The organism is Geomonas azotofigens, from assembly GCF_018919395.1.
GTDB classification, from domain to species: domain Bacteria; phylum Desulfobacterota; class Desulfuromonadia; order Geobacterales; family Geobacteraceae; genus Geomonas; species Geomonas azotofigens.
Map to the genome: position 1 here is coordinate 287,340 of NZ_JAHLME010000003.1, position 57,671 is coordinate 345,010.

42 protein-coding genes, 2 pseudogenes and 3 riboswitches (2 of these 47 cut by a window edge) are annotated in these 57,671 nt (G+C 58.2%); of the genes and pseudogenes, 35 read left to right on the top strand and 9 right to left on the bottom strand.

All coding sequences use genetic code 11. The features are described from left to right. The 3 genes in view from KOL99_RS11120 to KOL99_RS11130 are tightly spaced (at most 49 nt apart) and all read left to right on the top strand, a layout consistent with a single transcriptional unit that may run on beyond the window. Positions 1-464 carry the 3' portion of a hypothetical protein gene (locus tag KOL99_RS11120; RefSeq protein WP_216510544.1) on the top strand. 58 nt of this gene lie to the left of the window's left edge, so 464 of the gene's 522 nt are visible here — the last part of the coding sequence; the start codon falls outside the window, past its left edge; it ends in the stop codon at positions 462-464. Further along, on the top strand, positions 443-1,654 hold the full coding sequence (locus tag KOL99_RS11125; RefSeq protein ID WP_216510545.1) for a GNAT family N-acetyltransferase: 1,212 nt from the start codon (positions 443-445) through the stop codon (positions 1,652-1,654). The genes KOL99_RS11120 and KOL99_RS11125 overlap by 22 nt, the downstream gene beginning before the upstream one ends. A 49-nt stretch (positions 1,655-1,703) precedes the next feature. Further along, complete coding sequence (locus KOL99_RS11130) at positions 1,704-2,834, top strand: polysaccharide deacetylase family protein (protein WP_216510546.1); 1,131 nt, start codon at positions 1,704-1,706, stop codon at positions 2,832-2,834. Positions 2,835-2,875: 41 nt separating this feature from the next. On the opposite strand, the gene KOL99_RS11135 is transcribed toward KOL99_RS11130, so the two are convergent. Next, a complete protein-coding gene (locus tag KOL99_RS11135) occupies positions 2,876-3,634 on the bottom strand; it encodes a DUF4114 domain-containing protein (protein ID WP_236026061.1) in 759 nt (252 codons plus the stop codon). A gap of 441 nt (positions 3,635-4,075) precedes the next feature. On the opposite strand from KOL99_RS11135, the gene prsT reads away from it, so the two are divergent. The 16 genes and pseudogenes from prsT (at position 4,076) to KOL99_RS11215 (ending at position 21,921) form a co-directional block, all read left to right on the top strand. After that, on the top strand, positions 4,076-6,715 hold the full coding sequence (gene prsT, locus KOL99_RS11140; RefSeq protein WP_328760150.1) for an XrtA/PEP-CTERM system TPR-repeat protein PrsT: 2,640 nt from the start codon (positions 4,076-4,078) through the stop codon (positions 6,713-6,715). A gap of 16 nt (positions 6,716-6,731) precedes the next feature. Then, positions 6,732-8,114, top strand: coding sequence for a TIGR03013 family XrtA/PEP-CTERM system glycosyltransferase (locus KOL99_RS11145; protein WP_216510548.1), 1,383 nt, complete (start codon positions 6,732-6,734; stop codon positions 8,112-8,114). A gap of 39 nt (positions 8,115-8,153) precedes the next feature. Then, entirely contained in the window at positions 8,154-8,957 is an 804-nt protein-coding gene (locus KOL99_RS11150) for a polysaccharide biosynthesis/export family protein (RefSeq protein ID WP_216510549.1), read from the top strand. A 17-nt stretch (positions 8,958-8,974) separates the two neighbouring features. Beyond that, positions 8,975-10,465, top strand: a complete 1,491-nt coding sequence (locus KOL99_RS11155; RefSeq protein WP_216510550.1) for an XrtA system polysaccharide chain length determinant — start codon at positions 8,975-8,977, stop codon at positions 10,463-10,465. Between the two features lie 35 nt (positions 10,466-10,500). Further along, positions 10,501-11,331: an XrtA-associated tyrosine autokinase gene (locus KOL99_RS11160; RefSeq protein WP_216510551.1), complete on the top strand. Its 831-nt coding sequence runs from the start codon at positions 10,501-10,503 to the stop codon at positions 11,329-11,331. A gap of 18 nt (positions 11,332-11,349) precedes the next feature. Further along, positions 11,350-12,504: an XrtA/PEP-CTERM system-associated ATPase gene (locus KOL99_RS11165; RefSeq protein WP_216510552.1), complete on the top strand. Its 1,155-nt coding sequence runs from the start codon at positions 11,350-11,352 to the stop codon at positions 12,502-12,504. Then, positions 12,501-13,742, top strand: a complete 1,242-nt coding sequence (locus KOL99_RS11170; protein ID WP_216510553.1) for a TIGR03016 family PEP-CTERM system-associated outer membrane protein — start codon at positions 12,501-12,503, stop codon at positions 13,740-13,742. Before KOL99_RS11165 ends, KOL99_RS11170 begins: the two co-directional genes overlap by 4 nt. Further along, positions 13,739-14,632, top strand: coding sequence for an XrtA system polysaccharide deacetylase (locus KOL99_RS11175; protein WP_216510554.1), 894 nt, complete (start codon positions 13,739-13,741; stop codon positions 14,630-14,632). The genes KOL99_RS11170 and KOL99_RS11175 overlap by 4 nt, the downstream gene beginning before the upstream one ends. Continuing rightward, on the top strand, positions 14,629-15,663 hold the full coding sequence (locus tag KOL99_RS11180) for a FemAB family XrtA/PEP-CTERM system-associated protein (RefSeq protein ID WP_216510555.1): 1,035 nt from the start codon (positions 14,629-14,631) through the stop codon (positions 15,661-15,663). The genes KOL99_RS11175 and KOL99_RS11180 overlap by 4 nt, the downstream gene beginning before the upstream one ends. A gap of 10 nt (positions 15,664-15,673) precedes the next feature. Continuing rightward, entirely contained in the window at positions 15,674-16,870 is a 1,197-nt protein-coding gene (locus KOL99_RS11185) for an aminotransferase class V-fold PLP-dependent enzyme (RefSeq protein ID WP_216510556.1), read from the top strand. Positions 16,871-16,901: 31 nt separating this feature from the next. Beyond that, a complete protein-coding gene (gene xrtA / locus KOL99_RS11190; protein WP_216510557.1) occupies positions 16,902-17,732 on the top strand; it encodes an exosortase A in 831 nt (276 codons plus the stop codon). Beyond that, entirely contained in the window at positions 17,732-18,394 is a 663-nt protein-coding gene (locus KOL99_RS11195) for an exosortase C-terminal domain/associated protein EpsI (protein WP_216510558.1), read from the top strand. The genes xrtA and KOL99_RS11195 overlap by 1 nt, the downstream gene beginning before the upstream one ends. A 33-nt stretch (positions 18,395-18,427) precedes the next feature. Further along, positions 18,428-19,903: a lipopolysaccharide biosynthesis protein gene (locus KOL99_RS11200; protein ID WP_216510559.1), complete on the top strand. Its 1,476-nt coding sequence runs from the start codon at positions 18,428-18,430 to the stop codon at positions 19,901-19,903. Positions 19,904-19,906: 3 nt separating this feature from the next. Beyond that, complete coding sequence (locus KOL99_RS11205) at positions 19,907-20,803, top strand: glycosyltransferase family 2 protein (protein ID WP_216510560.1); 897 nt, start codon at positions 19,907-19,909, stop codon at positions 20,801-20,803. A gap of 144 nt (positions 20,804-20,947) precedes the next feature. Next, positions 20,948-21,373 (top strand): annotated as a pseudogene (gene tnpA, locus KOL99_RS11210) (IS200/IS605 family transposase); the annotation flags it as partial. Positions 21,374-21,501: 128 nt separating this feature from the next. Next, on the top strand, positions 21,502-21,921 hold the full coding sequence (locus KOL99_RS11215; RefSeq protein ID WP_328760408.1) for a transposase: 420 nt from the start codon (positions 21,502-21,504) through the stop codon (positions 21,919-21,921). On the opposite strand, the pseudogene KOL99_RS11220 reads toward KOL99_RS11215, so the two are convergent. After that, a pseudogene (locus KOL99_RS11220) lies at positions 21,918-22,943 on the bottom strand (IS630 family transposase); the annotation flags it as partial. The gene KOL99_RS11215 and the pseudogene KOL99_RS11220 overlap by 4 nt on opposite strands. A gap of 265 nt (positions 22,944-23,208) precedes the next feature. Here KOL99_RS11220 and KOL99_RS11225 point away from each other — a divergent pair. The 8 genes from KOL99_RS11225 to KOL99_RS11260 all read left to right on the top strand — a co-directional run bounded on the left by KOL99_RS11225 (position 23,209) and on the right by KOL99_RS11260 (position 32,757). Further along, positions 23,209-24,186 carry a glycosyltransferase family 2 protein gene (locus KOL99_RS11225; protein WP_216510561.1) on the top strand — a complete coding sequence of 326 codons (978 nt, stop codon included), beginning with the start codon at positions 23,209-23,211 and terminating at the stop codon, positions 24,184-24,186. Then, on the top strand, positions 24,179-25,315 hold the full coding sequence (locus KOL99_RS11230) for a glycosyltransferase (RefSeq protein WP_216510562.1): 1,137 nt from the start codon (positions 24,179-24,181) through the stop codon (positions 25,313-25,315). The genes KOL99_RS11225 and KOL99_RS11230 overlap by 8 nt, the downstream gene beginning before the upstream one ends. Next, entirely contained in the window at positions 25,305-26,309 is a 1,005-nt protein-coding gene (locus KOL99_RS11235; RefSeq protein ID WP_216510563.1) for a polysaccharide deacetylase family protein, read from the top strand. The genes KOL99_RS11230 and KOL99_RS11235 overlap by 11 nt, the downstream gene beginning before the upstream one ends. A 1-nt stretch (position 26,310) precedes the next feature. Further along, positions 26,311-27,531 (top strand): carboxylate--amine ligase, encoded by a 1,221-nt coding sequence (locus tag KOL99_RS11240; RefSeq protein WP_216510564.1) that lies wholly within the window; start codon positions 26,311-26,313, stop codon positions 27,529-27,531. Beyond that, on the top strand, positions 27,528-28,610 hold the full coding sequence (locus KOL99_RS11245) for a glycosyltransferase (protein ID WP_216510565.1): 1,083 nt from the start codon (positions 27,528-27,530) through the stop codon (positions 28,608-28,610). Before KOL99_RS11240 ends, KOL99_RS11245 begins: the two co-directional genes overlap by 4 nt. A 15-nt stretch (positions 28,611-28,625) precedes the next feature. Further along, a complete protein-coding gene (locus KOL99_RS11250; protein ID WP_216510566.1) occupies positions 28,626-29,972 on the top strand; it encodes an O-antigen ligase family protein in 1,347 nt (448 codons plus the stop codon). A 91-nt stretch (positions 29,973-30,063) separates the two neighbouring features. Next, entirely contained in the window at positions 30,064-30,495 is a 432-nt protein-coding gene (locus KOL99_RS11255; protein ID WP_216510567.1) for an arsenate reductase/protein-tyrosine-phosphatase family protein, read from the top strand. Between the two features lie 36 nt (positions 30,496-30,531). Further along, a complete protein-coding gene (locus KOL99_RS11260) occupies positions 30,532-32,757 on the top strand; it encodes a glycosyltransferase (RefSeq protein WP_216510568.1) in 2,226 nt (741 codons plus the stop codon). An 89-nt stretch (positions 32,758-32,846) separates the two neighbouring features. Here the strand turns inward: KOL99_RS11260 and KOL99_RS11265 are convergent, their stop codons facing one another. Continuing rightward, complete coding sequence (locus tag KOL99_RS11265) at positions 32,847-34,418, bottom strand: Ig domain-containing protein (protein WP_216510569.1); 1,572 nt, start codon at positions 34,416-34,418, stop codon at positions 32,847-32,849. Positions 34,419-34,514: 96 nt separating this feature from the next. Further along, a riboswitch (cyclic di-GMP riboswitch) is annotated at positions 34,515-34,589 on the bottom strand. An 81-nt stretch (positions 34,590-34,670) separates the two neighbouring features. Next, positions 34,671-37,286 carry an Ig-like domain-containing protein gene (locus tag KOL99_RS11270; protein ID WP_216510570.1) on the bottom strand — a complete coding sequence of 872 codons (2,616 nt, stop codon included), beginning with the start codon at positions 37,284-37,286 and terminating at the stop codon, positions 34,671-34,673. Positions 37,287-37,609: 323 nt separating this feature from the next. Between KOL99_RS11270 and KOL99_RS11275 the strand changes: the two genes are divergently transcribed. Genes KOL99_RS11275 through KOL99_RS11285 form a run of 3 tightly spaced genes read left to right on the top strand, consistent with a single transcriptional unit; the run spans position 37,610 to position 40,458 of the window. Further along, positions 37,610-38,704 carry a glycosyltransferase family 4 protein gene (locus tag KOL99_RS11275; RefSeq protein WP_216511120.1) on the top strand — a complete coding sequence of 365 codons (1,095 nt, stop codon included), beginning with the start codon at positions 37,610-37,612 and terminating at the stop codon, positions 38,702-38,704. 15 nt (positions 38,705-38,719) lie between these two features. Continuing rightward, the gene (locus KOL99_RS11280; RefSeq protein ID WP_216510571.1) at positions 38,720-39,850 is read left to right on the top strand and encodes a glycosyltransferase family 2 protein; all 1,131 of its coding nucleotides are present in this window, start codon (positions 38,720-38,722) and stop codon (positions 39,848-39,850) included. Further along, positions 39,847-40,458 (top strand): YdcF family protein, encoded by a 612-nt coding sequence (locus KOL99_RS11285; RefSeq protein ID WP_216510572.1) that lies wholly within the window; start codon positions 39,847-39,849, stop codon positions 40,456-40,458. Before KOL99_RS11280 ends, KOL99_RS11285 begins: the two co-directional genes overlap by 4 nt. 64 nt (positions 40,459-40,522) lie before the next feature. Here KOL99_RS11285 and KOL99_RS11290 read toward each other — a convergent pair whose 3' ends face one another. Continuing rightward, entirely contained in the window at positions 40,523-41,155 is a 633-nt protein-coding gene (locus tag KOL99_RS11290) for a fibronectin type III domain-containing protein (RefSeq protein ID WP_216510573.1), read from the bottom strand. Between the two features lie 486 nt (positions 41,156-41,641). Next, a riboswitch (cyclic di-GMP riboswitch) is annotated at positions 41,642-41,718 on the top strand. 76 nt (positions 41,719-41,794) lie between these two features. On the opposite strand from KOL99_RS11290, the gene KOL99_RS11295 reads away from it, so the two are divergent. The 3 genes from KOL99_RS11295 (at position 41,795) to KOL99_RS11305 (ending at position 45,165) form a co-directional block, all read left to right on the top strand. After that, a complete protein-coding gene (locus KOL99_RS11295; RefSeq protein WP_216510574.1) occupies positions 41,795-42,928 on the top strand; it encodes an Ig-like domain-containing protein in 1,134 nt (377 codons plus the stop codon). Positions 42,929-43,064: 136 nt separating this feature from the next. Continuing rightward, a riboswitch (cyclic di-GMP riboswitch) is annotated at positions 43,065-43,141 on the top strand. A gap of 126 nt (positions 43,142-43,267) precedes the next feature. Continuing rightward, entirely contained in the window at positions 43,268-44,398 is a 1,131-nt protein-coding gene (locus KOL99_RS11300; protein WP_216510575.1) for an Ig-like domain-containing protein, read from the top strand. Between the two features lie 62 nt (positions 44,399-44,460). Beyond that, positions 44,461-45,165: an Ig-like domain-containing protein gene (locus KOL99_RS11305; protein ID WP_216510576.1), complete on the top strand. Its 705-nt coding sequence runs from the start codon at positions 44,461-44,463 to the stop codon at positions 45,163-45,165. A gap of 124 nt (positions 45,166-45,289) precedes the next feature. On the opposite strand, the gene KOL99_RS11310 is transcribed toward KOL99_RS11305, so the two are convergent. After that, on the bottom strand, positions 45,290-46,015 hold the full coding sequence (locus KOL99_RS11310) for a Crp/Fnr family transcriptional regulator (protein ID WP_216510577.1): 726 nt from the start codon (positions 46,013-46,015) through the stop codon (positions 45,290-45,292). Between the two features lie 279 nt (positions 46,016-46,294). On the opposite strand from KOL99_RS11310, the gene prsK reads away from it, so the two are divergent. Both prsK and prsR read left to right on the top strand, forming a co-directional pair. Continuing rightward, positions 46,295-48,367 carry an XrtA/PEP-CTERM system histidine kinase PrsK gene (gene prsK, locus KOL99_RS11315; protein WP_216510578.1) on the top strand — a complete coding sequence of 691 codons (2,073 nt, stop codon included), beginning with the start codon at positions 46,295-46,297 and terminating at the stop codon, positions 48,365-48,367. An 11-nt stretch (positions 48,368-48,378) separates the two neighbouring features. Continuing rightward, complete coding sequence (gene prsR / locus KOL99_RS11320) at positions 48,379-49,737, top strand: PEP-CTERM-box response regulator transcription factor (RefSeq protein ID WP_216510579.1); 1,359 nt, start codon at positions 48,379-48,381, stop codon at positions 49,735-49,737. 33 nt (positions 49,738-49,770) lie between these two features. Here prsR and KOL99_RS11325 read toward each other — a convergent pair whose 3' ends face one another. The 3 genes from KOL99_RS11325 to KOL99_RS11335 all read right to left on the bottom strand — a co-directional run. Continuing rightward, entirely contained in the window at positions 49,771-50,796 is a 1,026-nt protein-coding gene (locus KOL99_RS11325) for a radical SAM/SPASM domain-containing protein (protein WP_216510580.1), read from the bottom strand. Between the two features lie 801 nt (positions 50,797-51,597). Further along, positions 51,598-54,066, bottom strand: a complete 2,469-nt coding sequence (locus tag KOL99_RS11330) for a methyl-accepting chemotaxis protein (protein ID WP_456237511.1) — start codon at positions 54,064-54,066, stop codon at positions 51,598-51,600. A gap of 867 nt (positions 54,067-54,933) precedes the next feature. After that, a protein-coding gene (locus KOL99_RS11335) for a LamG-like jellyroll fold domain-containing protein (protein WP_216510582.1) crosses the window boundary here: on the bottom strand, positions 54,934-57,671 show its 3' portion. The gene runs 208 nt beyond the window's last position; 2,738 of the gene's 2,946 nt are visible here — the last part of the coding sequence; its start codon lies beyond the right edge, outside the window; its stop codon occupies positions 54,934-54,936.

Sequence of the window (57,671 nt, forward strand, 5' to 3'; positions counted from 1 at the left end):
CCCTTTCCGACAGGGTGAGGACCTTCGTGCTGCGTCTGAACAGCGCGCTTAAACGGCGCCTGGTGCACCACTTCAGCGCTATGGAGCAGGCGAGCGCGGCGGGGGCGTGCGCCATAAACCGGGCCGCGAACCGCCTGCTTTCCTCCCCGGGCGCCTGCTACCAGCCTGGGGACCAGGTCGAGGTGCTCACCATGGAGGAGATCCGGCGCACCCTGGACGGCAACGGCTGCTGCGGCAGGCTGCAGTTCATGCCCGGGATGGCGCGTTTCGCGGGGACTCGGTGCACGGTCTTGAAGCCGGTGCGGACCATGTTCGATGAGCGTGCCTGGAAGATGGTCCGGGTGAAGGACACGGTGGTGCTGCGGGACGTGATCTGCGACGGTGCGGGGCTCTACGACAAGGAGGGGTGCGACCGCTGCTGCTACTACTTCTGGAAGACCGATTGGCTGCGCAAGGTGCGCTGACCATGGCCAAGGACTCCACCCCACTCACCGTCTCGCTTGCCGACGGCTGGGAGGCGACGGCCTACCGGCAGTGGTCCTTCCCGCGGGAGTTGGCCGAGCGCTGGGACGACCTCGCGCAGGCCTACGGCGACCTCGGTGTTTTCCTCACCTTCGAGAGCTTCTCCTGCTGGTGGCACTCCTTCGGCGGCGCCGCACGCCCCCTGGTGACGGTCCTTGCCAGGGACGGAGAGGTGAAGGGGATCTTCCCCTGCCGACTGGTCACCGACGGCAAGGGGAGGAGCAGCGGGATCCGCTCCCTCGCCAACAGCGAGACCCACTGTTTCGATTTCCTGGTGGCCGAAGAGGAGCGCAGGGCGGCGCTGACCGGCTTTCTCCTCGCAGCGGCGCGGCTTTTTCCGGGCGAGACCATCACGATCGACAAGCTCCCCGCGGCCGGACCGAACACGCCCCCCCTGCTGGAGCTTCTGTCGTTAAGAAGCGGGTGCTCGCAGCACGGCTTTCACCCCAGCGCCCCCTTCCTGGAGGTGCCGCGAAGCGAGGCGGAGCTTTTGGCGCGCCTGTCGGGCAGGGTGCAGAAATCGCTGAAGCAAAGCCGGAAACGCGCGGCCCGGGAGGGGGGGGTGCTGCTGCAGGCGGTGACCGGCGGCGAATCCCTCGACGCCACCCTTTCCGAGATGTTCGAGGCCGAGTACCGCAGCTGGAAGGGGGAGGCGGGGACGGCGATCAAGTGCCGGCATGACGCGGAGAGCTACTACCGCGCCCTGGCCCGGTGGGCCGCAGAGAGCGGGTCGCTGGTGCTGTTTCTGCTCAGGCTGGACCAGCGCGTCACCGCGGCCTGCTTCTGCCTGGCCCGGGGTGGCACCATCTTCATCCTGAAGACCGGCTATGACAAGCAGTACCGTCAGTTCACCCCTGGGCTTTTGCTGCTGGCCGAGGTGCTCACCTGGTGCCGGGAGACGGGAGGTTACCAGCTCTGTGACCTGCGCGGGGTCTGCGAGCCCTGGAAGATGGAGTGGACCGACCGGACCGGGGCGAGCGGGACGGTCAGGATCTTTCCCGCCTCGTTTTCCGGCACGCTCAGCTACCTGACCAGTTACGGCTGGAAGGAGTTCCTGAAAAAGTTACCCCCGGTCCGCTACGGCCTCAACCGGGTCAGGCGTAAGGGCGCCTCCGCCGCGGCCGTGCCCTGATGTTTTTCCTGGTTGTCGTAACTGCTGGGCCCCGAAGGGGAGGTGGATCATGGTGCTGGTCATCACCATCGACACGGAAGAGGATAACTGGGGCGGTTACACGGACCGGAACTACTCGCTGGAGAACCTGAAGCGCATCCACGACCTTCAAGGCCTCTTCGACCGCTACGGCGTGCGCCCCACCTATCTGATCAACTACCCGGTCGCCACCGACCCGCTGGCGATAGAACTTTTCTCCGACCTTTTGGACCGAGGCAGGTGCGAGGTCGGCATGCACTGCCACCCCTGGAACACCCCGCCCTTCGAGGAGCCGCTCTGCTCCTTCAACAGCATGCTGTGCAACCTCCCCGAGGAACTGCAGTTCCGCAAGCTCGAGACGCTCAGAAACGCCATCCGTGACAACCTCGGCATCGCCCCGGCATCGTTTCGAGCCGGGCGCTGGGCCTTTGGCAGCGCCACTGCACGCTCGATCCAAAAGCTAGGCCTCAGGATAGACACCTCGGTCACCTCCTATACCAGCTGGACCGACTCCAACGGCGTCGACTATAGCAGGGTCCCACCCCATCCCTACCGTTTCTCCCCCGGGGATATCTTTCTCAGCGACGACAGCGGCGAGCTCCTGCAGTTCCCGGCCTCGGTCGGCTTCCTGCAGCACGATTTCGAGATCTGCCGCCGCGCGCACGAACTGCTGAAGAAGCAGCCACTCAAGAAATTGCGCCTGTGCGGCATCCTGGACCGGTTGAGGCTGTTGAACAAGGTGGCGCTTTCCCCCGAGACCGCCACGGGGGCCATGATGGTCAAGCTGGCCGAGCGTTTCCGGGCCCTGCGCATCGGCTACCTGAACCTGTTCTTCCACTCGAACACGCTGGTCAAGGGGCTTTCCCCCTTCAACAAGCGCGACGGCGATACCGAGCGTTTCTTCCACAGCCTGGAAGAGTTCCTTTGCTACGCCCGGGATACCGGGATCGAGTGCTGCACCCTGAAGGAGGTTCGCCTGGGCGACTTCTGCCCCTGCGGCAGGGAGCTGCAGGAGTGCCGGAGCGCCTCGCGGCTCCTTTTGGACGGGACCATGCCCGGCATCTTCGACACCGACAGCGTCGGCGCCCGTGCGGCGCGGGGAGGGGGCGCCGGGGACCACTCCCCGGCGCCCTGGGACCTGCCGCGCCGCGGCGGGAGGTAGGGCGTGTCACTCCTGTCCGCTGCTGTCGTCGCCCGGATGTGTCAGGCGTTTTTGCGCCGCTTGCCGTAGATGGCCAGGCCGAGGAAGCCCGTGCCCAGAAGGAGCATGGTCCCCGGCTCCGGAACCGGCGCGACCGATTCCACCATGAGCACCAGGTCGTTGTAGTCCCGGTCGCCGCCGCCATAGGTGTCCTCGAAACCGAACACGTACTCGTTGGGGAGCCACGGGGTATAGGCCGGACTGCCGGGAAGGCACACCTCTCCCCCTTGGCTCGCGTAGGCCACCATGTGGTCGAACCCGTCGCCGTTGCGGGTGGTGTCGCTGTAGAAGATATTGGCGCCGTTGTCGAAGTAAAAGCCGAATACGTTGGAGTCGAAGCGGTGGTCGGTGAAGGTTTTGCGCGCGTAGTCGGCGACGGTCAAGGTGAGGTCCGGGTCGAAACTGAAGGAAACCCTGGTGCCCGCTCCGGCTCTCCCGCTGAAGAGTTCGGCCCTGTTGTTGACGTTGCTCGCGTCGTAGATCCCGAAGCTGTTCACGTCGGCGTTGCCGGCGATCTCGAGGATCATGGTCGCCGACGACGTGCCGCATCCCCCGGTGGTCCACAGGGCGTCCTTCCGGTCCGACATGTAGTCGGTGAAGGCGTTGACGCGGCTTACGCCTCCCGCCGTGATGCCGTCGAGGATCTGCTGCATGTTGAATTCAGAGCCGTCTCCCCCCCCTGAGGGGTTGATGGCAGTTGCGGTCGCGCTGTTCGCTGCCAAACAGAGCACCGCGGCAAGTGTTGCTGCTAGTCGTTTCATCGTTGGCCTCCTTGGTGTGTATTAATTTGCGTTCGCCAATGAAGCAACGGGCGTGCCATGCCCTCCACCGTGCTGAAACTGCGCCGTTTACCACGGCGCGGGTGAGTGGGCCTGGCAGCGGATGTAAAGATTCCCGACAGATGGCGGTGACGGGGGGGGCAGTGTAAGCATGTTTGTATAAAATAATGTGTTGCGGCTTATTAATGCGAGTGCCTAAAGAGAGGGCTGATGCCCTGAACCGCCGGCTTCGAACTTTCATTCCTGTATGAAAAAACACGATAGTTGAACAGGTTTGCTCTTATCTGCACCCCCCTTGTCACTCAGGTCGATAAATTATTTTGCTTGCGTTTTCGCCATTAAGTGTTAAATTTTTCGACACAGATTTTAATGTTTTTAAGCTCACTGTTTGGCGGCGCTTACTGCCTTTGTGGAGGTTTCGCTGTGAGAATATCGCTCCTACTTCTGGTTGTCGTCGCGACGTGTGCTGCCTGTGGCAGCAAGACCAAAGAGACCCTCTATGAGGAGGGGGTGAAACAGATGCAGTCCAACCCGAGCGCGGCGGTGGTTTACCTGAAAAACGCCCTCGAAAAGGACGCGAACTTCTTCGAGGCGCGCTTCCAGCTCGGCAAGGCGTACGCCGCACTGGGGAAGGCGGAGCAGGCTGAAAAGGAGTTCAACAAGGTTCTCACGCAGAACCCCTCCCGGGACGAGGTGGTCCTGGAACTCGCCAGGCTGGCCAGCGCCACCGGCAAGGGGGAGCGCGCCGCGGAGCTGTCGCTGCAGTACCTCTCCCGGCATCCGGGAAGCCCCGAGGGGCTCGAGGTCGCCGGTGAGGCGCACGCCGCGGGCAAAAAGTACCAGGAGGCGCTCTCATTTTTGACCCGCGCCCTGAAGGAGGACCCCGGGCGCGCTTCGGCCCGGCTCGCCCTGGCCACGGTGCAGCTCGCCATGGGGCGGCGCGACCAGGCGGGGCAGGAGCTGAACCAACTACTCGCCGCCGATCCGCGCAACCTCAAGGCGCTCTACATGCTTGGGAGCCTGGAGCTGGCCGCCGGTAACAGGGACCGGGCCGCCGCGACCTACCAGCGGATCATCACGCTGGACCAGAAGCAGGTCGCCGCGCGCTTCAGGCAAGGGGGGATCTGGCTCGAGCAGGGTGAGGCCGGCAAGGCGGAGGCGGCAGCCGACGGGCTTATCAAGGATTTCCCCACGCGGGGGGACGGCTATCTCCTGAAGGGGATGGTCGGCTACTACCGGAAGAACTACACCGACGCCATCGCGCAGTTGCAGCAGTCCAACAAGCTTGGCCCCACCCTGGAGGCCTACCGCTTCCTGGGGCTTTCCTACTACAGCAAGGGGGAACTGGAGACCGCACTCTCCCAGTTCCGCGTCATCCTGGACCGGGTGCCCGATTCCCGGCGCGCCCGCCTCATGACCGCCCAGATCCTGCTGATGCAGAAGCGGACCGACGACGCCGTGGCCGAGCTGAAGAAGGTCCTCGCCACCAACGATGCCGATGCAACGGCGCACAACCTTTTGGGGAGCGCCTACGTGCTCCAGGGTGAGTTCGATGAAGGGATGCGCGAGCTGGACCGGGCGACCAGGCTCGACCCAAAGCAGGTGAGCGCGTATCTAAGGAAGGGGGCGCTTTATTTCAGCAAGGGGAAGGAAGCCCAGGGGGAGAGCGAGCTTTTGAGCGCCGTGAAGGCCTCCCCCGACGCGCTGACCGGAAGGCTCCTCCTTGCCTCGCACTACCGGCGCCTTGGCAAGAGCGACAAGGCGGCGTCCCTTTTGAAAGCCGGGCTCACCGGCGGGAAGGGTGACGCCCCGCTGTACAACGCGCTTGCCGCGCTGCAGCTCTCCGCTGGGAAGAAGGACCAGGCGGTGGCAAGCCTCGAGGCCGCCAAGAAGGCGGACCCGCTCCTGGCCGCGAGCTACCAGCTTCTGGCCGGCTACTACGCCTCCCTGGCCGACTACCAAAAGGCGATAGCCGAGCTGACCCTGCTGCAGTCGAGGGTCCCCGGCAACCTCCAGGCGCTCCTCGGGCTCGCCTCGCTGAACGCCGTTGCCGGCAGGGACGCCGATACGCTGGCCTGGTACCAGAAGGCGACCGCGACCGGCAAGATCGAAGCGTACCTGGCGCTTGCCGCATACCAGCAGATGAAAGCGCCGCAAAAGGCGCTTGCCACCCTGGACGAGGCGATCAAGCGCGAACCGCGTGCCGCGGCGCCCCTCGAGGCGAAGGGACGCCTGCTGCTGGCCCAGGGGGAGCCGCAGAAGGCGCTCAGGGTCTTCGAGGAGCTCTCCGCCCTCGATGAGGAGCGCGGTGCCTTCCTGATGGTCGCCGCCTACCTCGCCATGAAGCAAAAGGGCAAGGCCGTGGAGCAGGCCAAGGGTTACATCGCGCGCCACCCCGACTCCGCGCGGGGCTACCTCCTTCTGGCCAAGGTGTACCAGGGAACCGGCGACACCGCCTCGGCTCTCGCCCAGGCATCGCGTGCCGTCCAGATCGACCCGGCAAGCGTCCAGGCCCGCATCCTCCAGGGGGAGTTGCAGCGCGCCAGGAGGGACTACCCGGCCGCGCTCGCCTCCTTCCAGGGGGCGCTCAAGGTGCAGCCCGACTCGGTGCCGGCCCGCTTCGCCCTCGCCTCGCTTCTGGAGGAAAGCGGCAAGAAGCGGGAGGCGGCACAAAAGTATCGGGCCATCGTGGAGCTAAACCCAAGCTACGCCCCGGCGCTCAACAACCTGGCCTACTTGAGCGCCGACGGCTACGGCAGCAAGGAGCAGGCGCTGCGCTACGCCATCGACGCCTACCGCCTGGAACCGGGCAACCCCGTCGTCACCGATACCGTGGGGTACGCCCTGTACCGCAACGGTCGCAGCCAGGACGCGGTCAAGGTGCTGGAGCGGGCGGCGGCGCTGCTGCCGAAGGATCCGACGGTGCGCTATCACCTGGGGCTTGCCTACCACCAGGCGGGAGACCGCGCCCGTTCCCAGAAGGCGCTGCAGGACTCCCTCTCCCTTGGGGAATACCCGGACAGCACGGCGGCGAGGACCCTCCTGGCCCAGTTGAAGCGCTAGCCGTTTTAGAGAAGCCATGGATCTGCGCATTCCCTTTTACATCTGCATCGACGCGGTGCTGGCCCTGATGTCGCTGGTACTGGCAGCCGGGGTCCGCTTCGGCCGGTTCACCCAGCGCGGGGACTGGGATCCCGCCACCGGGGCGAGAGCCGGCGCCATCTTCGTCCTGGTGGCGCTGTTCTCCTCGTACCTGATGGAGGTCTACACCCTCCCCAGGGACAGCAGAAAGCGCGACATCCTCGCCACCTGCGTCCAGGGGGGATGCGCCGCCTTCTTCTTCCTCTCGGTGGTGTACTACCTCGCCCCGGAACTGATGCTCGGGCGCGGTGTGCTCTTCTTTGCGCTCGGCTTTTTCGTGCTGTTCCAGTTCGCCTGGTACGCAACCTCAGGAATCGGGGCGCGCAGGGTCCCCTTCTCCAAGCGGGTCCTGATCCTCGGCTCGGGCGACCTTGCCTGCCAGCTCGGGGGGCTTTTGGATTCCCAGCCGGGGCCGTTCACCCTGGCGGGGTACCTCGAGTGCGAGGGGGGGGACCGCCCGGTCGGGACGGTGCACCAGCATGAGGTCTTCGGCTCCCAGATCGTCCCCTGGTCCGGCGAACTGCTGCAGACAGCGCTGGAACACAAGGCGTCGACCATCGTGGTGGCACTCGCGGAGAGGCGCGGCGTGCTCCCCCTGCAGGAGATGATGCGCTGCAAGCTAAACGGCGTCGAGGTGCTGGACGCCCCGGCTTTCTACGAGATGATCCAGGGCAAGCTCCTCCTGGAGGAGATGACCCCCTCCTTCATCATCTTCTCCAGCGGCTTTCACCGCAGCGCCTTCGCCAAGGTGTACAAGCCGGCCATGGACGTCATCCTGTCGCTTACCGGGCTCATCCTGGCCGCGCCGCTGTTCCCGTTCGTCGCCCTGGCCATCAAACTGGACTCGCCGGGGCCGCTGTTTTTCAAGCAGGTCCGGGTGGGGAAGGGGGAGCGCAATTTCACCCTTTACAAGTTCCGCTCCATGCGGGTGGACGCCGAGCGCGAAGGGGCCGTGTGGGCGGCCAGAAACGACGCGCGCATCACCCGGGTGGGCTCCTTCCTGAGGAACTCGCGCATCGACGAGCTCCCCCAGCTCTACAACGTGCTCAAAGGGGACATGAGCTTCATCGGTCCCCGCCCAGAGCGCCCCGAGTTCGTGGAGGACCTAAAGCGCGACATCTACTACTACTCGAAGCGCCACACCATAAAGCCAGGGCTCACCGGCTGGGCCCAGGTGCGCTACCCCTACGGCGCCACGGTGCAGGACGCCATGGAGAAATTGCGCTACGACCTGTACTACATCAAGAACCTCTCCTTCCTCCTGGACATGGAGATCCTCTTCGAGACGGTGAAGGTGGTCCTGTTCGGCCGCGGCAGGTAGGTTGACAAGGCGGCCGGCGTGCCGCATCGGGAGGAAGTCATGAGAGTCGCGGTTTTGCTGCTGGTGCTCCTTTTGTTCCTCGCCCCCTTGAGCGCGAGGGGCGCGGACTACGTGATCGGGGAAGGGGATAGCCTCGATATTTCCGTCTGGGGGGTTAAGGAACTGAACTTCCCGGTGAAGGTCCGCCCCGACGGCAAGATCACGGTGCCTGGGCTCGGGGAGGTGGTGGCGAGCGGTTCCACCCCGAGCCAGCTCCAGACCATGCTGGGTGGGCGCCTGAAGGAACTGGTGAAGAACCCCATCGTCACCGTGACGGTCCGGGAGATCACCAACTCCAAGGTCTACATCTTCGGCTCCGGCGTCAAGGCCAGCGTCTACGACCTCTCGAGGCGCACCACGATTTTGCAGCTTCTGTGCATGCTTCCGGAGGTGAAGTCGGCCGATCTGAGAAACGCCTACCTGTTGCGCGAGGGGAAGAAGTTGACGGTCGACCTGCACCGTCTCTTCGTCCAGGGGGACACCAGCCAGGACCTCCTGCTCGCGAGCAACGACTCGCTGTTCGTGCCGCTTCTGACCGACCGAAGCGTCTACGTGCTCGGGGCGGTCAACGCGCCCAAATCGATCGAATACCGCGAAGGGATGAAGGTGATGGAGGCGATCCTCGAGGCGGGAGGCTTCACCAAGTTCGCGGACCAAAACGACGTGGTGGTCAGGAGGAAGGAGGGGGAGCAGTCCCGCTCCCTGGAGGTGAAGGCCAAAAAACTCTTCAAGGAGGGGGACCTCTCCCAGAACATCGACCTGAAGGCCGGGGATTACGTCCTGGTCAAGGAAGCCTTTTTCTAGCGGACAGGAGGTAAGCCGTGCAGGAATCGGAATACAGGAAGTACATACAGCTCGTGGCCAGGCGCAAGGAGCTCTTCGTGGTGAGTGCCCTGGTCATCATGACCGTGGTCTTTCTGGTGAGCTACCTCTTGCCAAGAAAGTACGAATCGTCGAGCACGGTATTCATCGAGAAGAACGTGATCTCCGACCTGGTGAAGGGGCTCACGGTGACCCCCTCCATGGACGACACCATCAGCGTCCTCACCTACGCCATCACCAGCCGCACCCTGCTCACCAGGGTGGTGGACAGCCTGGACATGAACCTCGGCAAGGAGGGGAGCGAGGAGCTCATCAAGGACGTGCAGAAGAACCTGACCGTCAAGGTGAAGGAGAAGAACAACCTCTTCACCATCTCCTTCGTGCACAACGACCCGCGCATCGCGCGCGACCTTGTGAACACGCTGGTCAGGTTCTACATCGAGGAGAAGACCTCCTCCAAGCGGGGTGAGTCCTACGGCGCCACCAAGTTCCTCTCCGAGCAGATCCAGACCTTCAACCAGAAGCTGCAGCAGGCCGAGGACGGGGTGAACAGCTACAAGAGGTCGCAGGGGGGAGTGATCGCCATCGACGAGGGGAAGCTCTTCGAGGAGATCAACGTGGCCCAGCAAAAGCTCTACGATCTCGAACTGAGGCGCCGCCAACTGGAGGGGATGCGGCAGGTCACCAGGAAGGCCAACGATCCCATGCAGGCCAGGCTATTCGCGCTGCAGAAGAAGCTGGACGACCTGCGGGTGCAGTACACGGACAGCTATCCCGAAGTGCTCACCGTAAAGGGTGACATCGAGGCGGTCCGGGAGCAGATGAAGGCGCGCGGGGCCGCCGAGTCCCAGCCACTTGACCCGCAGGAGATGGCCAAGATCGACTCCGAGATCGCCGCCCTCAGGGTGACCGAGGCCGGCCTCAGGCGCCACATCGCCACCAACCGGGCCACCCTGCAGAGGATCCCCGAGGCGAAGGCTGGGCTTGCCAAGCTCGAAGTGGAGCGGGAAAACCAGAAGAAGATCTACGACGAGCTCTACTCAAGGCACGGCCAGTCCGAGGTCAGCAAGCAGATGGAGGTGCAGGACAAGTCCACCACCTTCCGCGTCATCGACCCGGCGGTGCTTCCCACCCGCCCCGCGAGCCCCAACCGCCTTGCCATCATGCTGCTCGGCATCGCAGGCGGGGTGGCGGGAAGCCTGTTCCTGCTGGTCATGCTGGACCAGCTGGACGCATCGGCCAAGGACGTGGATTTCGCCAAGTCGCTGGGAGCGCCGCTGCTCGCGGTGGTGCCGCGCATGCGGGTGAGCGAGGAGGTGGCCCGGGCGCGCAGGAAGAGCCAGGGGGTGTTTGCCGTCGCCGCGCTGTATTTCCTGCTCCTTTTGGCGTTCCCGGCCATGGAGCTCATGGGGCTTCCCTACATGGACCGGGTCCTGGACCGGACCACCCAGGCGGTGTCCCCCCAGGGGGGCAAGGGGCTTGTGCGCTGACCTGACCGACTTCAGCCTGACAAAGCGAGGGTTATATGAGCAGAATCGAAATGGCAATGGAAAAAGCGGCGCGTCAGAGGCAGCAGGGGGAGGTCGAGCCCGCGCGGCAAGTGCCACGGGCGCCCGCCGCGCACACGCTTCCCCCGCAGGTCCCGGCGGCACGGGTCCTTTCCCCGGAAAACCCCTTCCTGGTCACCATCCACGAACCGCACAGCCAGGCGGCGGAGGAGTACAGAAAGCTCAAGAGCGTGCTGGTGAAGCTGACCGACGGCAACCCCTTCAAAAACGCCATCATGGTCACGAGCTCGGTCCCCGGCGAGGGGAAATCGCTGACCTCGCTGAACCTCGCGGTCAGCCTCGCCCAGGGGCTCGACCACACGGTGCTCCTCGTGGACGCCGACCTGCGCCGCCCCTCCCTGCACCACTACCTGGGCTTCGAGCCGCGGGCGGGGCTCGCCGACATCCTCAAGGGGGAGGCGGCGATCGAGGACGCCATCATCCAGACCGGCATCGGCAAGTTAGCCGTGATCGGCAGCGGCGCCCCGGTCGAGAACCCGGTCGAGCTTTTCACCTCGCAGAAGATGCGGGCCCTCGTGGACGAGCTCAAGGCGCGCTACCCGGACCGCTACCTCATCTTCGACACCTCGCCGGTGCTCCTCTTCGCCGAGAGCCGCTCGCTGGCCTCGGTGGTGGACGGCGTCGTGTTCGTGGTCATGGAGCGCCTGGCCAGCCAGGCCCAGATCAAGGAGGCCTACGACCATCTCAAGGGGGCGGTGCTCGGCGTGGTCTACAACGGGGCCGAGTCGGCCCTGAAGGACCAGCGCTACAGCTATTCAAGGTACTACGAGGCCCAGCCGCAGTCTTAGCCGGGGGGGCTAACAGACATGTACGAAGCGTTCTTCAGTTTCAAGAAAAAGCCGTTTGAACTGGTGCCGGACCCGGACTTCATCTACCTCTCCCGCTCCCACAAGAAGGCGGTTACCTACCTCGACTACGGCATCCGGGAACGGGCGGGCTTTCTGCTTCTGACCGGCGACGTGGGGAGCGGCAAGACCACGCTCATCCGCGACCTGATCGGGAAGAAGTACGAGCGTGCGGTGCTCGCCAAGGTTTTCAACACCCGCGTCAGCGTCGAGCAGCTCCTGAGCATGATAAACGACGACTTCGGCCTTGAGGTTGACGGCAAGGACAAGGTGGCGCTGCTTCGCGACCTGAACGATTTCCTGCTGGAACAGTACGCCGCCGGCAACCACCCCATCCTGATCATCGACGAGGCTCAGAACCTTGAGGCGGGGCTTTTGGAGGAGGTGCGCCTGCTCTCAAACCTGGAGAGCTCGCACAACAAGCTTTTGCAGATCATCCTGGTGGGGCAGCCCGAACTGCGCGAGACCATGGCGAGCCCGGGGCTTATGCAACTGCGCCAGCGCATCAGCGTGAGTTGTCACCTGCACGCCCTGGGGAGGGAGGAGACCGAGGCCTACATCCGCCACCGCCTGGAGGTGGCGGGAAACCGGGAGGCGGTCAGCTTCGCCCAGGAGGCGCTGGACCAGATCTATCACTTCAGCCGCGGCATCCCCCGCCTGGTGAACATCATCTGCGACTTCCTCATGCTCGCCGCCTTCGCCGACGAGACACGGGCCATCTCCGAGGAGATGACCCGCGAGGTGGCCCAGGACCTCGACTTCGAGAGGACCTACTGGGGAGTCGCGCCGGCGCCGCCCCGGGAGGCCGACGCCACGCGCTCCGTGGAACGGGGGGGCGCGCTGGAGCGGATCGAGAGGCGCCTGGACGCCATCGACGGCGAGCTGGGCGCGCGGCTTCAGGGGGCGCTTAGCGGGGTAGAGCAGGGGATGCAGCTGATGCAGGCGGAGTTTTCCGGCCGGATCGGGAAACAGGACCGGCAGGTCGCCGAGCTCGGGGAGAAGGTGGAGACCGTCTCCTGCGCCATAGAGAGCCTGGTGCTCTCCTCGCCCGCCCGTCCCGCCGCGGTGAGCTTCGCGCGGCGCCTCATGGGGTTCGGCACGGGGGGGAAGAAATGAAGCCCTCGACCCTGACCACGCTCTTCGCAGCGGCCGCGCTGCCGCTTTTCGCACACGCCGGCGCCGGCGCCGCCGAGTTCCGCTTCACCCCCTCGCTGGTAGTCGGGGAGGAGTACAACGACAACCTGTTCCAGAGCTCGACCCGCCCGGTCACCGAGTACGTGACCCGGGTGCAGCCAAACCTCGCACTGAAAGGCGAGGGGGGAGGGGTCAAGGCCGACCTCTCCTACGGGTTCGACTACCGCTACTTCGCCAGGAACAGCCGCGCCGACCAGTTCGACCACCGTGCCGCCCTGGCGGCCGGGTTCGGCGCGACGGGGGACTTTTTGCACCTGGACCTCTCCGACACCTACAGCCGCGTCTCCGCCAACGTGGCCCGCGACGTGACCGCCGAGAGCCTCGTGGTGAGCCAGACCCTGCAAAACAGCGCCCTCGTCTCCCCCTACCTCACCTGGCACCTCCCCGGCAACTCGACGCTCGTCACCGGCTACCGCTACCGTGACGTCCGCTACTGGGGGGGGAGCGGGGTGGACAAGACCGAGCACGACGGCTACGCGACCTGGAGCCGCGAATTGACCGAGGGGCTCGTGCTGAGCGCCCAGTACAGCTACGCGAGGGTCAAGTCCGACGTGAACAGCCTCGACCGGCACGAGACCTACTTGGGGCTTCGCTACGACCGGGCCACCGGGAGCTTTATCTACGGCAACCTGGGCTACGACTGGCAGAGCTTCGACAACGGCAGAAATACCGCCGATCCCTTCTGGGACGTCGGCGCGAGCCGCGACTTCGGTTTTCTGGTCGCCGCCCTGGGCACCAAGGTGCAGTACACCGAGGACCCGGAGACCATCTCCACGAGGAACGTGAGCCACTACGCCACCTTGAGCCGGAACTTCTCTCGCGGCCTTGCGAGCTTCAACGCCTCGTATTCGAAGTACGACAAGCAGGCGCTACCCGGGCGCGACGTGCAGAAGAAGGTGTTCCTTGGGCTTAACGGGCGCTACGACCTGCGCACGGACCTGGGGGTCACCCTGAACCTCTCCGGGGACCGCCTGTCCCGCTCCCTCGGGGGCGAGTTTCCCTATCACCTCTACGGCAACGTTGGGCTCGACTACACCCTGAGCACGCATGCGGTACTCGCGGCGAACTACAGCTACATCAGCTACCGCAACGACCTTGGGAGCACCAAGGGGGGGACCGACGTGAACCGCGTCATCGTCGAGCTGAGGCTGTCCCGGTGACGCTTTTAAATGCCCTCACCGTCGACGTCGAGGACTACTTCCAGGTCTCCGCCTTCGCGCGCCACGTGGACCGCGGCGACTGGGACAACTACCCGCTGCGGGTGGAGCACAATACCGCCCGGGTGCTCGACCTCTTCGACCGCTTCGGCGTGAAGGGGACCTTCTTCGTGCTCGGGTGGGTGGCCAGGCGCTGCCCCGCCCTGGTGCGCAGCATCCGGGACCGGGGGCACGAGATCGCCTGCCACGGCTTCGGGCACCAGCTGATCTACGACCTCGACGCGGCGGCATTCAGGGAGGACGTGCGAAGCGCCAAGGCCCTTTTGGAGGACACCGCCGGCTGCCGGGTGCGCGGCTACCGCGCCCCTAGTTACTCGATCACGGCGCGATCGCTTTGGGCCCTGGACGTCCTCATCGAGGAGGGGTTCGAGTTCGACTCCAGCGTTTTCCCGGTCTACCACGACATCTACGGCCTGCCCGGCGCGCCGCGATTTCCGCACCTGATCCGGCGCCCGGCGGGGGTGATCAGGGAGTTCCCGCTCACCACCTACCCGCTGCGCCTTGCAGGTCGGGAGTACCTGCTCCCTGTGGCGGGGGGAGGGTACCTGAGGCTTTTCCCCGCCTCCTTCCTGGCCCGCTGCATCGGCTCGATCAACGGCAGGGAAGGGGAACCCGCGGTGCTCTACTTCCACCCCTGGGAGCTCGACCCGGACCAGCCCCGCATCCGGGCCGGAGCCAGGAGCCGCTTCAGGCACTACCTGAACCTGAAGCGGACCGAGGGGAAGCTGAGCAGCCTCCTTGCCGGGCTCGATTTCGGCACCATGAGCGAGTCCATTGCGGCGCGCTACGGGGAGGACGCGCTGCCGGCGGCGCCCCATGGGGCGTACCCGTGAGCGGGGTCACCGTCGAGCTCTACCGGGGGGACGGCGTGGAGTGGGATCGCTTCGTCGCCACCCAACCCGGGGCGACCAGCTACCACCGCTACCTCTGGAAGGACGTGGTGCATAAAAGCTTCGGGCACACCGGGTACTACCTGATGGCCCGACGGGGCGCCGAGCCGGTCGGGGTGCTGCCGCTGTTCCACATGAAAAGCGTGTTCTTTGGCAACTTCCTGGTCTCGGTCCCCTTCTTCAACTACGGCGGGGTGCTGGCTGGCGACCCCGCCGCGGTGCAGCCCCTTCTGGATGAGGGGGCAAACGTCATGGCGCGCTGCCGCGCCACGCACCTTGAGCTGCGCCACCTGGGGGCGCCGCTCGCCGGGCTCGCCACGCGCAGCCACAAGGTCACCATGATCCTCGACCTCGCGGCGGAGTTGGACAACCAGTGGCGCGGCTTCGACCCCAAGCTGCGCAACCAGGTGCGCAAGGCCCAGAAAAGCGGCCTCCATGTGGTGACCGGCGGCCCCGAGCTTTTGGACGGCTTCTACCGGGTGTTCTGCCGCAACATGCGCGACCTGGGGACCCCCGTTTACGGCCGGGAATTCTTCGAGAACGTGCTCCGGGCGCCGGATGCCCGGGCGCGTGTCGTCTCGGTGCTGCGGGGCGGGGAGACGGTCGCCTCCGGCATCATGACGCGGTTCCGGGACGCGGTAGAGGTACCCTGGGCCTCCTCGATCCGGGACTACCGGGAGCTCTGTCCCAACAACCTGCTCTACTGGGAGGCGATCCGCCTGGCCATCGAGGAGGGTGCGCTCTGCTTCGATTTCGGGCGCTCCACGCCGGGCGAGGGTACCTACCAGTTCAAGAAGCAGTGGGGCGCCCGCGCCGTCGCGCTGCACTGGCAGTACCTGCTCGCTCCGGGGGCGCACCTCCCCGATCTGAACCCCTCGAACCCCAAGTTCCGAATGGCCGTCGAGGGGTGGCGCAGGCTTCCCGTGGCGCTCACGAGGTTCCTGGGACCGGCCATCGTCAGGAACATACCCTAGAGGAGGGGCGATGCGCATCGGCAGAACACTCCCCCCGGCGGCGGCGCCCCTCTCCCTCAAGGAGGTCATCTCCGGAGTAGCTGCCCTTTTCGACGGGGAGAGGGCCATCGAGAGGTTCGAGGCGGAGTTGAAGCAATACTACGCGGTCCCGTACGTCTTTCTGCTGAGTTCCGGGCAGGCGGCCCTGGCCGTCATCCTGACCGCCCTGAAGCAGGCGAGACCGGGACGGGACGAGGTCATCATTCCCGCCTACACCTGCTACTCGGTCCCGGCCGCCGTGGTGAGGGCGGGGCTCAGGGTGCGTCCCTGCGACATCGACCCGCGCACCCTTGACTTCGACTGGGAGCGGCTGGAAGAGGCCCTCAAGGGGGAGCGCGTCCTGTGCGCCGTCGCGACCCACCTTTTCGGCGTACCCGCCGACGTCGGGCGCCTGAAAGCCTTGGCCTCCCGACACGGCGTCGCGGTGGTCGAGGATGCGGCGCAGGCCATGGGGGGGGAGGTCGCCGGGAGCAAGGTCGGCACCCTGGGCGACGTGGCCCTCTTCAGTCTCGGGCGCGGCAAGGGGCTTTGCACCGTATCCGGCGGCATCATCCTGGCCGGCAGCGGCCCCTTGGGCCGTGCCATCGAGCACGACGTGTCGACGCTGCCGCGCGAAGGGTGGACCGACGCCCTGAAGGCTTTATGCTACGCGCTCGCGCTCATGGTACTGGTCCGTCCTTCCCTGTTCTGGCTTCCCAAGGGTCTTCCCTTTCTGGGGCTCGGGGAGACGGTGTTCGACCCGGGGTTCGTAATGAAGCGGTTGGGAACCTTCCAGGCGGGGCTAGCGCGAGGGTGGCGTGAGAAAATCGCCAGGCTGCGCGATACGCGTCTTCGCCACGCCGCCTTTTTGGAGCAGGCCGGCGTCGCCGCGGCGGTCTCCTTCAAGGGGGCGTTGCCGGACCTGGTGCGTTTCCCCGTTTTGGCGGAGGATCCTGAGATGAGGAAGTGGCTGATCGAGAAAAGCGAAGAGCAGGGGCTGGGCGTGACGGGGGGGTACCCGGAGGCGGTGACCCGGATCCGTGAGCTCCAGGGGGCGCTGGCGGAGGGAGCGGCGCCGCAGGCTGAGCAGGTAGCCCGGCGGATCGTGTCGCTGCCGGTCCATCCGCTGGTCACTCAGCGCGACCTGGAGCGCATCGCGGCGCTGTTCAGGGGTGGGAACGGTCAATAACAGGGCGCCGGTAACGAGACAGGGGATGGCGATGGCACTGGCACGAAACGACAAGATCAAGCTGGCTTTGCTGCTCATGCTGTGGTTTGTGGTCATCTCGCCCGTGCTGCCCGAGATGGTGCGGGAGTGGTCCGGCCATTCCGACAACAACCACGGCTTCCTGGTGCCGCTCATCGCGCTCTACCTTGTCTGGCAGAAAAAGGAGGAGCTTGCCGGCGCGGGGATGGAGAGCTCCCGGTGGGGGTGGGTGGTACTGGTGGCGGGGCTGGTGTCATTTTTGTTGAGTCTCGCCGGCGGTGTTGCCTTCACTGCCCGGGTGGCGGTGGTTATATCGCTTCTGGGGCTCGTCTGGTACTGCACCGGGGCACGCTGGACCAAGGTGCTCGCTTTCCCGGTGCTGTTTCTTCTTTTCATGATCCCGGTGCCGGTCTCCGTGATCGGCATGGTCTCCATGCCGCTGCAGCTCATGGCCACCAAGCTTTCCGCCCAGATCATCCAGCACCTTTCCATCCCGGTGTACCGCGAAGGAAACATGCTCTACTTCGTGGGGACCCAGCTTGAGGTTGCCGAGGCCTGCAGCGGGGTCCGTTCCATCATGTCGCTCACCATGCTGGGGACCATCTTCGCCTACATGTCCAGAACGGGGTGGGGCAGGCGCATTGCGCTGGTGCTTGCCGCCATACCGATCGCCATGGCCGCCAACATCCTGAGGATCACCGGTACCGGTGTCCTTGCCAACTTCTACGGGGACCGGGTAGCCCGCGGTTTTCTCCACGAGTTTTCCGGGCTGGTGGTTTTCGCCTTCGGCCTGGCCGTCCTCGGGGTTTTGTACACCCTGCTGAACAGCAAAAAGGTGGCGTGATGCGAAATGCAAGCTTCATCACCGCGTTAATCCTGCTGCTTTTGACCGGCGTAGCCAGTACCCTGATGGCGTATCGGCCCGTTCCCGTGGTGGTCGCCACCAACCTGGAAAAGATACCGATGGAGATCGACGGTTACCGTGCCGTCGAGGACACCTTTCCCGAGTCCGTGTACAAGGAGTTGAACGCCGACAAGCACGTCTACCGCCACTACCGCTCCCCCGACGGCAGCGTCATCGATCTCTACATCGGCTACTACGGGACGGCGAAGGGAGGACGCACCGGGCACAACCCGTATGCATGCCTGCCGGGAGCAGGAGCTGCAATAGTAGATACCGGCATTGTCGATTTAAAGCAGTTGAGCACCAACAGGACAGTCCCTGTTAACTATATATTGGCTCATACAGATGATGGTAATCTGGTGATGGTCCACTGGTACCAGACCGCTCGGGATAAAGTAGTTTCGAGTGGGTGGAGTCAAAACCTGCAGCGGTTGAAGGGACGCCTTTTGCACAACAGGAGCGATGGTGCATTTATACGAGTCAGCATCTCGGCTACAGATAAAGACCTTGCTACGCAGAAAGAGAAGGCAGTGCGGTTTTCTGCAACCGTCTTGAATATCGTTCCTTCCTACTGGCCTCTTGAGGAGACTGTAGGTCACTAGCTCCACTTCTTTACTGCAGGTAGGACGGTTCGTATGTTCCCAAAGCTGAAAGGTAAAGCGAAGTTTCTTTTCGAGGCAGATGGCACAATCAAAGAGCGAACCATCAGGAGCGGGATCTGGATCAGCATGGCTTCAGGCCTGGTTCGGGTCTTCGAGTTCGTTCGTTCAATGGTGCTTGCGAGGCTTCTGCTACCGGAACTCTTCGGGATCATGGCCATTGTTCTCTTTGTAATGGGGGCTGTCAATGTAGTCACAAGTACCAGCTTCAAGTCCGCCCTGATCTATCGCCAGGATGACATAGAAGACGCAGCCAACACAGCCTGGACGTTGAACATCATCAGAGGTGGCTTGCTCTTCGTCATCCTGCTCATACTTGCACCGGCAGTTGCCACATTTTACAAGGAATCAGTACTTAATTCTGCCATACGATTCATAGCTTTTTCACTTCTTATCGAATCGTTTGGAAACATCAACACTGTCGTTTATGAGAAGGAGTTAAACTATCGACGGATTACCATTGCGAAAATTTTTACCAGCGTCATAAATATCGCAACGGTTCTGATCCTCGCCTGGGTTTATAGGAACATATGGGCTTTGCTGGTTGGTAGCCTGATGAGCAGTTGTTTCAATACCATCACTACGTACATAATTCAGACCAAAAAGCCAAGACTGTGCTTCGACAAGAAACTTGCAGCAGAGCTGTTCCATTATGGAAAATTTGTCACCGGCACCAGTATATTAGTATTCTTCACCTTGACAGCTGCTGATGTCGTGCTTGGGAAACTGCTGACTTTTCGGGAGTTAGGTTATTATAGCTACGCTTTCACCATAGCTAATTTGCCAACAACACATATCACGGCGGTCATTTCAGAGATCGTTTTTTCGGCCTACAACGCCATCAAGTCGGATACGGAGAAGTTGATCTCTGCGTTCCAGAAGATCTTCAAATTTATAGCGATAGTTGCAGTACCTGCAGGGTTTGGAATATACGCGCTTTCGGGGGAAATCGTTCTCTACATTCTGGGACCGGGGTGGCAACCAACTCTAGCTCCACTTCGAGTTTTGATCATCTTTGGCGTGATTAGATCGCTTGCCGCGACTACTGGGCCTATTCTAACGGCGATTGGAAAACCGAACGTTATGTTCTGGATCGTCCTCTTTAAGTTTTGTCTTATCGTATGCTTATTGTACCCATTAATAACGTTTTATGGCACAGTTGGGGCAGCTCTCGCTCTGACCATTCCAATAGTGATCGAGCAATTCGCCCTGTGGTACATGATTAAAAAGGCCTTTAGTGTAAGTCTGCTCCCTTTTATAGCCACAGTTATTCGAGTCTCCTGTTTCTCGCTTTTGATGCTTGCAGCTATAGAGATGTTGAAGGTCTTAGTCCCTGTAACGTCCTTGCTATACATATTTCTGAACGTGGTGTTTGGGGTTGTGGTGTACGGGGCTTTGGTGTGGTTACTGGATAAAGAGAGTGTCAAAGATCTAGGTGCATTGCGGAGGTGATGGATGGATATCTCTATAGTTATACCTACTTATAACAATTCCCGGCGTTTGATGCTAACCTTGTCACACTTTGCCGAATGGGTTAAGTTTCCTGATGCCGGCGTTGAACTGGTGGTAGTGAATAACAACTCTCGAGACGATACCGATGAGGTAGTTAGAGCCTTCGTGGGAAGGTTGCCAATTAAACTGGTGGTAGAACCTCGCCAAGGGATAAGTCGTGCCAAAAACGCAGGAATCGCCAATGCTGCTGGCAAGTTGCTGATTTTTACCGATGACGACGTAATGCCAGGGCCTATGTGGGTGGAGGCTTATTGGGAAGCCTATCTTCGAGACTCCAAGCACTATTTTTGGGGGGGAAGTGTTATATCAGATTTTGAAGCAGGTCCGCCGAACGCTGAAATTCTTAAATTTGCTCCCCCTTCAGTTTCAGGTATGGACTTGGGAGCGGTTCAGCGTTGCATTGAACCTCCTGAATATTTCATCGGTGCTAATTGGGCCTGTCCACGTGAGGCACTGCGCGACGTCGGAGTGTTCAACGAATCCCTCGGTCTTAATCCATCCCAACCAAACCCTATGGTCGGTGAAGAAACGGATCTGATGGATCGACTCAGGTGCAACGGGTACCGAGGATGGTACTTGCCCGAAGCTACTGTTCATCACTTTGTTCCCAGTTCGAAAGGTACCGTGAAGCATGTAGCTGATAGGAAAGAAGGGTTTGGGTACTACAGTCATCTGGGGAAAGCGACGCCGCGGTGGGCATATCGTTCCTACATAGAGAACGGAATCAAGAGCTTCTTCTACCGGATTTTCGGCAAGGACCACTCAGCGGAATACATACTGTACAAGGAAGCAAAGGGAGTCTTGAGGGCCGCGCGTGCAAATCTGATGCGGAGGAATTAGCCATTACGGTTAAATTCCTTTAGGTAATCCCCCGGCTTTGCCGGGGGACTCACAACGTTCGACAGTTCCTGAAAAATAGAGAAGCCTCCCTAACCGTGAACCGCTCAAAGATCACGAGAAAAGGAGGCCTCTCTTGGACGACAGCAGAGTTTATGTCACTCGAAGTGGGAATGCAAGTGTCATGTTGTATGGATACCGAAGGGGCGCCGAAAGGTGCTGTACGGACGGCTACGTAAGCATTTGGGCGATGTATTGCACACTCTTGCAAGGCAGAAAGAATGCCAGATACTCGAAGGGCATCTGTGTAACGATCATGTTCATGTGCTGATATCGATACCACCGAAGTACTCCATTGCGCAGGTTATTGGTTTCATCAAAGGTAAGAGTGCCATTCATGTGGCAAGATCGTACCTTGGGCAGAAGAAGAACTTCAACTGGATGAGCTTTTGGGCACGCGGCTATTTCGTTTCAACTGTTGGCGCAGGTGAGGATTTTATCCGCACCTACATCAACCAGCAGGAGATAGAAGATAAGCGGCTCGACCAACTGACAATGTTTAACGAAGGATGACCACCGGTAGGTGGTCAGAAAATCTTTTGAGCTAACCGCTTTGAGCGGTCCACGATTTTAATAAAGCCCCCGGCTCTGCCGGGGGATACTTACTGGGTGGAGCAGGCGTTTGTTTTTTTTAAAGATGGATCAGGTGGAGGGCCAGGTCGCTTCTTCTGAGAGTGTGGTGGATTATGAGAGGAATGTCTTTGCGAGCCGCTGTCGAGAAGGCCGAGGCAGTGTATGTGAAGCTGGAGTCGATGAAGCTTAAAGAGACGGCCAAAAAGGTGCAGAAATCAATAGTTGAGACGCTGACCTACGATGATTTCCCTCGCGAACACAGGGTACGAATCAGGACAAACAACGCCATTGAAAGGATCATGAAGGAAATCAGGCGACGCACCAGGGTAGTCGGTGCTTTCCCGGACGGGAACTCTGCCCTGATGCTGTGCGCGGCCCGACTCCGACACATTGCCGGCACCCAATGGGGAACGAAGCGTTACCTGGACATTGACCTGCTAACCGAACAGGATCTGGAACTGAACTTCAGAATGGCGGAGGCAATCTAGTGTTCCGTTCTGTTAGTTCGTTGTGTTAATTGTATGGCGCTTTCTCGCGCTCTCAGGACGGAATCGATTATGGCTTTTGCGCTCTTTGTCCACTTAAACGGCTTGGCACAGACCGCATTGTGCACCCGAATGAACCGCTGAATCTCATCCTTCAGCTCTTTGACACTGCTAAAGACGCCGCGGTAGAGCGCCCTCCGCTCTAACTGGCTGAACCATCCTTCGACTGCGTTTAGTCAGGAAGCACTCGTGGGGGTGAAGTGAAGCTTTATCCTCGGATGTTTTTCGAGCCAGGCATTAACTTCGGCAGTCTTGTGAGTGCTGCTGTTATCAAGGATCACGTGGAGGTCCAGATCCTTTGGTGTTGACCGCTCGATCTGGCGCATGAATTCAAGGAACTCTTTAGCGCGGTGACGCGAGGTCATTTTGCCCATTACCTCGCCGGTCAGTACATTGAACGCAGCATACAGGCTCGTGGTGGCGTTGCGCTTGTAATCATGAGTCCTGCGCTCCACCTGCCCTAGCTTGAGTTGCAGCATCGGCTGAGTGCGGTCAAGGGCTTGAATCTGCGTCTTCTCGTCAACGGACAGGACGACGGCATTGTTGGGAGGGTTCATGTACAGGCCCACCACGTCAATAACCTTCTCGGCAAACTGAGGATCATTGCTGATCTTGAAGGTCTGGATCCGATGAGGTTTCAGGTCTGCCGCCTACCAAATCTGCCGAACCTGCCAAGTGGTAACGCCAGCATACTTGGCCATGAGGCGGACGCTCCAGTGAGTGGCCTCATGAGGTATTCGCTCAACCGTTAATTTCAGTACTCTCTTGGCGTCTGCCTCGCTGAGTTTCTTTGGCTGACCAGACTGAGGAAGATCAAGGAGTCCGTCGAGTCCAGCTTCAAGAAACCGCTTGCGCCACTTGTACACTGAATTAGTGGAGGTGCCGAGAGAGGCGGCGATTGAATCAGCTCTCTCATTCGCAGTACTTTTCAGTATGAAGCGAGCGCGCAGTACGAGAATTTGAGGTGTCTTATGAGACCGTAGCAGTGCCTCGATTGCCTGCCGGTCTGCTTCTGTCAATTCTATCTTTTCTGGTAACAGTGCCATAGAGGCAATATGTCATAGATTCGAAATAAGCCAAAGGACTAACCGCTCAGAACACTAGTTGGATTAGGCACTGACTGAAAAACAAAGATACGAAAAACTATTTACACTATCCTTTGCGAAAAAATTCGGCGAATACCTTTCCGAGTTGTAGACGATTTGAAGCTTTACAGGAAGAGGGTTTACAATGACATTGTCCATAGCGGTTGTCATACCAGCTTATAACGCAGAGAAAACGATAGAGACAACTATCACAAGCGTGTTGGATCAGACTGAACTTCCTCAAGAGGTGATTGTTGTTGATGATGGTTCCCAAGACGGCACAGTTGCAGTTGTGGAAAAGTTTGGTTCCGCGATCAGGTTAATACGGCAGGCAAACCTAGGATCAGCCGTTGCGAGACAGACGGGTACAACTGAAGCAAGATCTGAGTACATAGCCTATGTTGATTCAGACGACTGGTGGCCACTAGATAAAATCTCTACTTGCAGGAAAGTTCTTGCTGCAGAAGAAGTGTTCTTCATGTTGGCTGATCTGCAACGCTGTAAGCCGCTAGGTGGACCTGGAGATTACTCGCCGCGGAACACTTCATTTTTCCCTTGGGCACATCGGTATTTCACCGAGGATACACTCTGCTCAGCGGTCGAAAATCTCTACAGGCTAGAACCAAGCATGGCCTTGCAGTTATTGCTGCGTGGTTTCCCCGTTTTCCCAAGCACTATGCTGATCAGACGAGATGTGTTCCAATCGGTTCAGGGGTGGGATTCACGTTTTAGGCGCTGCCAGGACTTTGACTTCGGATTGAGAATTACGCGCCGCTACCCTATGCATTTTCTCGATGAAGTACAAGCAATTCTTGGACTTCATGAAGGAAATACTGACGAGTATGCTTACCTCAAAAAACAAACGGAAGGGGACATAAAAGTTCTTCTTGCTCATCTTGATGCTGAACTGCCTACTACAGCATACCACGCCCAAGTTGCAAGAGCGCTAAGTTCAAAATACTGTTCTCTTGGCTATTTTTATAAGAAAACTCACAATTATTCGTCGGCTGCTGAAAATTACCGAAAGGCTGTCGCGTTGCCCGGTCGCAGATTCCATGCCATGAGTAGATACACTCTGTTGTCTTGTCTTAACCTTTTGATAAGGTACAAACCTAATGAGTAATAAAGACAATATCCTTCTGGTGGCAAATTATGATTCCGATGTCGGATATGCTTGGTGGCTCATGGAAAATTTTTGGGCGCATATCGCGAAACATTTTTCCGGAACCGATAGAAAATGCTATTTGGTGTACCCTAAGATAAATAAAGTTCCTGATATAATAAAGGATGCTTCAATTACTCTCATTGAGTATGACTTTTCTGATAGAAGTTTGAGATCTTTTGGTAAATTGCTCAAACTTTTGTTAGAGTGCAACATTGGCTATGTGTATCTTACGGACCGTCCTTATTACGATTGGAGGTATTTGGCCATGAGGGTGAGCGGCATCCGTAGGATTATCAATCATGACCATATGCCTGGGGAACGCCCTGAAGTTCCTCTGGTGAAGAAAATATTGAAACAATTGCTTCACCGTTGCAGCGTTTTTTCCTGCGATCTGTATATAGCTGTCTCTGAGTTCGTAAAGGAAAGGGCTATTGATATTGCTTGTGTTGCTCCAGAAAAATGCATTGTGGTTCATAATGGAATTCGCATATTTGATAATAGTAACACCTCATACGTTCATGATGTTTTCGGGTTACCCAAAGATGCTTTCATTGTGGTTTCAACAGGACGCGCCACCTTATATAAAGGAATCCAATTTTTAATAGAAGCCGCTGAAGTTGTTACTAAACGTATTGAAAAGATCATATTTCTACACATCGGTGACGGTCCTGACTTGCCATCATTTGAAATGATGGTCAATGAACGTGGTTTGGCTAGTAATTTCAAATTTGCCGGATTTCGCACCGATATAGTCAAAATTTTGCCATCGTGCAATGTAGGTATACAGACTTCGTTGGGGGAAGCTTTTTCGTTGTCAGTTCTTGAATACATGTGTGCAGGTCTTGTAACTTTGGCTCCAAATAATTGCGGAAATGGTGAGGCTATCTCTGACGGAGTTAACGGATTTTTATTCAGACCGGAAAATGTGGACGATATTGTACAAAAGATAGTTTACGTTTATGAGCACAGATTCGAGATGAACAGGGTACGGCAGCATGCAAGATGTCATGTGCTGGATAATTTTTCTATAACTAGCTGCAACCAAAAGCTAATATCAGCACTTTCGCCATATCTCAATGAAAATTAAATTCTTTGTAAAAAAATACATGGCGTGTGTCGCTCACAGGTTAGGTCTACTAGATGCTGCATGCACATTAAAAGCTCGCAGTGGAGCGCTGGTTCTCACCTACCACAGGGTACTAGATTCTGCGGTGTTGCGTTCATCTTTTGTGCAACCGGGAATGTACGTTTCCCCTGAATCGTTTCGAGAGCAACTTTCCTTCCTGATGAGCAAATTTTCAATCGTTTCGTTGACAGAACTCGTTGATAGAATGCGCAAAGGGAAAGCTATAGGGGGGTGCTGTTGCGTAACCTTGGATGATGGTTGGCATGATAACTACCTTAATGCTTTCCCTGTTCTTCAGGCGCTAAATGTTCCGGCTACGATTTTTTTGGCTACTGGCTTTATTGGCACGACGAAGTACTTCTGGCCAGAAGAAGTGAGTTTTTATCTCAGATCACCGGCAATATTTGAATCGCGGCATTCTATCCCATGTTTGCGTCAATTATTATCCTTGAGCGGCACATTTGCCAGCGACTCCTTTCTTGAGGCCTCGATTTGCACTATCAAGAAGTGGCCCCTAAAGCAACGAGAGGACTTGGTTGCCGAACTTCGGTCTAGATCGGGGACTGTTCCTCCCGGTCGAGCAATCATGGATTGGTCGGAAGTACAGGCAATGCAGGCTAGCGGCTTGGTTTCCTTTGGCGCGCATACTGCTCATCATGAAATTCTCGATCAAGTCGATGCCACTACCGCTGAGAATGAAATAGTTCAGTCAAAGATTGATATTGAAAGTCACCTTGATATGCCCGTGTCCCTTTTTGCATATCCAAATGGCAATTTTTCTCAAGGACTGCACGCTACGTTAGCGCGTAACGGTTTCACCGGAGCGGTGACAACACGTAAGGGCTGGGTCAATTCAAATTCAGAGCTTCTTGCACTACCACGAATTGCCATGCATCAGGATGTAAGCCAAACGAATTCATTATTCTTTGCCCGAACTGTTTGGGAAAGGTTCTAAGATGGCAGTAAGAATCCTTGTTACTGATGGTGAAAACAGATCAGCCTTGGCTGTTACAAGATCGCTTGGCACAAGGGGATGCCAAGTCTTGGTGACGCATAGCTGTAAGCAAAGTCTCGCCTCTTCATCACGACATTGCTGGCAAAGTTTTCAAACTCCTGATCCTGTCTTGCAGGGGCCAGAGTATTCACAATCAATAATGGATTTAGTTCGCGGCTACGATATCGATTTTATCTTCCCCATTACGGACGCCTCGATCTACTGGCTGAATAAAGTTCGAGATATTTTACCTAAAAGTTCTACTTTAGCCTGCCCAAGCAATGATTTGTTTGAGGTCGTTTCAAACAAATCCAAACTATGTCAACTTGCACAGCGCTGCTCGGTATGTGTGCCAGGCACCATCTATTTATCAAGTCGGAATGATCTTCCTGAATGCATCGATAAGATCACCACCTATCCAGTCGTGATTAAACCGGCGATGTCCAAGGTGCTGGAAAAAGGTCAATTATTATCCGGGTGCGTGCGATATGCGTCCTCACCCGCCGAATTAGAGGAACTCTACACCACGTACGAGGTGCTGAAACATCCTTCAATGATACAGGAAAAGGTTGTAGGCCCTGGCACCGCAATATTTACTCTCTTCGACGGTAACGAGCATTTAGCCTTGTTCTCCCACCAGCGTATTCTCGAGAAGCCGCCGTCTGGTGGTGTGAGCGTTCTCTCTCAGAGTGTTCCGCTTGATCAGGAAATGGTTGATTCAGCCGCCAGGCTTTTGAAAACAGTGGGGTGGCAAGGGATAGCCATGGTTGAGTTCAAACGCGACCTCCGAGATGGCAAACCGAGGCTAATGGAGATAAATGGACGTTTCTGGGGATCACTTCAACTTGCTATTGCCTGCGGTGTCGATTTCCCAGTTCTTTACCTGGATTATCTTTCCGGTAGGGATGTGCAGTGTTCTCGGAAAGATTATATTGTCGGACATAAATTGAGATGGTCATTAGGCATGTTTGATCATCTGCTTATTAGACTCAGGCACAACGATATGAGATTGAAACTGCCAGGTAATGTGCCCTCCTTGTTCCAAGTTTTAAAGGAGTTGTGTAACGTTTTTGACAGACAAACTTCTGAAGATGTGTTTGATCGGACAGATGTTCGACCACAACTGGTTGAGGCATATGTTTATCTATGTCACATAATCGGTTCTAAAGGGTCCAGTTCATGATCTTGCACCTGATCGAGACCGGGGGGCCGGGCGGGGCGGAGCAGATGCTACTGCGGTTGGCGGCCGAATATTCAAAAAGAGGGATGGAACAGCTCGTCTGTCTGCGGAAGGAGGGCTGGCTAGCTGATGAAGTTAGGCGTAGAGGGTTTTCACTAGAAGTCATTCCTGTTGGCTCTTTGCCAGATTTAGGGTGGATTCTGGAGCTAGTCAAACTGACTCGACGGTATGGCATAAGAGGCATCCATTCGCATGAATTTGCAATGAACATCAGGGGCACACTGTTGTCGAAAGTGTCCTGCCTGCCATGTGTAGCCACTGTGCATGGCAAGACTTATTACGCTGACAAACCGTCCCGGAGGCTCGCTTACCAGTTTGTGAGTAAATATGCCAAGCTTGTAGCTGTATCCGAAGACATCGGTGATTTTTTAGTGAAATTTGTAAATGTGTCCCGTGACAGGCTCACTGTTATCCCTAATGGTATTGACCTTGACACATACGACTTCAGCCTAGAAGAAAGGCTGGCTATGAGGCAGAATCTCGGAATACAAGAAGACCAGTTTCTTATAGGAGCTATAGGGAGCTATTACCCTGTTAAAGGGCATCGTTTTTTATTAGATGCCATGGTCAAAGTCATTAAAAAGGAACCGCGTGCTAGGCTTGTGGTGGCTGGGCAAGGGCCACTAGAAAAGGAATTGCTTCGACAGGCATCCAATTGCGGTATAGAGGACAAAATCTTGATAACCGGGTATGTAGACGATACACCTGCCTTGTTAAGTGCACTCGATATCTTTGTTATGCCTTCGCTCTCTGAAGGACAGCCTCTTGCACTGATTGAAGCTGCTGCAAACGGGCGGTGCATCGTCGCTACAGCGGTAGGGGGGATACCAGAGATCATTACCGATGGGGTAAACGGCATTTTAATCCCCCCGGGAAACGTTGATGATCTAGCTGATGTCCTCGTTATGCTTTTGAGAGACTTCCCTGTTCGAGAACACCTCGCTGCCTCAGCAGTTGAGTCAGCAAGGCGCTTTTCAGTAAAACGTGCAGCTGATTCTTATTTATCACTGCTTTTCGGATAACGCGCGGAGAAGGAAATGGTCGATACTGCTAATGAAACAGGAAATGCTGATGTAAAACCGATGACCGTCCTCTCAGCGCTTAGACATATTTGGAGTGCGCTTAAGGAGGAAAATGCTGCTTTCTATCTTGCAACTCTTTATCTGATTTTTGAGTACAACAGACCACAGTTGGTATATCCCGCTTTAGATGTGATCCCGTGGGGAAAGACCCTGCTTTTACTCGGTCTCTCAGCTTCTCTGATCGATAATGACTCGAAGTTGCCACGCCTAGCAGTCCTCTTACCTGTCATTGCCTTTTCGGCACTTGTCGTGCTTTCAACTATTTTTGCGTTTTCCCCGGCCGCTGCAGTAGCAGACTGGACCATGTTCTTCGGCTGGGTTCTTGTTTATCTTCTGCTTACTTCAGTTGTTACTACACGTCGTCGCCTCTTTCTGTTTATCTGTATTTATTTCCTTTCGAACCTTAAAATGGCACAGCATGGCTTTCGCTCATGGGCTGGCAACGGATTTGGTTTCTCCGGGTGGGGTGTCACAGGCTCTCCGGGATGGTTTCAAAATTCGGGAGAATTTGGGCTTGAAATGGTTGTCTTTCTTCCATTCCTCTTTGCCTACCTCGTTCACTGTCGCAGGTCGTGGTCTCGCAATTTGAGAGGATTTTTCTACTTTTGTATAGTGATGGTCATTGGATCAATAATAGCTTCGTCTTCTAGAGGGGCCGTGCTCGGATTAGTTGTTGTTGGTGTATGGCTCATGTGGCAGTCTCAACACCGGCTCAAAACGGTTTTCATTGTGGCCATATTGGCGTCGATAATCTATCAGGTTATGCCTTCAGAATTCAAGGGACGGTTCGCAACAGCGGGAGAAGATAATACCTCACTTGCTAGGCTGGTGTATTGGCGATATGGCATAGAAGCTGTAAAAGATCATCCAATGACCGGTATCGGGTACAGAAATTGGACGCTTTGGCTTCCATCGCATCACCCTGAAGTCGCAAGTTTCGAAAGATCAAAAAATGTGGAAGTGATTCACAACACCTATCTGGAAGCAGCTACTGAATTAGGACTTCCAGGAATAGTTCTCTATCTGACGACCATCCTGTCCATGTTTGCTATAAATTACAACACCGCTGCAATGGCGCGTAGAACAGGTGATAGCTTTATGCTAGCTACTGCTGTTGGCCTTAACGGAAGTTTGTTGGGCTATCTGGTGCCTAGTTATTTCATGGCGGTGCTTTATTACCCCTACATTTGGATCCTGCTGGCTATCACCCATTGTCTGTCATCAGTATGTAGGCGGGAGTTTTCTCAAAATAGTGAGACCTTGACTGATTTTCAAGGAGTTGCTGTTGCCCACAAAACATAGGAAAATTAGGCGATTAATAATCAGGTCATTCGAGCATCTTCGACTGAGGCTTGGGCCTTACAAGTCCTTGAAGGAGATACACCCTTGCCGGGTGAAACGACTGATCTTCGTGTGCCGTGGGAATGTCTGCCGCAGCCCATATGCTGAGGCTTCAGCCAAGGCGTTAGGCTTCGTCGCAACTAGTTGTGGAGTAGATGTGCAGGTTAGGACACCTTGCGAACCAATGGCAATTACAGCCGCATTTCGGCGAGGCATCGATATTTCTGCACACGTATCATGCAGCATTTATGATTTATCATTGAATTCCGAGGATTGTTTGGTAGCTCTTGATCCTTCCCATCTTGCGGTTACTGAATTGGTGGCTAAAAAGCATGGCTGCCAATACACCTTACTTGGTCTATGGAAGCGCCGTTCTGTTTTGACTATTGAAGACCCGTACGGCAAGCCCGTACAGGCATTCGAAGCTTGTTATGCCAGCATTGACGAAGCTCTTGAAGGATTAACTATCTGTCTAAGTCGGTAATCAGATGGTGACAGCATCTGGCTTCAGCGAGGTGGTATGAGGTTCTCGATAGTCATTCCCGTTCTTAACGGGGAGAAATACATTGGAGCGTGTGTGCAGTGCCTCAAGAATCTCGTAGTGGGGGATGATTGTGTCGAAATCGTCGTGATTGATAATGGTTCTACCGATTCAACCTTAGATATTGTAGCAGCCCATGGGATTCCCTACCAAGTACATCCGATGGTAAGTATAGCTAAACTGCGCAACATCGGTGCTGCAATCACAGACGGGGAAATCCTCGGCTTTATAGACAGTGACTGTTTTGCTGAAGAGAACTGGTTGCAAGCAGCTAAAAAAGAGTTTTTATCGAGGCAAGACGTTGGAATTGTGGGTAATTACTATGGAATGCCTGAGAAGACAACTTGGGTTGAAAGAGTTTGGTACGACGCAAAGAAGGATATTGTTGGTCCTGTAAATTTTTTACCCGGTGGGAATATGTTTTTTCATCGTGAGGTGTTCGAACAGGTCGGTGGATTCGATGAAGGCCTCTCGACGGGGGAAGATTACGACATCTGCCAAAGGGTCATCAAAGCTGGGTGGCGTGTCGTCTGCGCTAGATTAGTAAATGTTGTCCACATGGGCAACTTCAAGACCCTTAAAAGCGTCCTTGTCAAAGAGCGATGGTACGGAAAGGGAATGTTCCGTGCTGGGGGGCGTCCAAGCAGACCGTTGATTGCTGCATTTGTCCACTTATTTCTTGGATTGTCTTTAATTGTCTTCCTGGTAAACCTTTCTTTATTGACTATACCGGTGATCATTGCAGATTCGTTGCTGGTTTTTTGCGTTTCAATTCAGTTCGGAAAACACGTGAAACAAAGGAAAATACTTTTTTTAACCCGGTTTGCTCCAGTCGCTTTTGCATATCTTTGTGGAAGGTCCTTAAGCATAATGGATTTCATAAGTGAAAAGGTAATAGCTTTGATTCCTCCAGTACGTGACGCATTGAGAATGTATAAGGAGTTTGGGCTCGTTCTTGCCTTAGCGTATAGCATTCGATATCGGGACTTCTTCGGAATATATCAAGAACTTTCGCAGCCAGAGCTTAGGACATTTCTTGGTTATAAAGCTTATGTCGCTAAGAAAATAATTGCAATGACTGCATTTTTAAAAACAAATGTGCCTTATTACCGTGATAAACTGCCACATGTTTCGCTGGATATAGTTGGTTTATTGCCCACTGTTGATAAAAAAATCATCCGCGAAAATTATGCAGCTTTTCTTTCGTCTGAAAGTAGGTTTAATCGCAGGTCGACGAGTGGAACCACAGGTGAACCTTTCTTATTTGAGAAGGACAGAAATGCTTCTGCTTACATGGATGCCATGATGCATCTATCCTACGGCTGGCACGGCGTAAAACCATGGGATCGACAGGCAAGATTATGGGGGCGGGCTGTTAGTCGCAAAGGGAGGGTGGTTCAATGGATAAAAGACCTGCTGCTTCGCCGCAAAAGGCTTTCCGTCTTTCTTATTAATGATGCCGCGTGCAAAAAATTTTATCAGGAACTTAAGAGGTTTCGCCCAAGATATTTCTATTGCTATCCCAACGCATTATACCAGTTTGCCCTATCCATAGAACGGTTGGGTATTGACGGTGCTGAACTGCAGGTACCGATTGCAATCTGCACAGGTGAAATTCTCTTCCCCTTTCAACGGGAAAAGATTGAGAAGGTCTTCCAGTGTAAGGTTGTTAACGAATACGGTTCTACGGAGAATGGCATTCTTGCAATGGAGTGTGAATATGGACGGCTTCACGTCCTTCCAACGGTTTCATTGGAAATTGCCGGTGGTGATCAAGACGGCTTTGGTGAAATAGTCGTTACGGAACTTAACAGCCGCAATCTTCCATTCATGAAATACAGAAACGGTGACATGGGTAGAATCGTTTCGACAGGTTGTGACTGTCTCAGACCTTTCCCAATCTTGGAAGTCAAAGAAGGTCGAATAGATAGTTACATCAAATGCCCCAATGGGAATATTGTTTATGATGCCATCCTGGCCTATTTATTTAAAGGGCAAGTAAAGCAGTTTAGAGGTGTTCAAGAAAATCCTAATGTGTTGCGGATTGATGTCATCCCTTTGGATCATACTTCCGCTGATTCCATTGATAGTCTAAAGAAAAAACTAGCGGGTTTTGTGGGGGCAGAAATGACTATAAATGTGAGTATTGTTGACGAAATACCTGCAGATAAAAGCGGAAAACTTAGGTATTTTATCCCTTTGTAACTTGCAACTACTGAACATGTAATGATTTTGGGGGGCATAGGTAAGGCCTGGTTTCTTCTTTGAGAAAACCAGGCCTTATGTCGTCAATATTATTTTGTGACCCCCTTTAACAGGAGGTTCGGTGGAACGGCAACACCTGCTTTCACCTGGTATCCGTAGGTTCCGACATATCCCGCATAGGCGGTAGTAAGATCGCCGTTGGTGTCAATGATGTTAGCCGACGGTTTACCTTTGAGATTTTGCGTGTCAGTTATGCAGTATTGCGGGTTATTGATGGCTGTTGGTTTGTAATAGCTTATGTAGTTGAGAGTGATTGTGCTTGTATTCCAACTGGTGTTGTCATTAATCAGTACATTACCGTAGATTTTAAACGGTCCCGATGCGCTGCAGTTGTTCCCGTCGAGATTTTCAAATCTAATATTGCCAACAAGCGTATTTCTATAAAAGTTGAAGTTGTGAATTAAACCATCTGACCTTGAGTTGAAGGTAGGACCGCTTTCAGGCGTTGAGAGGCCAATGAGAAGATTGAAAGATATGTCAATGTTGTTACTTTGATAAAAGAACGAATTCATATTCGTCCCCATGTATAAGCCTTTACTTATATTGATTTTGTTGCCCCTAATAAACAGGTAATTCAACCTTGATTTCGCCGCAATCGCGGCATTAATCCCAGTAATCCCAGTGCCTCCTGCATCATGGATATAGTTATTTTCGATGAGAAGTTTTGTGTCATCATAGAGGCTCCCAATCCCGGAAGCTCCAGTAAAGAAACTAAATTCATTGTCCTGTATAACGCTGTAGTATCCTGGCACACCAACTGCAGATTCAGTTATTATGAAACCCTGGTTATTATTAGTTGAATCAGTAGCTGTGAGATTTGAGAAGTTGCACCGCCGAATCGTCTGGTAGTGGTGTCCCCCCCACAACATCATGGCCTCCTTGTTGAATGAGCTAAAGTTAAGCCTATCAAGATAGACGGCAAAATTGCTGCGTAAATAGGCGCCATTTCCAACAATCGTAACATTTTCGCCAGGATATGCCAACCATGTGTGGGGTGAGTTGCCAAGGAACATTTCTGTCGCTGACGCATTCAACCCTTTGTAAGGGACGAACTGATATTTGCCTTCTCTAAAATACAGAATATTTGTGGAGTTCAGCGAGGTGTTGGCAAGCACGTTGGCTATTGAACTAAAAGGCTGCGAGATGCTGCCTGTTTCAACTCCAGAGTAGCTTGAATCTACAAAGTAAAATCCAGTCGTGGAGACATTGACGGTCCAAGTCGTACTCACTGTTGTATTCTCACCATCAGTGACTGATAGAGTGATTGTTCCCGAGCTGGCTTGGGGATTAGGCCACCTTATCTCTCCAGTTGCCGCATCAATTGTCATGCCTTGAGGGGCGTTGGCTAACTTGAATGTAAATGGATAAACGCCTCCGATGACAGCCGCTTTAACGTTGTACTCAACACCCGGATAAGCTCTAAATACTCGATTCGTTACTGGAATCGCTGGGCTGCCGGTGCCAGCAGGTTTTATGTTTGAAATTTCAAGAGGGTAGTTTGCGCTGAACGTGTTGACTGGCAAAACACAGACTGCCAGAAACACTAAAGACAGGCAGAATAACGCGTGAATTACATTGCCTACTCGTTTTTTGTTTAACATACTCTTACCTCCATGTCTGCGCGCGCCTGTTTATGGTAACCACAAGCCTAATAACTTGAAATAGAAAAGCCGGGGGCCGCAACCTGTCTATGGTCTTTCGGCATCCCGGCTGTCTCGGTGAGATCCTAGGCTTTCCGTCCCATCCTCGCGGATGGTTTGGTTTTATCGATTACCCTGTCGTGTTGTCAATACTGCGACAAAAACTGCGCGGGAACTGTGATTACAAATACAGCTGGCACTATTTCCCGCAAGCTACCTTTTCCGGTTCTTCACCGTGACATACACGTTGGATGCCTGCTTTTTGTTTCCCGCCGCATCATAGGCTATTGCTGTCACGGCATAGGTGCTGTTCGAGACTTTCGTGGTGTCCCATGCGTAACTGTAGGGCGCGCTGCTGAGGCTCGTCATGTACCTCCCTCCTACGTAGATGTCTACCTTCGTTACCCCTACGTTGTCGCTGGCACTCGCGTTGATAGTCACCACTCCGCTTACCGTCGTGCCGTTGGCCGGAGAGGTTATGGAAACCGTAGGGGTTATCGTGTCCTTGACTGCGTTGGCGACGTTCACCGATGAGCTCTGGGAGACCCCGACGTTGCCGGCCGCGTCGTAACCCTTGACCGACAGGGTGTAGCTGCCGTTGGCGACCTGGGTGGTGTTCCAACTGTAGGCGTACGGCGCCGTCGTGCTGGTGCCGACCAGCACCCCGTTTCGGTAGAACTCGACCTTGGTGACGGCGACGTTGTCGGAGGCAGCAGCGGTCACCGCGACCGTTCCGCTCACGGTGGAGCCGCTGGCGGGGGAGGAGACGGAGACGACCGGGGCGGTGGTGTCGGGCACCGGGTTGGCCACGTTCACCGATGAGCTCTGGGAGACCCCGACGTTGCCGGCGGCGTCATACCCCTTCACCGACAGGGTGTAGCTGCCGTTGGCGACCTTGGTGGTGTCCCAACTGTAGGCATAGGGCGCCGCCGTGCTGGTGCCAACCAGGACCCCGTTGCGGTAGAACTCGACCTTGGTGACGGCGACGTTGTCGGAGGCGGCGGCGGTGACCGTGACCGTCCCGCTCACGCTGGAGCCACTGGCGGGGGAGGAGACGGAGACCACAGGGGCGGTCGTGTCCGGCACCGCGTTGGCCACGCTGACCGACGAGCTCTGGGACGTGGTTACGTTGCCCACCGCGTCGTAGGCCTTGGCCGTGAGGGTATAGCTGCCGTTGGCGACCTGGGTGGTATCCCAGTTGTAGCTGTACGGGGATGCGGCGACCGTGGCCTGAAGCACGTTGTTGCGGTAGAACTCCACCTTGCTCACCCCTACGTTGTCACTGGCGTTAGCCGTGACCGATACCGTGCCGCTCACCGTGGTCCCGGACACCGGCGAGGCGAGGCTTACGCTCGGGGCGATCAGATCGTTGGAGACGTTGACCGTCAGCACCTGGGATTGCCCCAGGTTCCCTGCCGCATCGTACGCCCGGGCCGTAAGGTTGTACACCCCGTTGGCAACGGTCTTGCTGTCCCACGTGTAAGAGTAGGGTGCCATGTTGGTGGCCGAGAGCAGTGCGTTGTTGAGGTAGAACTCGACCCTGCTCACGCCCACGTTGTCGGTCGCGTTGGCGGCGATGTTCACCGACCCGCTCACGGTCATATTGTTCCCCGGGGAGGTGAGGGAGACCGCCGGGGCGGTCAGGTCGTTGGCGACCGTGACCGTGATCTGCGACTGCCCGATGTTGCCCGCCGCGTCGTACGCCTTGGTCATCAGGGTGTAGCTGCCGGCGGCCAGGGTGCTCGTGTCCCAGGAATAGACATAGGGGGAGGCGGGGACGGTCGCTTTCAGTGCACCGTTCACGTAGAACTCAACCTTGGTCACGCCGACGTTGTCGGTTGCACTTGCAGTAACAGATACGGTGCCCGCCACGGTTGTCGAAGCTGAAGGGTAGGTAATGGCTGTCGTGGGCGCCTGCATCTCCGCAACGGTCACCACGTTGGAGTAGGCGCTCTCCTCCCCGGCAGCGTTGTAGGCGGTGACGGCGAAGCTGTAGGAATGGGCGGGGTCGAGGCTGCCGATGGAGGCCGTGGTGATGTTCTGCACGTCAACCGGCGCCGGCCCCTGGAAAGGCTGCGTCGCGGAGTCCGGCTGGTAGTGCACCTTGTAGCCGACCACGGAAGTGTCCGGCGAGGGGTCCCATTGCAGGGAAACCGAGGCCGCGGAGGCCGCGCTGCTCATCCCCATGGTCAAAATGGCGGCAACCACGGCGTTGACGCACATCTTCTGCAGCCGTACCGCGTGGTTGATCTCGCTTCTGCGCACGTACCCCTCGGCGACGAGGACGTCACCGATCTTTCTGCCGGTCTGCCCCTGTTTGGCAAGGGCCCGTTCCAACTGCACGCGCGTGATGTGCCCGGTGGCGACCAGCAATTCGCCCAGTCTAAGCGGCGTATCGGCGGGAGTTCCCTGGTTCTGCTGCCAATCGAGAAGCCCCCTTAGCTGCAGCTCGGTGAGCATGCCCAGCCGCAGGAAGACTTCGCCGAGCCGCTCCCCGGTCCTCTTCTGCTCCTCGATCGCCTCATCGAGTTGTGACGCGGTTATCTTCCCGGACTGCACCAAAAGGGCGCCCAGCAGTTTCCGGTCGCCTGCCGCCAGCTTCACCGCGTCCTCCATCCGGGTTAAGTGCGGCTGGATGAACAGCGGAGCGGCGACGTCTTCCGGATTCAGCACACCCATCCTGACCAGGACGCCGCCCAACAGCTCGTGGGTGGTCTTTTGCTCCTTCAGGGCTTGGTTGAGGGCGCGCTTCGACACGAATTTGCCATCGACCAGTATCTGGCCCAGCGCGCGCCTGGAAATCCGTTGGAGAAGGTTCGGGCTCTGCATGGTCAGCTCCTTTCTGCGGGAGGGCTTCTGTCTCGCTCCGCAGTGGCGTTTTTCTAACGTACGCCTAAGAGTGCTGCAACATCGCCAAGTTCAGTCGGTAGGGACGGGGGGCTGGTAAGGGGCTGGGTGTCCGGGGGCTACCTGATATTGTAATTGCTTTGCGCCCGCATGGCAATGTCAACGTGATCTGCTTTTTCTCCCATTTATCTCAGCCAATTATCTCCAGGACAGGTGTTTACGCACTCGCTATGCCTAATTTGCCTATGCCATTGGGGTAGCAGATTCAGATTGCATAATTTTCATTGTGACTTTATATTTTGAGCATGATAAAGCTCTGCCACATAATCTCGGGCGACCTGTGGGCCGGCGCCGAGGTGATGGCCTGCCATCTGCTCCGGGAGCAGGCCGGGGACGCGGAGCTTCAGCTCAACGCGCTTGTTTTGAACGAGGGGCGGTTGGCCGCGGAGTTGAGGGAGGCGGGGTGCGCCGTGACCGTGCTGGACGAAAAACGCTACGGCTTCGCTTCCCTGCTCGGGCTGGTGCGCGGTCACCTTGAAAAGATGCACCCCGACCTGATCCACTCCCACCGCTACAAGGAGAACCTGCTCGCGCTTTTGGGGAGCGCCGGACTGGGCGCCCGGCTTGTGGCCACGCAGCACGGGCTTCCCGAGACCGGGAACGGGCGGAGCGCGCTGACCTCCATCAAGACGAACCTGAACTTCTTCCTGATGCGCGGCTTTTTCGGCAGGACGGTCGCAGTCTCGGACGATATCCGCGATTACTTCGTGACAAGGCTCGGCTTTCCGGGGCACAGGGTCCAGGTGGTGCATAACGGCGTCCCGGCGCCCCGCGGTGCGGCTCTCGCGAAAAACGACGCTGCACCCCTGTGCATCGGCTCTTCCGGACGGCTCTTCCAGGTCAAGGACTACCCCCTCATGGTCGAGGTGGCAGACATCGTGCGCCGGGAGCGCGACGTGGTGTTCCGCCTCGCGGGCGAGGGGCCCTGCCGGGACGAGATCCTCGCGGCCGTCGATCGTCATGGGCTTCGTGAAGGGTTCACCCTGACCGGCCATCTCGACCTGATGGAGCCCTTCTACCGGGGGCTCGATCTCTACCTCAACACCTCCCTGCACGAAGGGATCCCCATGACCATTCTGGAGGCGATGGCGTGTGGGGTCCCGGTGGTGGCGCCGGCGGTAGGCGGCGTCGTCGAGATCGTGTCCGACGGGGTGGAGGGGTACCTGGTGCGGGACAGGTCGCCCGCGTCCTTCGCCCGACGCTTGATCGAACTCATAGATGACGCACAGCTGCGCGCCGCCATGTCCCGGGCCGCGCGCCGAAAGGTCGATGCCATGTTCTCCGTCGAGAAGATGACGCAGGACTACCAACGGGTCTACCGGGAACTCCTGGCGGACTGAAACCGGAGCGCGCCCATGCCGATTCTCTTATGCAGCTGCATCTTCCTGGTCTTCTACGCCTACTTCGGCTACCCGCTCTCCTTGTACCTGCTGTCGCTGTTGCATCGGCGCGGAGTGGAAAAGGGCGACATCACGCCGAGGGTCACCTTCATCATCACCGCCTTCAACGAGGAAAAACGAGTCAGGGAGAAGCTCGAAAACACGGTGGCGCTCGACTACCCCGCACACCTGCTGCAGGTGATAGTCGCCTCCGACGGTTCGACGGACCGCACCAACGATATCGTGCGCGAGTTCGCGGGGTGTGGGGTCCAACTCGTCGAGGTGAAAAGGCGTGGCGGCAAGGAGAACGCCCAGCGTGAGGCGGTCGCCGTCGCGCAGGGGGAAATCCTCGTTTTCTCCGATGTGGCGACCATGATCGAAGCGGGCGCCCTGCGCCGGATGATGGCCAACTTCGCCGATCCCACGGTCGGCTGCGTGAGCAGCGTGGACCGGGTACTCGGGCGGGACGGAAAGCCGTGCGGCGAAGGGGCCTATGTGCGCTACGAAATGTGGCTTAGGGAACTGGAGGGGAGGGTGAACTCGCTGGTGGGACTGAGCGGTTCCTTCTTCGCCGCGAGAAAGGAGGTCTGCCGCGACTTTTCCCCCGATATGCAGAGCGACTTCAGGACGCTGCTGAACAGCATGCGGCTAGGCTTACGCGGGGTAAGCGACCCGGAGGTGATCGGCCTGTACCAGGACGTCGCGGACACTAGCCGCGAATTCGACCGCAAGGTGAGGACGGTGCTCAGGGGACTCACGGTCTTTTTCAGAAACCTCGAGTTTTTGAACCCGTTTCGCTACCGCCTGTTCGCGTACCAGTTCTGCTGTCACAAGCTGCTGCGCTGGCTGGTCCCTTTCTTCCTGGTGGCATCCCTGCTGGTCAACGCGGCACTGGCCCCGGTCTCCGGCCTCTACCTTCTGCTCTTCCTGGCCCAGGCCGGCTTCTATATGTCGGCCCTTGCCGGTTGGAAAAGCCCCCCCCTGACCCGAAGCCTCGCCGTCAAACTGCCGCTGTATTTCGCCACGGTGAACCTCGCCATCGCCGTTGCCTGGCTGCGCTACCTGCGCGGCAACCGCCTGGTGATGTGGACTCCGTCGCAAAGATGAAGATCGCGCGCATCAACATCGCGGCAGCAAGTCTTTGCTGCTTTCTTTTTTTCGTGGTCATCCCGTCGTTTCCCCGGGTACGGGCCGTGCTGGCCGCCCCCTTGTGCGTCACCGATGCCGCTGCCGTGGGTGATGCCTGCTACGTGCTGGCGGGAGGAGAGAGCGTGTGGGAGCGTCTCAACGCCGCCGCCGATCTGGTGCACTTGGGGCGGGTTCCCTACATCTACCTCATGGATGATCCTTCCCGGGACCAGTACAACGTCCCGGAGGGACGCTCCTGGAGCAGGGGGAAGTGGTACGCCAGCTACCTCGTCTGGCGCGGGGTGCCGCAGGAGCGGATCCGGTTCGTTCCGAAAGCGGCGGGTTTTTTCGGCACCCGCACCGAGGCGGCAATCCTGGCTTCCCATCTTCCCCCCGGGGCGCGTCGGGTGGTGATCGTGAGCTCCGCGCCGCACATGCGGCGGGCACTTCTGGCCTTTCGGCGCGCTCTTCCCGCCGCCGTGGCGGTAACCCCCTACGCCGCCACGGAGCTTGCCTCCAGCCAGGAGCTCTACTACCCTCTATGGATCGAGTACCTGAAGCTGGTCGTTTACAGCGTGGTAGCGTGATGGCGTGACCTGAGACGCAGCGGGCCCGGTTCCATCGCACTTTTGGAACCGGGCCCCGGGGGCGTTAAAGGGACATGATGGTGACCGGCGTTGACCAATCGCCGGCGCCGGCGCTGAAGATGCCGCGCATACGGACCCAGTAGTTCTGGCCGCTGGCCAGGTCGTTGATGGTTATCTTGCTGCAGGTCTTCACGTTGCAGTAGCCGGCCCAGTTGGCTTCGATATTGGGATCTTTATCCGTTAGTTGGACCTCGTAGCTTCCTGCGCCGGGAAGCGCCCGCGCTTTGGCGATGATGCTGCCCCTGCGCTCGCCGTGCTTCAGCGTGATATCCGGAAAGGGGAGCTGCCCCGGGTGGAGGGTACGGCGCTCTTTCTGGAAGCTGAAACCGCTGCTTTGCAGCGCCAGGATGTTGTCGGCGGCGACCAGTTGCACGTAGTTGGCTATTTTGCGCAAAACCCGCTTCGTTTCATCCTTCACCTGGTTGCGGTACTTGATCTTTTGCGAGTCGTGGTACTTCGACTCGTCCACCGCACGTTGCAGCCTTCCCACGCAGTCTTCCAGCTCCGCCAGGGAACACCCGACCCACGGCTCCGGAAAGTTAGGATTTCCCGTAAGGGCCATCAGGACTCTGCGGGCCAACTCAAGGAATGCAGCGATGGCACTAGGAAAGCTGATAATGACCTTGTCGTTAGGCATGGCTACCTCCACATTTGAAAAAATTAATTTAAATAAATGTTATCTCCGGATTTCACCGCGTCAAGCAAGGTTTTTTCCCGCGGGCAGCAACAGGGAGACTGCTCGACCCTGTTGCCTTTGCCGCTGATTAGGTTTGGTTTTGTGTTGAACGAGTTTGGTTTTCTGTTGAACAAGTTACGTTTTCCGCTGAACAAGTCTGGTTTTTGCCGGTGTATCTTGCCGCAACTATTAACCTTTCCCGGACAGTTCGAAATGCAGGGTTGAAAATCACCAAACTGAGGTTGTTTTTTTGCTGCACCGTGCGCTCTTTGGGCAGTTTGGCTGCGCGCCGCAAATTTGTGAAGCTGCCGCGCAGGCGCAGAAGGGGGGTGAGCGTGAAACCGAGCCAAATAAAAACAGCGGACCAGTTTCCAAGAAGCGTTTTTTGTGATTTGAAATACAGCCGTGAAGGTCTTCTTCAGTTAGAAAGGGATAAAAAAAAGAGGTACACGATAATACTAAACCATCCGCGAGGGTGGGACGGAAAGCCTACAGGGTCTCTCTGAGACAGCCGGGTCGCCGAAATGCCTGCACTACAGGTCGGTGCCCCGGTTTTTTTGCGCCTTGCGCCTGGGTTCCCGCCTCTCGTGGAGGTCACTATTGAAAGCATTCGTACCGCTGTTCCTTCTCGCTCTCATTCTCATTCCCGCCGCAGCTTTTTCGTCCTCGGTAAGCCTTCAGTGGGACCCTTCCGCCGATCCCGACCTGGCCGGTTACCGGGTTTATTACCAAGCCAACAGTCCCGTCCAGCCCTTCGCCGGCAGCGGCGCCATCGAGGGTGCCGCCCCCATCGATGTCTCCACCGTCACCTCCGCCTCCGTAAGCGGCCTCGATCCCGGCAACTCCTACTATTTCGCGGTCACGGCCTACAACTCCAGCGGAAGGGAAAGCTCCTACTCCAACGTGGTACAGGTAAAGGAAATGGTGCCACCGGTGGTCGGCATCATCTCACCGGCCCCGAACGCCTCCGTGACCGGCTCGGTTGCCGTGAACGTCAGCGCCGTTGACAACGTCGGCGTCACCGGGGCGGAACTGTACGTGAACGGCAAACTCCTCGCCGGCGGCAACTCGGCTCCCTACGTGTTCAACTGGCCCACCGCCGCACTGGCCCCCGGCCAGTACACCCTCACCGCAAAGGCGTACGACGCGGCCGGCAATGTCGGCACCGCCGAGCAAGCGGTCTTCGTTTCCGGCGACGCGGCGGCTCCGACGGTCACCATCACGGCACCGGCCAGCAACAAGCAGGTAAGCGGCATCGTGACCGTGACGGCCAGCGCCACCGATAACGTGGGAGTGACCGGTCTTACGCTTTACGACAACTCGACCCTCATCTACGCCGCCAACCAGGGCCCCCTCAGCTACAACTGGAACACGGCGACAGCCGGTGCCGGGAGTCACACCCTGGTCGTGATAGCCTCCGACGCCGCGGGTAACGCCGGTTCCTCCAGCGTGACCGTCACCGTCGCCAACGACGCCACTCCTCCCACCGTCAGCATCCTTTCCCCTTCCTCTTCCGTGATCAACAACGCAAACCTCAAGGTCTCCGCTTCGGCCAAGGACAACGTCGCGGTGGTCAGGATGGAGGTCTACCTGGACGGAGCGCTGCTTCTTGGGACCAACTCGGGTTCTATCTCCGCAACGGCCAAGGTCGGCGCCGGTACCCACACCGTTGCCGTCAACGCCTATGACGCGGCAGGAAACAAGGGGAGCAAGACCGTCTCCGTCACCCGCTAGCTTTCTGGCAGGCTAAAGCTGCTCCCGGTCCCCGGGAGCTCACCTGGCAGGTTTATTAAAAAAGTTGCTTTCCTTTTGTAAATCAACTACTATGCGCCACCGATGGCAGGGAAGCCCGGCCATCCTCAACACAGGTAGACGACAATACTAAACCATCCGCGAGGGTGGGACGGAAAGCCTACAGGGTCTCTCTGAGACAGCCGGGTCGCCGAAATGCCAAGTACTGGTGCTGCGGCCCCGGCTTTTTTATTTCCATCCCCCCCACAAAAGCCCAAGGCCCGCGCCGATCCTTGGGAGTCAACGATGGAAGTGTCTGGAAAAGTTGGGTTGTTCTTGGTAGTGCCACTGTTTTTGTTTTTCCTGTTCTCCACCGCTCGTCCCTGCCTTGCCACAAGTGTGTCGCTGGCGTGGGATCCCAGCCCCGATGCCGACATCTCCGGTTACCGGATTTACTACCAGGCCAACAGCAGCGGTCTTCCGTTCCAGGGGACCGGAGCCGTCGAGGGGAATGCCCCCGTGGATGGCGGCAACGTCACCGTGGCGAGCATCAGCGGCCTCGATCCCGCCAACTCCTACTACTTCGCCGTTACCGCCTACAACTCGACCGGACAGGAGAGCGTCTACTCCAACGTCGTGCAGATCCCGGAAACCCTCCCCCCGCTGGTCAGCATAACCTCGCCCTCCGACAACGCCTCCGTAGCCACCACCCTTGCCGTCAGCGCGGCCGCAACCGACAACGTCGGCGTTGCCAAGGTCCAGTTCCTGGTGAACGGCACCCAGGTCTACGAGACCAGCGCCGCTCCTTATACCTACATCTGGAACGCGGCAGCCCTTCCGGCGGGAACCTACGCCATCACCGCCAGGGCCGTGGACGTCTCCGGCAATGCCGCGCTCTCGCAACCGGTGCACGTCTCGGTGGCCGGCGACGTCACCTCGCCCACCGTTTCCCTGGCGGTGCCTCCCTCGGATGCCAGGGTAGCCGGGACCATCAACGTTTCGGCAAGCGCCGGCGACAACATCGGCGTCACCGGGCTCGAACTCTTCATCGACGGAACTTTGCTGCTGAGCAGCAACCAGAGCCCGGCAAGCTACATCTGGAACACCGCCAATTTTGCCAACGGCAGCCATGTCATCAGCGCCAGGGCCTACGATGCGGCCGGCAACAGCGGCGTTGCCTCGGCCACCGTGGTGGTAGACAACGGCACCAGCCAGACCGCCTCCACATCCCCCTCGACCTCCACCTCAACCCCCACCACGAGCGCGACCTCGACCTCGACCGGAGCGCTTCCCCTGACGCTGGCAGATGCGCAACTCGCATTGCAGATTGCCTCGGGCCAACAGGCTCCGACCGTCGAGCAGGTGCAGCGCCTGGACCTGGCGCCTTACCTGAACGGTCAGTCGCTCCCCAACGGCAAGGTCGATACCGGCGATGTCGTCGTCATCCTCGCCAAGCTGACCGGCAAGCTGTAAAGAGCGGACAGTTCGCTCTTCAAAGATGGCCAGGCCTTCAGACCTGAGCAGTAGGAGGAGTTATGCGGATAGTGAAACGATCGTTGTTGGGGGTGATCATGCTGGTGACGGCCGCCTGCGGAGGCGGGGGAGGGGGAACCCCGGCCGGAACTCCCGATGCCACCGCCCCGAGCGTAGCCCTTTCTACTCCGGCAAACGGCGCCACCGTGACCGGGGTCACGACCGTTACGGCGGACGCCAGCGACGACGTTGGGGTGAGCAGGGTCGAGTTCTACCTGAATGGCGTCCTGCAGGGGAACGACGGCACTGCACCTTACAGCTACACCTGGGATTCCTCGACCCTTGCCAGGGGGAGCTACACCTGGACGGCGAAGGCGTACGACGCCGCCGGCAACCAGCAGCAATCCGCCGCCGTCACGGTGACCGTCCCGGTATATGCCGCCATGACCACGGTCGTGAACGGCGCCGGTGCGGTCGGCACCGTATCCCTTGCGGGGATACCCGTCGCCGCTCCCTACGGAGTGAACTTCGTGGTGACCATGCCCGCCGGCGCCACCCTGTCGGCAGTGACCACCTCCGGTCCGTATGCCGGCAGCGGTCTGGCCACCGTTTCCGGCGCCAACAGTCTCATCCTCGCCAGCAGTTCCGTGGCCTCAGGTGAGATCATGACCGTCACCTTTGCCAACGTGCCGCCCGGCACACGTTCCGCCGATTTCGGCATAGCCGTGTCAGCCGTCTACGACGGGGGAGGTAATTTGATCCAATAGGAATGGGTGGTGGAAAGAAATGGCGAGATCAGGGGGCGCAAAAAGGGAGGATGACGCAGCACCGCAGAGTCGGACGTATGAGCCGATAACGTCAGTGGGTTAACGTAGAGCGTCTTCTAGGTTTTTAGTGTCTCTTGCCGTTGCTGCGCGTATCGAGAAAGTTCTTGTTGAGCAGGATCGCCTTGCTGTCCAGGATGCTGATCACATCCGACTTCTCCAGGCTGCGCAGCACGCGGCTCATGGTTTCGCGGGTGACCGAGGCGTAGCTGGCCATCTGCTGGTGGGTCATCTTGACGTCGATGATCACGCCGCGGTCATCCCGTACCCCGTACAACTCCCCCAGCCGGTCCAGCAGGGAGAGCACCCGGTCCTGGGCGTTCTCGGCATTGAAACTCAGGATCTTGATCATTTCCCACGATTCGCGCAGCCGGCTGCAAAGCAGCTCGATGACCTTCTTGCGGATCTCGTCGTTGCGCATCAGGTGCTGCTCGAAGTCGCTCTTGTGCAGAAGCCCGATGACCGAGTCCTCGTGGGCGATGATGGTGGCCGGCGAGGTCTTGTTGTCCAAAAGCGACATCTCACCGAAGAAGTCGTTCTTCTTGTGGATGGTGATGATCTGCTCTTTCCCCTCGTCGTTCATCTTCACCACCCGCACCTTCCCCGAATAGATCAGGTACATGTAGCTCGAGGTGTCCTCCTCGTACAGGACGATCTGTTCCTTTTCGTAGTTCTTCTTTCTGAACAGTTTCTCTACCTGATCAACCTCGTCAGGGGTCAGCGACGAGAAGAAGGGAATGCTGCTAATGATGTTGGATTCATGCTTATGTCTTTGCGCTGTAGGACCAGTCATCACAGTGCCTCCGGCTCTCATTTTACCTCAGCCAATCGATGGTTTAACACAAACAATTAGCACTTGTCAATTTATGCCTTACGCTGTATAGGTATAGCAGGCTTTGGCGCGCACTTTCTGCCTGTGCTGCGGGCTGCTGGCACTGGCCAAACGGTGCCGAATGAGCGCCAAAGACATCGGTACCGACTTCGCCCGCATCCTCTTTCACCCCGGTACGGCATTCGATATGGAGCGAACCGGGAGAGGGCGTAGCCGATGGCCCTTGCCCAAGAGGTAACGATGGCGCTTACCGTTGTTTCCATCTTCCTGCTGCTGCTATCCGTGCTGCGCATCGTGTTGCTGGAGAGACGCTCCGGCGCGCTCAGCTACCTCGCCGCGCCCTTTTTCGCCATCGCGGTCCTGGAGCTCTTCGACCTCTTCGCCCTGAACAACCTCTGGCCGGAAATCGAGTGGAAACGCTGCGCGCTCTTCGTCGAGGCGCTGCTGCCTTCCCTGTGGCTCCTGGTGAGCGTCACCTACGCCCGGGAGCTCCCCGAGCGCGGGCTCCCGTTGAGGAACCGGTTGCTGGTCGGCGCCAGTACGCTGCTGGTACTGGTCCCCGCCTTCCTGCCGATCGCCTCCTTCTTTTACGCGCCCGACTTTCCGGTCGAGCCGGTGCTGTTTCTGGCCAACGGAGGCTACTACTTCTATGTCGCCGTCCTTGTGTTGCTGGTGACGGCGCTGATCAACTTCGAGTCGACCCTGGTGAACGCCTCCTCCGAGGCCCTGTGGCGGGTGAAGCTCGACATCGTGGCGCTCGGCTCCATGCTCGCCGTGCTCGCCTTTTACTATTCGAACGCCCTGCTGTACCGCTCCCTTAACATGGAGCTCGCGCCGCTGCGTTCCCTGCTGTTCATCATCGCGTCGCTGATGATGCTCTACACCCGTTCCCACTGGCGCGGCGGCGCCCGTGTCAAGATCTCCCAGGCGGTCCTGCTGAAATCGGTGGTCCTGGCGGTGATCTCCATCTACCTGATCATGCTTGGGGCGCTGGGGGAGGGGATGAAGTACTTCGGACCGGTGTTCCCGCGGGTGCTCACCCTGTCCCTTGGCTTCATCGCCGGCATCCTCCTGCTGTTGTTGCTCCTGTCGGACCGCGCCAAGCGGGAGCTCAAGGTGCTCCTGCACAAGCATTTCTACCAGAGCAAGTACGATTACCGTGCCCAGTGGCTGGGGCTCACCGAGAGGCTGTCGACCTTCGAGGACGGCGACGACCTGGTTAAACGGGTGCTCCTGGCCTACTGCGAGATCTTCGGGGTGCACGGCGCCGCCCTGTACCAGCACCAGCAAGGGTGCGGCTGGTACTGCGTCGCCTCGACCCTGGAGCTTGAGCCGCTTCGGGAGACCATCAGCGATGACAATCCCATCCTGACCTCGCTGCGGGAGAGAAAGTGGGTTTTTTGCAGCAGCGACCCCAACCGCGAACTGACCCAGAGCGAATGGCTCTTTCTCGAGCGCTACGGCATCTCCTTCGTGGTCCCCCTCTTCGAGGGGGACGCGCTTTCCGGATTCATCGTGCTGGGGGCGCAGGTCGTGCCAGACGAGCAGTACCGCTACGAGGATTTCGACCTGATGAAGACCATCGCGCGCCAGGTGTCGGTGGCCATGCAGCACCAGCGCCTTTCCGATCAGCTCACCCAGTCCAAGGCGATGCAGGCGGTGGGGAGCCTGGCGACCTTCGTGGTGCACGACCTGAAGAACCTGGCCGCCACCATATCGCTGGTGCTCGAGAACGCACGGGAACATATCGACAACCCCGAGTTCCAGCAGGACATGCTGAACAGCCTGGGCAACACCACCAAGAAGATGCACCACCTGATCGGCCGGCTGCGCAACCTGGGCGAGAGCGAGCTGTTGCAGCGGCGCCCGATCGACCTGCTGGCGCTCACGAAGAATTGCGCCGGGTTGGTGCCGGGGCGGACCATCGCGGTGCAGGGAAGCCAGCAGGTCGTGCTGGGGGACCGGGAGGAACTGCAGAAGGTGCTGTTGAACCTGTTCCTGAACGCGGTGGAGGCTTCATCACCCGACGCCCCCATCGCCGTTGAAGTCGGCTGCAACGGCACCCCGTTCGTCAAGGTGACCGACCGCGGCTGCGGCATGTCGCCGCGCTTTATCAGAAACGACCTGTTCGTGCCGTTCCGCAGTTCCAAGCGGACCGGTCTCGGCATCGGGCTGTACCAGTCGCGTCAGATCGTGACGGCCCACGGCGGCAGTATCGACGTGTCCAGCGTGGAAGGCGAGGGGACCGTGTTCACCGTGCATCTCCCGGTCGCCGCGGAGGAACCGTCGGGCGGAGTCATCGAGGCCGCGTGAAGGAGGAGTTGGTGAGAAAGCTTTTGATTGTCGACGACAATGAGGATATCAGGCAGCAGTTGAAGTGGGGGCTGAACCAGGAGTACCAGGTGCTCCTGGCGGCCGATGCCCGCGAGGCCCTCTCCCTGTTCAAGACCGAGCGCCCGCCGGTCGTGGTGCTCGACCTCGGGCTCCCCCCGTACCCGGACAGCTCGGTGGAGGGGTTTCGCTGCCTGGACGAGATGCTGGGGCTCAACCCGGTAACCAAGGTCATCATGCTGACCGGCAACAACGAGCGGGAAAACGCGCTGAAGGCGATGCGCATGGGCGCCTTCGACTTTTACGCCAAGCCCCCGGTGCTGTCCGAGCTGAAGGTCATGATCGGGCGCGCCTTCCACATCGCCAACATCGAGGAGCAAAACAGCGCGCTCTGCGCGCACGGCGAGGTCGAACAGCAGTGGGCCATGGTGGGGAAATGCGCCGAGATGCAGGCCGTCTACACGACCATCCGGAAGGTCGCCGCCTCCAACGCGCCGATCCTGATCATCGGCGAGAGCGGTACCGGCAAGGAACTGGTGGCGGCCGCCATCCACGAGGCGAGCCAGCGCCGCAAGGGGCCGCTGGTGGCGATCAACTGCGGCGCCATCCCGGAGAACCTCCTGGAGAGCGAGCTGTTCGGGCACGAGAAAGGGGCCTTCACCGGCGCCCATACCGCGGTACGCGGCAAGCTCCAGTACGCCCACAAGGGGACGCTCTTCCTCGACGAGATCGGCGAACTCCCCGTGAACCTGCAGGTGAAGCTTCTGCGCTTTCTGCAGGAAGGGACCATCCAGCGGGTCGGGGGGAGGGAGGACATTCCCATTGACGCACGCACCACCTGCGCCACCAACATCGATATCCAGAAGGCGATCGAGGAGGGGCGCTTCCGCGAGGATCTCTACTACCGGGTCGGCGTGGTCACCATCAAGCTCCCTCCGCTGAGGGATCGCGGCGACGACGTCCTGCTGCTGGCGGAAACCTTCCTGAAGCTCTACTGCAAGGAGAACAAGAAAAAGGTGCGGCTGTCGCCGGCGGCCGTCACCTTCCTGAAACGGCATGATTGGCCCGGCAACGTGCGCGAGTTGAGGAACCGCATCCAGCGGGCCGTCATCATGTGTGACGGCTCCAGCATCGGCCCGCTTGACTTAGGCTGTGACGAGGAACCGCCGCCGATGACGGTTTCCAGCGGCGACAACCTGTCACTGCGGGAAGCGCGCGAGCGGATGGAACGGGAGATGATCCTGAACGCCATAGGGCGGCAGTCCGGCAACATCCTGAAGGCCGCTGAGGAGTTGGGCGTCAGTCGTCCCACGCTCTACGACCTGATGAAGAAGCTCTCGATACACCAATGATAGGGGATGCCAAGGCCTGCGGGTAGGGCCGCTTCAGTAAAAGTTGCAGTCGCGGCACAGGGCGTTGTCACCGCGGGCGCTGGCGAGACGGAAGTCGCGGAAGGTGTCCCCATCCCAGATCTCGGCCAACTCCTGTTGCAGGATGTTCCCCATCGCGACGGTTCGCTGCGAGCCGAACAGGACGTGACAAGGATAGACGTCGCCGTTGGAGCGGATGAAGATGTATTCCCAGGGGTCGAGGCAGCGCAGCATTCCCGCCGGCGGGTGAGTGGGGCGGGCGACGCAGTAGCGGCAGACGTGCACACCGAGCTTTCTTCCCATCTCCTTCAACCCATCGTCGTCGATGCCCGCCTCCTGCTCCGGGGAGAGGCGCATGGCGGCCGCCTCCGCGTCGATCGGAATCAGGTTCATGAGGTCGAGGCCGTCGAAGCCAAGCCGGGCGGCGCAGCGTACCAGATCCTCCAGTTCGTCGATGTTCTCCCTGCTGATCACTGAGATCATACGGGCCTGCAGGGTGCGGGGGCGCCTGGATTTGCGTTGGGCGTTGAGCGCGACGATCGATTCCTGCCAGCGCTCGTGGTTCGCCCCCCGCCGCAGCGCCTGGAACCGCTCGGGCCGCGTGCTGTCGCAGGACACCAGCAGCGACCTGATGCTTTCCCGCGCGAGGATTGCCTCCCGGTTGGCCGCGGTGAGCAGGGTCCCGTTGGTAATGAACTCGCAGGTCATGTCGCGCCGGGCCAGCATGTCGACCAGCCCGAAAAAGTCCGGGTGCATGAGCGGTTCCCCGATCCCGCTCATGAGGACGCGCGGCACCTTGGGGATGCGGTCCAGGACAACGAACAGCTCTTCCCGGTTCAGATGCTTCCCCTTGCCGGAGTCCCTCGAATTGGAACAGGAGGGGCAGCTGAGGTTGCACATGTTGGTGACTTCGATCTGCACCCGCGCGGGGAGCCAGCGCGGCTTGTCCGGCTCGACAAACCGCTTGAGCTCCTTCTTGCGCAGGTGATCCCAGGCGAGCCCCTTGATGAGGCCGGCTATGCTCTGCGAGAATGCGTCCATTGGGTGGGTATGCCTGTGCAGGGTGTGTTGTGACTCATGAGTTACAAAGGGTTCTTTTTCTCATGGTTCAGAGTCTACCCGCTTTTGGCGAGGTTGCAAGAAGGGGCGGGCGGCGCCGGGAACAAAGCAGGGACGGCAACGAGGGAGGAAAAGCCGAACTGCGGGGGGCAGAGGCAGAGGTTCGAAACGTCGCAGGGCCGGCGGTTATGCCGGCCCTGCGACGTTTCCGGATTGTTTCAACGCGCCGGCGGGGCTGGGGGTGGGGTCCAGGCTGCACGCGGCGCGGGGAGTTTTGAGCCGAGGGAAGGCGCCTCGCATGCCGGGCAACTGATCGTGCCGCTGCCGAAACAGACGCTGCAATCGGATTCCCAGATATCGAGTACCGGAACGTAGTAGCGGTTTCCGGTGCCGCCGCACTCGGGGCAGGTAACGGTCTTTTTGTCTTTGCAGTCCTTACACGTTCCCATAAATACAACTCCTTTAGTGCCAGCGCATGTTGTGACTCATAGAGCAGGAGTTGCAGTATAAAATAAGATTGACGCTTGTCAATTAAAATAAATAAATATTAATGCAGCCGGTTTTACAGGTAGCTCTCCCGACCAGTAGCGCCGCAGCGTTGCGCGTGATCTCCCCAATTCTGCTGACGGCAGAACTCGAGCTGCTTGGCCCCAACCGCTACAACTGGAAGAACTACTCGAAGCTGGCAGGCACAGCTCAAAGGTATCACTGCCACATCAAGAAGGGAAAGCCGACGTACGTCGCAGTGTGGGAAGTGGTAGCAGGCGGCCTCTCGTTTATGGCCTAGAAGCGTTCGAAATCATTGTGGTCCAGGCTCAGCGCCACTCCCTTGTCGATGGCGGCCTGCTTGCCGCGCGCTTTGGGGCTCACCGTGGCTTCCGAAGCCGCATAGGTCATCGCCGCGGCTTTACGCCCGCTTTGCCGCTTCATCCCCTCCGGAACCCGACCTGTAGGGACATCGTTTGCCCTGACCTGGAAGAAGGAGACCGTGCTCTGCAACTGGGCGGCTTGTGAGGAGAGTTCCTCGGCGGTCGAGGACATCTCTTCGGCCACCGTCGCGTTCTTCTGGATCACCTGGTCCAGCACCTGTATCGCCTGGTTGATCTGCTGGGCACCGCCGTCCTGCTCCTTGCTGGCAGCGCTGATCTCCTGGACCAGTTCCGCCGTTCTCTGGATGTTGGGCAGGATTTCACCCAGGAGAGCTTCCGCCTTTTCGGCGATTTCGACACTCGAAGTGGAGAGGGTGGAGATCTCCCCGGCCGCCTTCTGGCTCCGCTCGGCGAGCTTTCTCACCTCGGCTGCCACCACCGCGAAGCCCTTGCCGTGCTCTCCGGCGCGCGCCGCCTCGATGGCGGCATTGAGCGCCAGCATGTTGGTCTGGCGCGCGATCTCCTCGACGATGGATATTTTACCTGCAATCTCCTTCATGGCGGCAAGCGTCTCGGCCACGGCCTTGCCCCCCTCCTGAGCGTCTGCCGCCGACTTCACCGCGATCTTCTCGGTCTGCATCGCGTTGTCCGCCGTCTGCCTGATGTTGGCGCTCATCTGCTCCATGGAACTGGAGGCCTGCTCGGCCGAGGCCGCCTGCTCGGTCGCACCCTGGGAGGTGTTCTCCGCGTTCTCGGCCAACTCCTTGCTCCCCAGCGTCACGTTGTCCGCCGCCTGCTTCACGTCGAGGACCACGTCCGAAAGCTTTTGCACCATGGCCGCCAGGTCCTTGAGCAGTTCGTCCTTCTCCGAGCGCGGTGTCACCTCGACGCCCAGGTTGCCGTCGGCGATCTCCTTGGTGATGCCGATGACGCGGTCCATGGCCAGTTTCACGCTCTTCAGGCTGTCGTTGATGCGTGTGAAGTCGGAGTGGGCCTCCCTGGTGTGCTGGTCCGGCTGCGCGATGGCGAAGTCGAGGTCCAGGTCCCCCTGGGAAAGCAGATGGAGGTTCACCGCCATCCTTTCGATCTCGGCCTTGGTGTAGTCGCGGTTCCGGATGATCGCGGTCAGGTCCTGGACCACCTCGACGTAGCCGATCTTCTCCCCCTTGCGGTTCATCAGGAACGTGGTGTCCTGTTTGCACCCGGAACCGCACCAGTCGAAGTAGCTTTCCGGTACCCCCCGGTGCAGCTGTTTGATCCCGCACCCCTCGGTGTTGCAGATGTTGGCGGCCGCGTTGCTGCAGGGAAGCCCCAGCGCGGTGACCCGGTCCCTGATGCGCCCTTCCTTCACCAGCAGCGCCTCGAAGGGCTTATTGAGGAAGGTCCAGTTCATGTCGTTATCGGTGACGTGGATCGGGAAGGGAACCGCATCTATGATCGCCTCGTACCAGTCGTTCTTATCCACCACCACGTCCAGGGTCCGGTTCACCCCGTCAACGATGGCGCGGAATTCGCCCTGGTGCCTGGAGGCGTCGGAGCGGGTTTGGAAATCGCCGGCCAAGGCCGCGTTCACCAGCGTCTCGGTGTCATCGATCATGGCTCCGACAGCGTGCTTGACCTTGGAGAGGCTGTCGTTGATCTTGACGAAGTTCTCCCGCGCCATGCCGGTATGCTGGTCCGCCTCCGCGACGTGCAGGTCGAGGTCCAGGTCGCCCAGGGCCAGCTTGGTGAGGTTGCCGGCCATGCGCTCCACCTCGACCTGCGTGTAGTCGCGGTTCCTGATGATCGCGGTGAGGTCGGTCACCGTTTCCACGTAGCCGATCCGCTCCCCCTTGCTGTTCAACAGGTAGGCCGTGTCCTGCTTGCATTCCGAGCCACACCAGGTGAAGAAGCTTTCGTTCACCCCCTTGTGGAGCTGTTTGATGCCGCACCCCTCGTTGTTGCAGATGTTGGCGGCCGCGTTGCTGCAGGCATGACCGACCGCGTCATCGCGGTCCTTGATGCGCCCCTCGCGGACCAGTAGCGTCTCGAACGGCTTGTTCATGAAGGTCCACTTCATGTCGTTGTCGGTGACGTGCACCGGGAACGGGACCGCGTCGATGATGGCGCGGAACCAGTCGTTTTTCTCCACCAGCCGCTCACGTTCGCCTTCGAACTCCCTGGTCATGGCCTCGACGGTTCGGTCACGCTCCTCTGCCAATTCCCTGGTCGTCGCATCAACCGTCCGCGCGAGGTATCCCCCGATGGCGAGGGTGAGGGCGAACGCCACCGTGCCGGCGCCTAAACCGACCGACAGCGAGGCCCGCAGCGCCACGAGACAACCCGCTGCGCCCAACACCGCCACGGCGGTGAACGCGACCACTACCTTTACCTTGAGCTTCATCTTTTCCATAGCCTTTGTGTCCTTCTTTGTGGGTTAGTGATGGCGTCACCCCGACGCGAACAATGTGATGTCGTGCCGGCACCAGAGAAAATGGAGCGGCATGTGTTAATCGTCCTGGCAGGGAGCGGACGGTTGTCGCTGAGACGTCGACTTCGTGTCGAAGTTCCAGTTGCTTTCGGTGGGGTGTGGCAATAAATGAAGTGGAAAACGATTAACTTTACTGAACATCAGTGCTGCGAGGCTGACAACTGGAGTTAATCGTTGTTGCAAGGCGTGGAATAGATTGCGGAAAAAAGTATACACAATTCGAAATGTAATACATTATTTTTCTGTTACTTGAACCGGATGGCTCAAATCCAGAACAAAGGACGAAGGACGCAAGGAACAGGCGCAGGTCCAGTTCCACCTTGCCTCACCTTGAGTCTCGCGTCTCCGCGCCTTGCCGTAAAAGACCTTTCGTGATGCGGGGTAGGTACAACGCCTGGCTACGCCTGGATCTGCAGTACCACTCTGACCGGGGCCAGCGGACGTCGAGGGACATGAGGGACATGAGGGACATGGGGACGCCCATGATTTCATGCGTTTCTTCCGACGTCATGGCAAAGGGAAACGAATAATTTCATGGGCGTCCCCCTGTTGCGCAAAGTACGTGAAGGATATCGACTCTGGTGGCGCCACCACTGAGGATTTCAAGTTCCTCGCTGGCTACAACCGCACGACCCTTGGCTGGAACGCACTGGAACGCCCGTAATTTTCATCGCGGTTTAAAGAAAAAACGCCGGGAGCAGCTCTCGGCGTTTTTTTTGTTGGGTTAAGTTTTAGGCGAAGCATTGAGAAAGAAAGCGTCCCCTTGCAACCTCCGGTTTCTTATTTCACGGAAGGAGCGTTGTGAGGAACCGTTACGGTCGCTGTTTTCGTGGCCGTCTGCCCCGACAGGTTGGTGACGACGGCGGTAATGGTGTATTTCCTTCCGTCCTTATCGTTTCCGTTTCTCCAGGCCTCCAACATGACCGTGCTGCCGAACGAGAGATTCCGGTACATGTATTTTCCGTATTCATCGGTGACGGAGATAGAGACCGACTTGATAGTTGAACCGACGGCTTCTGCTCCTCCTGTTATCTTGACCGGCACTTTTTTGTGGCTGGGTGGCCAGATAACAGCAGGAGAGGCCGAGATGGTGATCTGCGGTGGCTGCACGGCTACAACGGGCGGTTTGGGCTCGAGAGTGGTCGTCGCTGTGGTCGTCGACACATTGCCCGCCGCATCGGCAGATGCCGCGGTAATGATATTTTCCCCTTCCTTGAGGCCGAGAATATTCACCTGCCAGGTTGTCGCGGTCGGGTAGGATATTTCACCGACTGCCGCCGTGGCGCAGGTCACCGTTACCGCTAGCCCGGCTTCTCTCGTGCCGCTTACCGACCGGGTCGGCTCACTGGTGGGGCCGCTCACCTGGGTGATGCTGAGCGCTGGTGGCGTTATGTCATAAATGACGTTTCTCTGGACCGTGGCAGATGCACCGACCTCGTTCGTCGCGGTGACGGTAATGGCGTAGGTCTTCTCCTCGGGGAGGTTCACCGCTACGTCGAACGCGCCGTCACTAACCGTCGGGGTGAAAGTGTCGTTGCCAACGCCTACTGTCACGTTGACGGCTGTCAGGGGCTCAAACACGGTACCATGAATGGCAAGGCTGTTCTTGTTGGTACGCACGTCCTGGTTCGGCACGGTCACCGCCAGGGACGGCATCTGGTTGTCAAGGACGACGGTCCGTTTCACCGCGCTCTTGTTTCCCGCAAGATCGGTGGCCGTTATCTCGATGGTGTTGTATCCAGGCACCAGGCTGAGGGTGGCCGAGAAGTTCCCGCCGTCCATCAGGGCAGCTTGGACGTTATTATTGGCGATGACGGTAACAAAGGACGTTTTGTCCACCGTCCCGCTCACGGTGAGGAGCGGTTGCGCTGTCTTGCTGTTGTCCGCGGGCGTATTTATCGTAAGGACCGGCGCTGCCTGATCGAGGGTCACTGTCCGCGTGTCGCTGCCGCGGTTCCCGAGGAAATCCTTGGCAGCAGTGGTTATCACATTGGCACCGTTTTTCAGCAGCAGCGGATAGCTGAAGCTTCCGTCGGAGCTCACCGTTACCGGGTTGTCGTTGACGGTGATTTCCTGCACACCCGACTCGTCTGTCGCTGAACCCGCGATGTTGAGGGTGTCGTTATTGGTATAGCTGCCGTCTGGAAGGGTGGAGGCGGTCAACACCGGGGGGGTGCTGTCGACGGTGAAGCTGAAGCATGTCGTCGCCTTGTTGCCGAGGGAGTCGGCTGGATAGAGCGTGACGGTGTAGTTACCATCGGGAAGTTCAGCAGCCGGGGTGAAAACAAGCGTGGTTCCCGAGGCGCTCCAAATTCCACTGACCGCTACGCCCGCGGAGCTTTTGACCGTTGCGCCGGCAAGTGATCCCTGAACATCGACGCCGGCATAGGTATCCGACAAGGTAGCGTTAATGCCTGCTACGGACTTGACGTGGGCGCCGGCAGCCGGGGTCGAGGTGGTGATTGCCGGCGCTGTGGTGTCACGCACCACCGTCACGGAAACGGTCCCGCTCATGTTTCCCGCCGCGTCTTTGTCAAAAAACGTGAAGTTGTTGCTCCCCTCGGAAAGGTTCGCGGTAGTGCTCCAGGTGGTGTCGCCGAAGGGGGCGGCGGTCTGCTCGTTGTTGGCATAAAGCCAGCTATTGGCCTCTTTGGTGCCGGTGAGGGTGAGGGTAGCGCTGGTGGTAAGAGGAAGCGGTGCTGCAACGGTTGGCTGGGCGGGGGCGACGCTGTCGTAGGAGACCATTACGGTTGTCGGCTTGCTCAACCGGTTGGCGGCATCAAGCGCCGTGACGTCAAGCGTATTAGCTCCGAGCTGGAGAGTGCCGTATGTTCCTGTCCAATTGCCCGAGGCATCGGTAACGGCGATCCTTTTGTTGTTGACCCAGATAGAGGTGTTCAGGGCGCTTGTCCCCGCGAGGGCAATTGTATTCGTCGCAACGGCAGAAGGGGTTGGGCCGAGGACGGGAGGGGGCGGTGCGGCGGGGTCGTCGACGCCGGCGCCGTAGCTTACGGCTATCTCTTCGGCGGTCAAAGCCCTTTTGTAGATGGCGACTTCGTCGACAAGGCCATTGAACGTGGCGCTGCCATCGGTACTGCCAAAACGCAGCGGATATGCGTTTGTTTTCAATGAGCCGGCTCCGACAGGAGAACCCTGCCGTACGCCATTTACATAAAGATTACCGCCGCCTGCGGCAGAGTAGGACAAGGCGATGTGGTACCATTGGTTGAGTGATAGGGGGTATCGAGGAGATATTTCCTTCCAGACACCGCCAGCGTTGGCACAGAAAACGATCTGCCTGGGCTGGCCCGAATTGGTTCCGAAGTAGTAGAGAACAAAATTGGCGGCTCGTGAGTCGCCTCCCCATTTGTTGATCAGATGTACGGCATAGCCCGAAAAGTCGGCTCTCGGGTAAATCCAGCCTTCAATGGTAAGGTTGTCTGCAATGTTCAGGCTGGGGGCATCGGGTATAGTGACATAGTCGTTGATCCCGTCGAAACTCCCCGCATGGCTCCCGA

Bases quoted from the DNA above. Each gene is read 5' to 3' on its own strand.
- KOL99_RS11130 (WP_216510546.1), top strand. From the start codon at position 1,704: ATGGTGCTGGTCATCACCATCGACACGGAAGAGGATAACTGGGGCGGT.
- KOL99_RS11135 (WP_236026061.1), bottom strand. From the start codon at position 3,634: ATGAAACGACTAGCAGCAACACTTGCCGCGGTGCTCTGTTTGGCAGCG.
- KOL99_RS11145 (WP_216510548.1), top strand. From the start codon at position 6,732: ATGGATCTGCGCATTCCCTTTTACATCTGCATCGACGCGGTGCTGGCC.
- KOL99_RS11150 (WP_216510549.1), top strand. From the start codon at position 8,154: ATGAGAGTCGCGGTTTTGCTGCTGGTGCTCCTTTTGTTCCTCGCCCCC.
- KOL99_RS11160 (WP_216510551.1), top strand. From the start codon at position 10,501: ATGAGCAGAATCGAAATGGCAATGGAAAAAGCGGCGCGTCAGAGGCAG.
- KOL99_RS11165 (WP_216510552.1), top strand. From the start codon at position 11,350: ATGTACGAAGCGTTCTTCAGTTTCAAGAAAAAGCCGTTTGAACTGGTG.
- KOL99_RS11170 (WP_216510553.1), top strand. From the start codon at position 12,501: ATGAAGCCCTCGACCCTGACCACGCTCTTCGCAGCGGCCGCGCTGCCG.
- KOL99_RS11185 (WP_216510556.1), top strand. From the start codon at position 15,674: ATGCGCATCGGCAGAACACTCCCCCCGGCGGCGGCGCCCCTCTCCCTC.
- xrtA (WP_216510557.1), top strand. From the start codon at position 16,902: ATGGCACTGGCACGAAACGACAAGATCAAGCTGGCTTTGCTGCTCATG.
- KOL99_RS11195 (WP_216510558.1), top strand. From the start codon at position 17,732: ATGCGAAATGCAAGCTTCATCACCGCGTTAATCCTGCTGCTTTTGACC.
- KOL99_RS11200 (WP_216510559.1), top strand. From the start codon at position 18,428: ATGTTCCCAAAGCTGAAAGGTAAAGCGAAGTTTCTTTTCGAGGCAGAT.
- KOL99_RS11205 (WP_216510560.1), top strand. From the start codon at position 19,907: ATGGATATCTCTATAGTTATACCTACTTATAACAATTCCCGGCGTTTG.
- KOL99_RS11225 (WP_216510561.1), top strand. From the start codon at position 23,209: ATGACATTGTCCATAGCGGTTGTCATACCAGCTTATAACGCAGAGAAA.
- KOL99_RS11230 (WP_216510562.1), top strand. From the start codon at position 24,179: ATGAGTAATAAAGACAATATCCTTCTGGTGGCAAATTATGATTCCGAT.
- KOL99_RS11235 (WP_216510563.1), top strand. From the start codon at position 25,305: ATGAAAATTAAATTCTTTGTAAAAAAATACATGGCGTGTGTCGCTCAC.
- KOL99_RS11240 (WP_216510564.1), top strand. From the start codon at position 26,311: ATGGCAGTAAGAATCCTTGTTACTGATGGTGAAAACAGATCAGCCTTG.
- KOL99_RS11245 (WP_216510565.1), top strand. From the start codon at position 27,528: ATGATCTTGCACCTGATCGAGACCGGGGGGCCGGGCGGGGCGGAGCAG.
- KOL99_RS11250 (WP_216510566.1), top strand. From the start codon at position 28,626: ATGGTCGATACTGCTAATGAAACAGGAAATGCTGATGTAAAACCGATG.
- KOL99_RS11260 (WP_216510568.1), top strand. From the start codon at position 30,532: ATGAGGTTCTCGATAGTCATTCCCGTTCTTAACGGGGAGAAATACATT.
- KOL99_RS11265 (WP_216510569.1), bottom strand. From the start codon at position 34,418: ATGTTAAACAAAAAACGAGTAGGCAATGTAATTCACGCGTTATTCTGC.
- KOL99_RS11270 (WP_216510570.1), bottom strand. From the start codon at position 37,286: ATGCAGAGCCCGAACCTTCTCCAACGGATTTCCAGGCGCGCGCTGGGC.
- KOL99_RS11275 (WP_216511120.1), top strand. From the start codon at position 37,610: ATGATAAAGCTCTGCCACATAATCTCGGGCGACCTGTGGGCCGGCGCC.
- KOL99_RS11280 (WP_216510571.1), top strand. From the start codon at position 38,720: ATGCCGATTCTCTTATGCAGCTGCATCTTCCTGGTCTTCTACGCCTAC.
- KOL99_RS11285 (WP_216510572.1), top strand. From the start codon at position 39,847: ATGAAGATCGCGCGCATCAACATCGCGGCAGCAAGTCTTTGCTGCTTT.
- KOL99_RS11290 (WP_216510573.1), bottom strand. From the start codon at position 41,155: ATGCCTAACGACAAGGTCATTATCAGCTTTCCTAGTGCCATCGCTGCA.
- KOL99_RS11305 (WP_216510576.1), top strand. From the start codon at position 44,461: ATGCGGATAGTGAAACGATCGTTGTTGGGGGTGATCATGCTGGTGACG.
- KOL99_RS11310 (WP_216510577.1), bottom strand. From the start codon at position 46,015: ATGACTGGTCCTACAGCGCAAAGACATAAGCATGAATCCAACATCATT.
- prsK (WP_216510578.1), top strand. From the start codon at position 46,295: ATGGCGCTTACCGTTGTTTCCATCTTCCTGCTGCTGCTATCCGTGCTG.
- KOL99_RS11325 (WP_216510580.1), bottom strand. From the start codon at position 50,796: ATGGACGCATTCTCGCAGAGCATAGCCGGCCTCATCAAGGGGCTCGCC.
- KOL99_RS11330 (WP_456237511.1), bottom strand. From the start codon at position 54,066: ATGAAGCTCAAGGTAAAGGTAGTGGTCGCGTTCACCGCCGTGGCGGTG.